Below are 57671 nucleotides of genomic sequence, written 5' to 3' on the forward strand. Positions count from 1 at the left end.
GGTGGGCCCCGGCCCCCGCCCAGCCGGGTCTGGACGGCGAACGTGGTGATCGCGGTGGTGAGCACGTTCGTCGGGATCTCCGGCCTGGCCAGGCGCCGCGCCGTCGCATGCTGCAGGCCCATCGCCACGGCCAGCATCGAGACGATCGCGTACTCGGCGCCGCTGGGATGCGCCCGATCCGACCGGCCGCCGGCGGCCACCGTCAGCGCCAGAACGTCACCGAGCCAGCGGGCCGCCACCACCAGCGCCGCGGCCACCGGGACGGCCTGGGCGGCGGTCACCGCTCCCAGCCAGAGCCGGGGGCGCCGGCCGAGCCGGGTACCGACCCGTCCGCCGGCCAGCGCCCCGAGAACGAAGCAGCCAAGCGAGGTCAACGACAGGATTCCGGAGATCCCGGTGGCCCCGGCCAGCGAGAAGCCGAGGACGACGACGTTGCCCGTCATGTTGGCCACGAAGACCTCGCCGAGCCCCAGGAAGGTCAACGAGTCCACCAGACCGGTCAGCGAGGTCATCGCGAGGAGGAGGACGACCGTCCGTCGCTCGGAGCCCGTCGCGCGCTCGCCTGCGGGGGGCACCCGGCCAGTGTCCTGAATCCGCGCCGGGCCCGGGCCGTGACGCGCGGTGACCGCCGGCGCCCGGGCCGCTCAGAGGCGGAGCGGACGGATGGGCGCCGCGATCAGGGCGGGGTTGCCGCGCCAGTCGACCCCGGGCACGTCGATGTACAGCTCGATCTCGTTCCCGTCCGGGTCGGAGATGTAGAGGCTGTGGGTGACCGTGTGGTCCGACGCGCCGACGAGCCGCACACCGGCCCGCTCGATGCGCTCCAGCGCCTCCCGAAGCTCGTCGTCGCTGTCGCCGACCTTCAGCCCGAAATGGTAGAGCCCGACGCGCCGACCGGGCGGCAGCGCGGCCGCATCCGCCCCGACCTCGATCAGCAGCAGCTCATGGTGCGTGCGGCCTGAGGAGAACGCCGCCGCGGGGATGCCCAGACCGGCCGGCCCGCCAACCTCGGGGAAGACCTGCCGCCAGCCGAGGACGTCCCGGTAGAAGGCGACGGAGCGCTCGAGTTCGCGTACGTACAGCACGAGATGTCCCAGTTCCTTGATCTCCATTGCGTTCCCCCTGATCACATTGCCTCTGTCTTGAACGTTCAACTATATGGACGGTTGGTCTGTTCCGTCCTCCCGCCGCTCGTTCGCCACCCGTTCGCCACCCGTTCCGGTCGGCCGTCGGTGGTGGTGCGCTCGCCCGGCCCGCGGGCGAGCGGCGGTGCCGCCCGCGGGCCGCCGCGCCGTAATCGGGTGGTCGAGCCGCGGCGCCGTGTGGGAACATGTGGTCGGCGGTCGACGTTGAACCGTCTGGGCACGCTGGCGAGTCGTCGGCGGGTCCGGCTGGCACAGAACAGCACGCATGCACCAACACGGCACATACCAGGGGGTGACCGGCTTCGACTCCGGACGTCGAGGCAGGGGAAGCGGGCCGAGGATGAGCGGTTATCTCGTTAACGATCCGTTCAGAACACAGCTGCCACTAAGACGCAGCCTGCTAGCTCCACTTTCGCCCTCGCGGCCTGAGTAGAGACCAACTAGCCGTCAGCCTGGGAGTTCCTCCGGCCCAGGATCTGGCGTCGACAGGAGGATCACCGTCCCACCCGGTCGCGGGGTAGGTCGGGAAATCTAACAGCGACTGAGCCTGCGCCGGCTTGCCTGCGGGACCGGCGGGGCTGAGAAAAAACAAGCAGGCTGCGCCCGGAGAAGCCCTGTGTCGGGGCCGGAGGACGCGGGTTCGATTCCCGCCACCTCCACCACGATGCGTAACAATGCCCTGACCTGGGCAAATTGATGAACCCTATGAGATCAGAGGTTGATCGAATAGAAGATGTCCAGGTCGGGGTCTTGATCGGTTGGTTCGATTCCCCAAGTGCACCAACAGACCTCGACTACACGGCGTAGTGACAGGGGGCCGGTCGGCGCCAGGTATGCAGCTTCGTCTCCTGGTCGTAGGACCACGGTTCTGGTCGTTGTTCAGCCGCCAGCTTTGAGTATCTCGTAGAGAACGGTCCAGTTCTCGGTGCCGCGGCCGGCGCTGACGGCCTGGTCGTAGTGCGCCTTGACGGCTTTGGGCAGCCGTGTGTCGATGCCCGCCTTCTTGCTCGTCCACACGATGTGGTCTGCTGTGGCGCCCATCATCCGCGCTGTGCTGAGGTCGCCGGGGTGTTCGCCGGCCTCCAGGCGCCGGGCGAGGTCCCACCCGTCTCCGATCATCGCCGGGATAGCGGTGAGGATGTTCAGCGCGCCGGGCAGGAAGTCGGCGGCCGGGACACCGGCGGCGGTGACGAGCGCGGTCGCGTGGAGCAGGCTCGACAGGGCGGTGAGGAAGACGTCGAGGTGCGCCTGGTAGAAGAGCTGGGCCAGGCCTGGGTCCTCCCCGAGGTACCTGGGCTCGCCGATCAGTCCGAGCGTCGGTTCGTGGACGTCGAACACCGCGCGCGGCCCGCTGTAGAACACATACGCCCCGGGGCCGCCCACAGCGGGCGCGGGCACCATCACGCCTCCGGTCACGAAGGTCGCCCCGTGTCTGGCTGCCCATGCCGCCGCGTCCCGGGAGGCGTCGGGCGTATCCGAGCTGAGATTGACCAGGACCTTGCCGTCAAGAACACCGGAGGGCCCCGAACTCTCGGCGACCGGGCCGAGGATGTCGTACATCGCCCGGTAGTCGGTGAGGCTGAGGATGGTCAGCCCACTGGCGGCGACCGCGGCCGTCGGGGTGGGTGCGAGCGTGGCGCCGCCGGCGACGAGGTCGTCGGCGCGCCGCGCGGTGCGGTTCCACACCGTCACCGGATGGCCGGACCGCAGCAGGGACGCGGCCATCGCTCGGCCCATCGGGCCAAGGCCGATGACCGTCACAGGAGACAGGCCGTCCTCGCCGCTCATCGGGACTTCCTGAGCTCTTCGAAGATGCGGGCGGTGCCCTGCCGACCGTAGCCGGCAGCGATCTGCCGGCGAACGATGTCGTGGACGGGCCGCAGCACGTCGACATGGACGCCCGCTTCGAGGCTGGCCGTCACCAGTGAGGCCAGTGCGGCTTCGGTGAACTCAAGGCTCTGCTGGCCCGCCCCGGCGTAGTCCTCGGCGTCCACTGTGGCGGCGAGACCGGCCAGCTGGCCGGTCATGGCGGCGAGGAAAGGTGTCTGCCGTCGGGTGAACTCGGCAGCCGACACCCCTTCGGCACCGACCATCGCCGCGCCGTGCAGAAAGCCGGCGAACATCGTGTACATCCCGACGAGCATCGCCATGTCGCGGAGCGAGGCCATACCGGGGTCGGTCCCGAAGTAGTCGCTCTGCCCCCACAGATCGAGCAGTTCCCGGTTCTCTTCGAAGGCGGCCTCGGCACCGCTGTAGAAGATCACCGCATCCGGACGGCCGATCATCTCAGGTACGGCCATGATCGCGCCGTCCAGGTAGGTGATGCTGTGCTCCGTCGCCCAGGCCGCGAGCTCGCGGGCCTGGTTCGGTGTTGTTGTCGTCAGATTGATCACGGCACGTCCGGTCAGGCTGGCGGCGACCGGATCGATCACGGCGTGCACCGACTGATGGTCGAGCAGGCACAGGATGATCAGTCCATCGCCGGTGATCGCCTCGCCGACGGTCTTGGCGATGGTGGCGCCGCGCTCGCCGAGTGCTCCTGCTCTGCCCGGGGTGCGGTTCCACACCACGGAGGGTCGGCCGGCGTCGAGAGCCGCGGCGGCGAGCGCGCTGCCCATCGCACCCAGGCCCAGGAAGGTCGTACGGGTCGTCATCAAATCGTCCCTTGCTCCGCTCGGTGGTCTGACTGGCGCGCTGTCCCGACCCTCCCCGCTAACCTTTCCCACCGGCAAGTACCTACTATTTTGTTCAATACTTACCCGGAAGTTAGTGTCCAGCTGGGGCCAGGTGGAGGGTCTGATGGTGACGAGCACGCGGCGCGGTCCCTACGTCTGCGGCATCGATGCCGGTATGGACGTGGTGTCAGGGAAGTGGAAGTCGCTGATCCTCTGGGAGCTGAACAACCACGGAATCCGGCGGTTCGGAGAGCTGCGGCGCGGCCTTCCTGGCGTCAGCGAGAAAATGCTCATCCAGCACCTGCGCGAGATGGAGGAGGACGGCCTGGTCCACCGCGAGATGTATCGCGAGGTGCCTCCCCGGGTCGAGTACTCCCTCACCGAGCACGGCACATCGCTCAACGAGGCCCTCCGTCCGCTGGGTGGGTGGGGGACGCGACGTCGCGAGCGCCTCGCCGCCGAGGACGCGCTCACATCCACGTCACCAGCCGCGCCTCGCCAAGCGTCACCCACCATGCCGGTGCACCCGGGTCAGGCGATCGTGTGATCCGTCGGTCACGGGCTTGACCTTGACATGGTGATAGGGCTTCCACTGGGTACCGGAGGTGGTCCTGATCAACACGACAAGCGGAACCCCGCTGAACACCCGCGTGGCCAGTGCTCTGGGCGCCAAGGACTCGTCGGTCCGGCTTCAGGCGGCCCTGGCGGTCGGCTCGAACCCCGACCCCGGCCTCCTGGAGACGCTCGTCGAGCGGTGCGCGGTCGAGCCGGACTTCTTCGTGCGAGACATGCTGTCCTGGGCGCTGACCCGCTTCTCGCCGCGGATCACCCTGCCCCGGATCCGCCAGGAACTCGACTCCGAGCGCGCTCAGGCCCGCAGTCAGGCGTTGCACACGCTCGGCAAGATCGGCGACAGGGGCGCGTGGGCCTGGATCACGCGCGACATGCTGCGCGATGCCGACGACGAGGTCGCGCGGACCGCGTGGCGCGTCGCGGTCGCCCTCGTGCCCGAGGGCGAGAAGAAGGCCCTGGTCGACGAACTGGTTGTGCAGCTCGGCCGCGGCGACCGCAGTGTGCAGCTGAGCCTGAGCCGGGCACTCGTCGACCTCGGCGACGTGATCGAGCCCGCCCTGGAGAAGGCCGCGGCGAATCCCGACCCGGCTGTGGCCGCGCATGCCCGTGCCACCGAGTTGCTCCTGCGGGACCCGGAGACCGGTTTCAACGCGGCCATCGATGAGGCGAGGCGGGTCATCGCACTCGGCCCGGAACGAGCCGCTGCTGCCGCTGCCGCCGCGGCGGGAGTCGCCGAGCCTTCGGAGGTTGCCGAGCCTTCGAAGGCTGCCTGCGTCGCGGCGATCGGCGAGCCCACGGAGACGACCGAATCGACGGGGGCTGTGGATGCTGTGGATGCCGTGGAGGCCGTGGATTGCTGATCGGCGACGTGTCCCGCCACTCGGGGGTGAGCACCCGGATGCTTCGGTACTACGACGCCCTCGGCCTGGTGCGACCGACCGGTCGCACCCTCGGCGGCTACCGCGAGTACTCCGCCGAGGACGTCCGGAGGATCTTCCACGTGGAGAGCCTGCGGTCCCTCGGGCTCTCGCTCAAGCAGATCGGGCGTGCGCTGGAGGATCCGGCCTTCACACCGTCCGCCCTGGTCAGCGATCTCATCCGGTGGACCGAAGACCGTTTGGAGCGGGAACAGGAGCTGCTCGAGCGGCTCCGCGCGATCGACGCGTCGGCGCCCACCGGCTGGCAGGACGTCCTGCGCATTGTCGAGCTCATCCAGGGGCTCGACTCGACCAGCGCTGCGCGCAGGCAGCAGTCCGTCCTGGCCCGACCGGAGGGCGTGTCCGTTCCCGCCGAACTGCTGGTCAAGGCGGTCCTGGCCGAATCCGACCCCAACGTCGCGGGCGCTCTGCGCTGGGCGCTCGCCCGATCGGGCGCCGACGGCGTGGCAGCGCTGGCCGCCGGCGTGCACTCGGAGGATGTCGGCATCCGGCAGCGCGCGGTGCGGGCGATCGCCGAGATCTCCGAGGCCCCGGATGCGACCGCTGCGCTTGCGGACGCGCTCGGGGATCCGGACACAACGGTGCGCAGGCGCGCCGCGCTGGCGCTGGGCAGGCGCGGCGGGACCGCGGCCGTGCCGGTACTCGTCGGCATGGTGGTCGAGGGCGTCAACGACGTCGACGCGGCGGAGGTCCTGGGAACGCTGTTTTTGGACCCCGGCTGCGCGGACCGGATCATCAGCGCGCTGGTAGCCGAACTCGCCGCGCACGCTGCGGACTCCGCGGTGCGGATACGCCTGGCCCAGGCGCTGGTCGAGCTGCCGGGGACCGCCGGGCGGGAGGTCCTGCGCCAACTGACCCACGACGGCGACCGCACGGTCGCCCTCGTCGCCTCGGTCTTCGTCGAAGCTGTCGAAGAACGGTCCCCTGAAGGCCGAGGCGACGAGGATTCCTGAAAGCGCGCGACCGAGGTGTGGACCGGAATGCCCAGAACCCGTCTGGCAGGTCGCCAACCGTGGTCCGGCGGGTTGCCGCAGACACCGCACCGCCGGTCGGCCGCGCAATGCCCGGCGCGGGTCAGGCGTTCTCGGTGGTGGGGTGGCCGCCGGGGCCGTTCCAGTCGACGAGCTGGACGATGATGCCGTTGGGATCGCGGACCTGGAAGGCACGCTCTCCCCATTCCTCGACCGTCAGTGGCATCGTGATGGCCACGCCTTCGCCCTGAAGTCGGGCGAGTTCACCCTCCAGGTCGTCCACCACGAACGCGAGGATCAGCCCTGTGGCGTGGTCGTCGCGCTGGTCGGCGGGCAGGGTCGGCAGCCCGCGGCGCAGGTAGACGACGTTCATGCCGGCGTCATCGCGGCCGAGGGAGGCGAAGCCGTCGGCCGCCATCAGTTCCGTGAAGCCGAAGTGCCTGGCGAGGAAGGCCGCCGAAGCGGCGACGTCGTCGACGTTCAGCGACACCGCGGACGAACTGATCTTCATGGGGGATTCTCCGAGACCTGGTGCGACTAACTCTGTACGCAGTACATAATACATAGTACAAAGTTTCGCGGACGATGATGGCTACGTGACGGCTGAACGATCGGGCGCCGGTGATCCGGCCCGCACACTGGCTCTGCTGTGGGGAGAGGCGTCGACGGCATCCCGCCGGGGGCCGAGCCGGGCGCTGGACCTCGCCGCCGTGGTCAGGACCGCCACCGATCTTGCCGACCAGGAGGGCCTCGCCGCGGTGACGATGCGGGCTGTCGCCCGTGCCTTGGGCGTGGTCCCCATGACGCTCTACACCTACGTGCCGGGCAAGGAAGAGCTGCTGGACCTGATGCTCGACGCGGCCTATGCCCGGATGTCGCGTACGGACACCGCCGGCGCGTCGTGGCGGGAGCGGCTCACCGCCGTCGCCGACGAGAACCGCGCCCTGTTCGCCGCGCATCCCTGGGCGGCCGAGGTCTCCACCCTGCGCCCTCCCTTGGGACCGGGCCTCATGGCCAAGTACGAGCATGAACTGTCCGCCTTCGACGCCCTCGGCCTCTCCGACACCGAAATGGACGACTGCCTGACCTACCTGCTGTCCTTCGTCCAGGCCAACGCCCGTGCGGCCCACGAAGCGACCGGCGCGGCGGCTGGCCCCGACGGTGACGACACGCGGTGGTGGGCGCGGGTCGGCCCCCTCCTGGCCCGCGTGCTGGACGAGCAGCACTATCCGCTCGCCAGCCGAGTCGGCACGGCCGCAGGCCAGGCACGCGGCAGCGCCCACGATCCCGACCACGCCTACCACTTCGGCCTTGCCCGCCTTCTCGACGGCCTGGCCCCCCTCATCGAACGCTGCTGACACTCCCCCGACTAGTCGGAGCCCGCGGCCAGAGGTGGCCGCGGGCTCCGAGGGGCGAAGCGGAGGTCAGGCCTACCGGCCTGACCGCTGAGATCACTTCACTGGTCGCGGCCCTGCCGCAGCCAGTGCCAGGCGAGGGCCCCCAGCCACAGTTCGAAGCCGAGCGTGCTCAGGGCGAGCAGCGGGAACAGGCCGCCGACCAGCAGGGTGGCGCTGCCGACGAGGCTGACCGGCAGCAGCGCGACGCCGGTGCGTCGCAGCCACGGCGCCACACCCTCCGCGCCCAGGCCGAGCAGGATCGCGCCAACGAAGAACACGCGCGGCAGCGCCGAGAACGCCAGGGCGAACGGCGCGGCCGAGTCCCATCCGGCGAGAATCCTCACGTCGCTTCCCGTGGCCGCCGTTTCCAGGGCGATGTCGTGCAGCACCCCGGCGAACGGCCAGATGAGGGCCAGCAGGGTGCCCGCGGCGACGGCGACCGCCGCGAGCACGCCGGTGCCGTCCACCCGGCGCAGGCGCAGGTGTACCACACCGAGAAAGCCCAGCAGCAGTGACCCGGAGATCATGAACACGTAGTTGCCGGTCCGGTAGGCGGTCTCGGCGTCGAGCACATTTGTGCCGCGTTCGAGGGCCGGATCGTCCGGCGAGCCACCGTGTGGCAGCACGAACACCGCCATGCAGACCATCACGACGAGCTGGCAGACGGTGAAGGCGATGCCGAAGCGAGCGCTGAGCCGACCGACGTCCAGGCCGGCGCCGGGGCGGGCGTGGGCCGGTCGGCCACCGGAAGCCCGGTCGGGGGCGTGACGGTGGGACGCGGCGTCCTCCAGAACAGCCATAACAGGGCTGACCGTGGTCATGATCCACCTTTCTGCTGGCCCGTCCGGAGCCGGATCGAGCCGGGTTTCGCCGGCCGTTGCGCCGACACCAGAACGGTAGGAGTCGGGCGCCCGGCCCCACATCGACCGAGGGGCTGCTCGTGGAGTCAGCCCGGGATGACGCGCGGCTCATCCGGGATGACGTGGGTTTCAGCCCTCGGGCTGATGCCACGGCCGCCCCGCGCCCGTACGCTCGCGATCGTGGACCGTGCCCAGGACCGCCTGCCGCGATGGCTCCGGACGCCCAGGACCGACGCCACCATGGCGGCGGGGTTCACTCTCGCCGGGCTCGCGCAGACGGCGATCTACCCGATGGCGGGCGGCGCGCTGGGCCCGCTGTATGTGCTCGGTTCCACGTTGCCGCTCGCCTGGCGCCGTAGCCGGCCGGTCGAGTCCGCGCTGGTGTCGTCGGCGTTCTGGCTGATCCCGCTCGAGGGTTACCCGCTGCTCGGCTACGTGGTGGTGATCCTTCAGTTCTTCGCCCTGGGTAGTCGCGGGACCCCGCGCGCCGCGGTCGCGCTGGCCACCCTGTGGGCGTGCGCGGTCTCGGTGGTCGGCACCCTGCTCGGTCCCGAGGCGCCGGTTGCCGCCATCGGCGGTGCCCTCGCGGTGGCCGCGCCGGTGGGCGTCGGTCAGGTCGTCGCGCGGCTGCGGCGGCAGAACGCCGAACTCGCCAGGCTCACCGAGGACCTGCGGCGCGAGAGGCTCAACGCCGAGGAGGCGGCGGTCGGCGCCGAGCGTGCCCGCATCGCCCAGGAACTGCATGACGTGGTGGGGCACGAGGTGACTCTGATAGCGATCCAGGCGGAAGCCGCCGCGTCCGCGCTGCGGGTGAGACCCGAGCGGGCCGCCGAGCCGGTCGAGGCCATCAGGGCCACGGCGCACCGGACGCTCGCGGAGATCCGTTCCGTCCTCGACATCCTCGCGCCCGGCGGCCGGGATGGCCGGGGCGGCCGAGAGCCCGCGCGGGAGGACATCGCCGAGATCTCCCGCCGCGCCGAGGACGCGGGCATCGCCAACACGCTCGTCGTCACGGGTGATCCGTGGCCCGCTCAGTCGCCCGCGTCGCTCGCGGTCGGCCGGATCGTGCGCGAGTGCCTGACCAACGCGGGGCGGCACGCCCCGGGGGAGCGGGTCAGCCTCACCGTGAACTGGACCGCTCGGGAGGTCCGTCTGGAGGCGGTGAACCCGGGCGCGCCCACGCGCCCGCCGACCCCCGGCCGCGGCCTTTCCGGGATCCGTCACCGGGCGGACCTGCTCGGCGGAGCGTTCCACTCCCGAGTCCACGACGGGCTGTTCGAGATCCGGGTGACGTTGCCAGCGGCGTCACCGACGTCCGCGGCCGGCCAGTCCACGCAGACCGCCGGGCCGGCCACACCGACCGCCGATCCGGCCGCCACGGGGACCACCGGGCCGGCGGCGCGGGAGGCGCGGGAGGCGCGGGAGGCCGACCCGGGCGCACGGGGCGCACGGGGCGCCACGGTGGCGGGGAGCCCGCGGTGACCCGCGTGCTGATCGTCGACGACCAGGATCTCGTGCGGCAGGGACTGCGGATGATCCTGGAGCTGGCCGGGATCGAGGTGGTCGGCGAGGCACGGGACGGGGACAGCGCCGTGCGGGCGGCGTCGCGGTACCGGCCCGGCGTCGTCCTCATGGACCTGCGGATGCCCGGAATGGACGGCGTCGAGGCCACCCGCCGAATCGTCGCCGCCGGTGACGCTCGGGTCATCGCGCTGACCACGTTCGACGTGGATCAGAACGTGGTGGACGCCCTGCGCGCGGGTGCCGCCGGGTTCCTGCTCAAGGACGTCACGTCGGAGGGGCTGGTCGACGCGGTGCGGCGCGCCGAGGCCGGCGAGCCGGTCGTCGCGCCCGCCGTCCTGGCCCGGATGATGGACCACTTCGCCACCCGCCCGCCCGAGCAGCCCCGCCTCCCAGCCGGCCTGGACGAACTGAGCGACCGCGAACGGGAGGTTCTGGCCATGATCGGGGCCGGGAGGTCGAACGCCGAGATCGCCAGCGAGCTGTTCATCAGCATGGCCACAGTGAAGACGCATGTCCGGCACATTTTCGCGAAGCTCGACCTGCGCGACCGTGCACAGGCAGTGGTGGCCGCCCGTGACGCCAGGCTCGGCTGATACCCCGATAGGTCTCGCTCACCACCCGCGGCGCTACCGTCCGAAACCCGGGCGGGAGCGGTCGCATCGGCGCAATCAGGCCCTGCGGTGGGCCCGGCGCTCGTCGGTTTCGCCGAAGCGCCGGGGAGAAAGCCGCCGGAGCGGGGCGTCATCGACATCATTGAGCCGCGCCGACGGCATCCGCATGGTCGGCACCCGTGTTCCGTCGAGTACGGCGCCCCGGCGTCAGCGTTGGCGGCGGCCCGCCGTCCGGCCACCGCCTGTTTCGACCGCCTTGCTCCAGTGTCAGTATTCGGTACACGGGTGATGTCCACCCGGCGGCTGCGGACAATAACCTCGTACTCCTTTCCGCCGGCATCAGGGACCGCGGCCTCCCGGCCATCTTCCGGCGGCACGCTGGAAGGCTTTGGTCGAACGCCGGGACCGGCCGGGACGGATTAAACGGGTACCGCTGTCGCTCGATCCCGCCATTGGTCCGGGACGGGGTGGGGCAGGAGGCGCCTCCGGACACGGCGGGCTCCGGTGACCCGCCAACCGTTGCGCGGCAGAGCCGGCGGGCCCGGCGCCCGCGCGGAGCGGGACGACAAGTCGGCGCATTACGACAGGACATGTGCGACACTTGTCAGGCGGTCAGGGGTCGAATCGACGGCCGGAGCCAGCTGGCTATCCGGAACGCGAAAAACGCCCGCGGGCGGGCTCGTCGCGCGGGACCGTGGTGAAGTGAGGTCTCATGCCCGAGCGATTGATCGAGTCGCCGCTCGTCGACCTGGGTTCGACCAGTCTCGCGGACCTGCGCAACCATGACGGCGACGGCCTGCGTAACGCGGTTACCCGCCTCATCGACCATATCGATGACCCGGACAACCGGTTTGGCGGTTACAACAAGCAGCGTCAGCGCTGATGGGTCCGGAAACGGTCCGTTCCAGTTCACCGGATCGTTCTCTTCTAACCCCGCACCGTATTGCCGAACGCGACTTCGACGCACTCGTCTCGGGGAATGCGGGTGCCGCTGTGCTCCGGCTGTTGTGGGCGTCCGAGCATAGCCAGCGGCTCGTGCTGCTCCGCGCCCTGCTCGACGAGGCCCGCGGCCGGCCGGCCGCCCGCGGGCCGTTGGCCACCGCCGACCATGCCTGGGACCTGCTTGTTCGGGCCGAGCACAGTGACGCCGAGCAGGTGGCCGCCGTTCTCGACTATCCGACAACCGGCCTGTGGGCCGCGCTGACGCTGCGGCGGCTGCGCGGACTGCGCCACGACGATGCTCCTCTCTGGGTTGACGTCGGATATTTCCACGCCATCGCCGCCGCGGCCGCGATGCGGGCGGGGATCTCGTTCCGTGCCGTCCTGCCGGTGCGCCGAGGCAACGTGGCGTTACCCACCCTGGGGCACACACGAGTCCCGTGCGGTGATCCGTGGGAGGCCGCGGAACTGGTTGTCGACGAGGGTCCGGCCCGCCTGCGTGGGCCCTGGGGCGTGGTCACCATCCGCCGTGACGGGGGGCCGCACGGGGCCTGGTCCCCGCTGTCGGTGCTCAGCGCCGAGCACGGCGGCCGCAGGCTGCGGGTGACGGTCGAGGACGCGGATCCGTACCGGCACGTCGTCCACACCGCGTTGCCGGTCCCACTGCGCGGACGTGAGTTGGAACGCTGGCGGGAGCTGATCGACGGGGCGTGGCGCGTCCTGGTGCGTGAACACCCGGACCAGGCCACGGAGGTCGCCGAGCTTCTGCAGGCTGTCGTGCCGACGGCTCGTGCCCGGCGCTTCCTGCCCCGCAGCGCGTCGTCGGGCGATGGCTTCGGCGGCGCACTCCTGTCCATGCCGGACAGCAAGCTGCAACTGGCCGCGACTCTCGTCCACGAGATGCAGCACGCCAAGCTGGGCGCTCTGTTACATCTTGTCGATCTCTACACGCCGGGGAACGGCGAGCGCTTCTACGCCCCGTGGCGTGACGACCCGCGACCGCTCGCCGCCCTGCTCCAAGGGATCTTCGCCTTCTTCGGCGTCACCCGGTTCTGGCGGCGGCAGCGCACCGTCGTGGCGGGTGGCGCCGCGACCGCCGCGCACTTCGAGTTCGCGCTGTGGCGCGCTGGCGTCTGGCGGGCGATCGAGGACGTCCGCGCTGCCCCCGACCTCACTCCCCTGGGGCATCGCTGCCTGCTCAACATCTCCGTGGTGCTGGCGGGCTGGCTCGCTGAGCCCGTGCCGGGCACCGCCGCGCGGTGGGCGAGCGCCGTGAGCGCCGATCACCGGTCCGGGTGGCGACTTCACCACCTTCGACCTGATGCCGGCGCCGTGGCGATGCTGACCGAGGCCTGGAGCGCTGGCCAGCCTCCGCCGGCGGCCGCGTTGCACGTCCCGCCGCGGATGTCCGCCGATCCGTCGGTCGCCGCTCTGGAAGCGCGGGAGGCTCTGGTCCGCATGCTGCTGTACGACCGGCGTCAGACCGGCGAGTGGCCGCCCGCGATGGAGCTGGGACGTCAGGTCCGCGGCGCGATCCCGGCGGACGTCTCCTGGCTGGAGGGGGACGCGCACGCGGCCGCGATCGGGTTCGACCGGGCGCTCGACACCTCGCCAGGTGACCCGCATGCCTGGAGCGGTCTCGGGCTGGCCGCCCGTGACGCCGGCGACGTCAGCGCCGCCCGTGCGCTCGCGGTGCGCCCGGAACTCGTCCGTGCGGTGCACCGGGCGCTGAGCGACGCCGGCCGCGCGCCAGGCAGGCGGGAGCTGGCCGGCTGGGTCGGCGCGGGCCTGGGGGCCTGACCCTCCCGTGCCGGCCGAGCGATCAGAGCGGCATCGGGTCGATGTCGCAGTCGGCCCGCACCCAACTGGCGGCGTTCCTGGTGGCTGGATGCTCCACCCCGAGCACCTGGCCCATCCGCCGCACCGTCTCGGTGTGCAGGTTCTCGGCCTCCCGGGTCTGCCCCAGGCGGCGCAGGTCCATGGCGAGATTGGACTGTGCGGCCAGCGTGGCCGGGTGGCTGTCGCCCAGCACCGCCGTCGACTGCTCGGCTACGTCGACATCCAGCTCCCGTGCCCGTTCGGCGTCCCCGAGCGCGTAATGGTCGCTGGCGAGGTTCGTCAACGCGACGAGGGTCGACGGATGCTGCTCGCCCAGAACCTCGCGCAGCCCCGCCAGCGCGTCCACGTCGATGGTGTGCGCCGCCGTGATGTCCCCACCCAGCCGGTGCGTCACGGCGAGGTTGACTGCGGCCGCGAGCGTATGGGGGTGCTTCGGCCCCAGGACTGCCCGGTAACGCTCGAGGGTGTCCTCACACAGGTCCCGGGCTTCTGCCAGCTCGCCGGTGTGGCGCAGGTCCATGGACAGGCACAGCGAGGCGGCCAGCGCGTCGGGATAGTCCAGGTTGTACCGGGTGGCCAGACGGGTCTGGACGTCTCGGGACTCCTCGAGGGCGCCCTGGTGATCACCGGCCTTGCGGCGGGCGACGGCCAGGTTGCGGCGGGCTCGGAGAAGCTGGGGATTGCTCTCGCCCTGGTCGCCGAAGGCCTGGCGGAAGCGGAGCACGACCTCCTCCTGCTTGTCGCGGGCGTCCGGGTAGTCCCCCAGCTCGCGGTGGTCGGTGTTGATTCCGCTGGTGGAGATCAGACACGGGATGGCGTCCACCCCCAGTTGGGCCTCCCGCCGCTCCAGGGTCTCGACGGCAAGGTCGCGGGCGGCCCCGAACCGGCCGAGCAGCCGGTACGTGACCGAGACGTTGTGTGCGGCCTCCAGTGTCTGTGGTTCGTCCGGCCCGAGGGTGCGTACCGATCGCTCGTACACCTGCTGGGAGAGGGTGAGCGCCGCCGCGAAGTCACCCTCGACCCGCTTGTCCGCCGCCACCGCGCCCAGCGCTTCCAGGGTGACCTCGTGCTCCTCGCCGAGTGCCCGCTCGCAGATGTCGAGCAGCTGGGTGTTCAGGGCGGCGGCCTCCTGGAACCGGCCGATGAGGAACAGCACGAAGCTGAGCCATCCGCCGATGTCGAGGGTGTGCCGGTCCTCCGCGCCGAGGGTCCGCGACCAGATGTCGTAGCCATCCTGGGCGAGGGCTCGGGCTGCCTGGTGCTCACCCCACTGGTACAGGTATCTGACCTCGTTGAGATACAGCTCGCGGACCCAGGTGTCGCTGCTGCGGACGGTCTCCGAGGCGAGCACGTGCGGATAGAGCTCGCCGTAGCGCGGCCAGTTCTCCCGACTGACGGGGTCGGCGGGATCGCTGGCCGCCAGCAGTGCCTGCGCGCCTCGCCGCATCGTCTCGCGTTCGGCCTCGGGCATCCGGTCGATCAGCACCTTCTGGACGAGCCGGTGCATCTGGAACGAACTGGTCCGGTGGTCCAGCTTCATCAGTGAGTAGCGCGTGACCTCACGGATGGCGCGACCGAGCGCGACCGAGTCGCGCAGGGCGGCGTCGAGCTCGGGCACGATCATCGTGCTGCGGGCACGGGTGAACAACTGGCGCGAGATGCCCTCGGGTGCGAGGAAGGCGCAGACCTGCAGCAGTCGCAGCGAGGCCGGGTTCTTCTCCGCGAGCCGGTCGAGCGACACGCTCCACGCGGCCGTCACCGACTGCTCGGCGCGACGGCCGGGCTCGGCGGGCTCATCCTCCCGGAACAGCTCGCTCGTCTTGGTTTCCAGCAGCTCGAGGTACTCGTCGACCGGCATGCCGGTCTCGACCCGCCAGGTGGCCGCTTGGTCGACGGCGAGCGGCAGGTCGCCCAGGGCGGCGGCAAGTCGGTCTGCCTCGTCCTCGGTGAGTGTCGTGTCCCGGCGCCGCAGCAGTGCCGTACTCTCGGACCGCGCGAAGACGGCGACCTCGAGAGGGCGGGCGACGCTGGCCCACCGCGCGTCGCGTGAGGTCACGAGCACCCGGCCCTCGGCGCCGGCCGTGGGGAAGTATTCGACGATCCTGCTCGGGTCCTCCGCGTTGTCGAACACAAGCAGCCATCGTCCGAACGGGCGGCCCGTCCGGAGCGCCTCGCGAACGAGCGGAAGCGCGGCGTTCACCTCGCCACCGACCTCGAGCCGCAGCGACGGGGCGAGGTCGACCAGGGCCTGCGCGATCTGCGCGTTGCGTTCCGCGGGTATCCACCAGATCAGCTCGTACTCGGCCTGGTACCGGTACACGTACTCGACGGCGAGCTGGGACTTCCCGACGCCCCCCATGCCGTGCAGGGCCTCCGGCAACACGGCTGTGGCACCCTCACCGAGCCGCCGATGCAGTTCCCGCAGCAGGTCGGCGCGGCCGGTGAAGTTCGGGTTGCGTTGCGGGACAGCCCCTCCCAGCACCATAGGCCAGGTGGTCTGGCCTCGGCGCGACTCCACCAGCGGCGTCGCAGTGCTCGACGTCACGAACTCCCTGCCTCCTCGGCTCTGGGTGCCCGGCTCAGACCTGTGGCCGGGGGTAATGGAAACATCGGGATCAGGCCGAGGTGTGGGCGCGTGCCCACTTTGCGTGTCGCTACTCATTGTCATACCCCGGACACTATCGGTAGTTGATGGCGCTGCGGTGCCCTGCGCAAGGGGACTGATGAGGGCGCCGAGCCGGCGGGAACGCCGTAGGAAACGGCCCGCCACGCTCGCCAGCACCGTCTCCTCCACGGCCAGGAAGGGGCGATTGGCCTCGGTGACCGCCGGCAGGCCGACCTCCTCCGGGTGCTCGCTGGTCAGCACGAGATCGATCTCTCGGAAAGCATCCACATCATCGCCCAGGGTGTTGGCGGCTGTGTGGAGGACGCGTAACGCCGACGCCCGGTCACCATGAGCCAGAAGCTCCTCGCGTAATCCGTCGGCGAACTCGAGGGCGATCTGTGCGCCGGCTGTGACCCCGGAGCTCGCGCCGTCGCGGCGCCTGCGCACCGGGATGACGACGCCGCTCGCGAGAACCTCGCTGAGGTGCCGGCGACCGGCCGCCGGCACCATGTCCAGCACCTGCCGCAGCACCGGCCACGTAAGTGGCGCGGCGGCCAGGTGAACAGCCAGCTCGAACGCGACCGGCGAGGCCAGCTGCCGGAACCGGTCCAGCTGCAGGCGAGCCGTGCGCGATGGTGGGTGCTGGTCGGCCGGCCGCGACCGCGGTAGTGGCCCGGCCAGCACCGCGGGCAGCTCGGTCGGCCGGGCTGGCTCGGCACCCACCATCTCCGCCCAGGGTGCGAGCCACTCGGGAGCGAGCTCGATCATCGGCACCGGCAGCGCACGGGCCAGCTCCAGGTCCGGCACTCCTGTCAACGCGCGCCCCCACGGCCGGCTGAAGACCCACCGGGGAGCGGTACCAGCGGTGCCGCCTCTCGCGGGCACCATCCGCACACGGTGGGTGCGCAGCCCGCCCCAGCGCCACATTCGCTCCGGCAGCAGATTGATCAACGCGACCGGCCCGGACCGGGCCCAGCGGTGCAGGGCCGGGGCAATCGCGTCGGCGTGCCAGCCTGGTGCGAGCGTGTCGGTGACGATCCAGACGATCTGCCGGCCGGACGGGACATGGCTCGACGTCGCTGGTGCGCCCTCGCCCGTGCGGGTCGCCCGCAGCAGCACCTGCTCCGGACGCTGCGTCGTGGTGTCGAGGTAGCTGACCCGGACGTCGCGGAACCGTGCCTGCTCCAGCAGCCTCGCCAGCCCGGGCACCATGTCGAGCCACAGGGTCATGGAGGGGCTGTCGTCCACGACCAGATGCATCTCGTAACACGGCTCGCTCTCCGCCCGCCGGACCGGAATACCGAGCTCATCCATGGCGAACCGCTCGGCGGTGGCCAGTTCGTCCAGCTCCCACCGGTCGACCGAGGGAACCTGGCGGTCCAGGCCGCGCAGTGCCCGGTGGAAGGACAGCGGATCCGCCACCGCCGGCTCGGCGCGCACCTCGGCCTTGTAACGCTGTGTGCCCGACCGTGGCCGATCGGCCTGCCCGGGTAGCTGGTGGCGGGCCGCCGAAAGCTCCACCCGCACGGTGCGCGCTGTGGACGTCCGTGGATGGGACGGATCCGGGTCCGGCGGAAGGTCGGCTTCCGGCTGGCCGGGTGGGCCTGATCCGGGCGGCTTCGGGTGGCTCGTCTCCTCTCCGCCGTCCGCGGCGATGGCCGGGTCCACCCTGTCCCACAGCCATAGTGTCTCGGCGACTCCCAGGGCGAGATCGCCGAGCCCTGCGTCGCCGTCCTCGGGGGAACCGTGCCGGTCGAGCCCACTCACCAGGTGTCCAGCGGCGGCGACAGCTCGTGCCAGACGGCGTCCAGGAGGTGATGCCAGGTCTCCTCGTCGCCGTCGAACGCGCCGGCTGCGGCCAGGTGCGCCGCGTTGAGCAGCTGGTCGGCGGCCAGCCCGCCGACCAGCTGGCGGCGCCGCTCGAACTTCTCGATGAGTTCCGCCCGCGCCGCCGACTCCGCGGGGAAATGCGCGGCGACCAATGAGGCCAGCCTGGCGGTGTCGGGGTGGGGGAGATCCAGGAGCGTGCAGCGACGCCGGAACGCGGGTGAGAACTCCCGCTCGCGGTTGCTGGTCATCACGACGATGGGAAAGGCGTTGCACCGCACGACGCCCTGCGTGAGAACAGCGGTCCGATGCCGGTCCGCGGTGTGCACCTGCACCTCGGGCGTCTGGGCGCTCAGCCGCGCCAGCTCGGGGAGCAGGAACTCGCCGTCCTCGAAGATGTTGAGCAGATCGTTCGCGAACGCGAACTCGCTCTTGTCGAGCTCGTCGACAAGCAGCACTCGCGGCAGCCGCTGGGGGAGAAAAGCGGTGCCCAGGGCGCCGAGCCGCACGAAGTCCCCGATCGAGGCGGCGCCCGAGTCGCGGCCCCCGGGGACGGCGTCCTCCGAGCGGACTCTCAGACGGTAGGGGGACGAACCCCGGGCCTGCACCATGGCCTGCGCCCGCCCGATCGCGTCGTACTCGTACAGCCCCTCCTGAATGGTGGTGCGGCTGGTGATCGGCCACCGCAGCACCCTACCGAGACCGAGCTCGCTGGCGATCAGGTAGGCCAGGCCGGACTTGCCGACACCCGGCGGACCGGTGACCAGCAGGGGACGCCGAAGGTACACCGCCGCGTTCACGAGCGAGATGTGCACCGGGTCGAGGAGCCGGGACGGGACGCGTCCGAGGCGCCGTTCGGTCTCCCGGAGGTCAGCGGTCGGCGGGGTCAGCAAGGGCGCGCCGTCGAAGGCTCGCCACGGCGGGGGAGCGGGCCAGCGGGCGTCCCGCTCCGCTGGATCCATCGGGCGACCGGTGCCCTGGAAGAGCCACCACTTCGGGCTGCGCGCCGCAGCGTCGTCTTCGGTGCTCACAGGCCGTTCTCCCCTGGAACGTCAGCGATTCGGTGAGGATCATCCCATAACAGCGCGACCTGTCGGCCCAGGTGCAGCAGCTGCTCCTCCGGCGGGAGCAGCTGCGCGTCGAGCCGCAGGTGGCGGGTGGCCCGCGGTAGGTCCGCGGCGCGCTGGTGGGCCAGGGCGGCGCGGAGACTCTCGTCAGGATCGGCCTTGTCCAGGCCGTGAGTCCGTCGCCACAGGATGCCGGCGATACCGGTACGCAGGCCGGCCAGGAGCTCGCCCATGGCGCGGCTCCCGCTGTGCGGCGGCCCGCTGAGAACGAGTGCGATCAGCCGTTTGTCAGCACGCAGGGCGGCCTCCAGGCTGAGCGCGCCCGCGTGCGGGTGGGCGGCACACCAGTACGTCGCGGAGTCCGCCGGTTGGTCGACGTACCGCCAGCGCTCACGCAGCACCCGGTGCAGCTCCGGTGACTCCACCCGCTCGAGGCTCCGTAAGGTCACGGAGTAGTCCAGGACGAGTGGCCTGGGAGGTCCGAACCTGTCTTCCTTGCGCCACCACTCGACCTCGGCGTCGAGCAGGTCGAACGGCAGGACGAACTCAAGTGAGAGCTCGTCCGCCGTGTGCGACAGGATGCGCTCCGCCTTGCGGACAGCTCCGCTCACGGCACGTTCGAGCTGGTCGCGCGGTAGCCGCTCGCGCTGTTCCCCCGCATCGACGATCTGCCCGGGCCGGTAGCGCTCGAGCCGCCAGGTGAGGTCGAACTGGTCCCGGGCCGGTCCGGCCCCCTCGAGGCGCAGCACCATGTGCACGGGCGATCGGCCGTCGAGCGGGTCCGCGCGCCGCCGGCGCAACCCGTCGAGCTCGGCCAGGCAGCCGTGCTCCGTCGCGACCTGCCGGACCCATGCCTCGGCCAGCGGCTCGAGCGTGCGATCGAGACGGTTGTTGTGGATCAACTGGTCCAGAAAGATCAGGTACGGCGCAGGCAGGCCGCGCGACGTGGTCCTGTTCACGAGGTGGACGAACACCTGCCACCCGGTGGCGCAGTGCCACGGCGGGGCTGCCTCGCGGTCCCCGGTGGCCAGCTGGAACTCCACCTTGACGTCGTTCGCTGGCCAGGGCTGGAGCGCGTCGTGCAGGACGTCCCAGACATTGACCGGCTGGGTGTCCCCGGCCTTGGTCGGCCACAGCACGAATGCGGTGGCGGCCGTGTCGGCGGTGTCCCAGCACTCGACGAGATGGGTGACCCGTGCCGTCAGCTTCGAGGTGTCCGCCAGCGCCCGCACGCCGTCGCGGAGCGCGGCCAGCCCCCGAGGGCACCGGGAGCATTCCTCGATGAATCCGTGAAACCACTGGCGGCGCAGCGGGTTCTCCGGAACCTGCAGGGGCACCGCCGCATGTCTCTCGGTCCGCGTGACCAGCTGGCGCCTCGACGACTCCGACCGGAAGGCCGGCGTCCGGTCAAGGAGATCGACGATCTGGTCCTCGAGCTCGAGCCGGAGCTTGTCGCATCGCGTCACCCATGCATTCAGATCCGACACCGATCCCCCGAGCGCGCGGTTCTCGGCGTGCGCGAAGAGGCCACCCCGAGTCGTCTCCGGTTCCACAATACTTTCCGGGCTTCTGGCCGGTGAAGCGACCGTCGTTGGATGCTGTTCGTCCGAACGATCCCTCGGTACGACCGATGGCGCACGGCGGGTGTCATCGTCGGCTGGGTATCCAAGGGTGCGACGGAGATGCTCAGCCAGTGGAGAACCGCCGATTCGCCGGGAAGTCACGCGCCGCCTCCCGAAGAATTCGTACCCGGCCGTCGGGCAGAGCTCCGGCGGCGAGGAGCCGATTGACCTCAGCCCAGAAAGCGGCGCTGTCCTGTTCGACCACGGGATGGCGGTGGTAGGGGAGACCGGAACGGTGCAGCAGGCGCCTGGCGGCTGCGGGGTCGCTGTACACCTCGGCGAGCGCGGTCGCCTCGAGCTCCGTCAACGGAGAGGGCCCAGCTGGTGGCCCCGCTTCCTCAGCAGGGACCGCAACTGTCGCACCGGAGCCCCGAACCAGCAGGTCGACAGCCCGGTGGACCCGTCCACGGCCGTCCATCCTCCCGATGGCCGAGACCAGCGCCGCGAGGCCGCCGTCCTGCGCCGCGCATTCGCCGACGAAGGCGAACAGCCACTGCCGCCGAAACGGAAGCTGGGACACCTGCAGCTGGCAACCGAGTTCGGCGTCAGTCAACCGGAGTAGCAGGCTCCGACTCACTGGCTCGGCAAGTAGCTGCTCGCGATCCAGAAGATCGACTATTGCCGAGACCAACTCATCGGACATGGAGCCACTATGACTGTCGGGCGGCGCCCGGGAGGACACTCGATTCGTTCTGCACGTCTGTCGAAGCCTCTCAAGGGTCGAAACCCGTCGCGGGACGAGTTTTCGGTTCGCCGACATCGACGGCGACCGCCGGGACGACTATCCGGTCACCGCCGACGGCGTGGTGAAGGCCTGGACCAACATTTCCGCCTCGAGTGAGATGGTGTAGACCGCGCCCGGGTCCGATCAGACCCCTGCGGTGACACCCGGTGGGCGCCACGGCCAGCTGGTGTCGATGACGGCGTCCGGCCGCCCGCCGCGGCGGCGCAGGTACGACTGGTAGTCCTCGGCCCAGCGGCGGTGCGCGTCGGCCTGCCAGTTCTGGAGCGCGGTCAGGCCCATCGCGGCCCAGTCGGGATGCAGCCGGGGAAGACGCCAGGCGATCCTGGCCGTGGTGAGGCAGTCCGCGAGCGCGTCGTGGGCGCCGTCCTGGCGGACGCGGTAGTGGGTGGCGAGCGCGGTCAGCGTGCGCTTGCCGGGCCGGCGCGGATCGAGCTCACGGTCGATCACCATGGGGTCGAGGACGAGCATGTCAACCTCGGCGAGGCCGCGGCCGTGGTGGCGGCGCAGCTCACGGTCGAGGAGCGTCAGGTCGAACGAGCTGTTCATGATGACGACGGGGATGCCGTCGCGCCACACGCCCTCCAGCACCTGGCCGACCCGGCCGAGCACCTCGGCGGGATCACGACCCTCGCGGCGGGCACGCTCCGTTGTGATCCCGTGTATGCGCGCCGCCGCCTCCGGGACGTCGACGCCCGGATCGATGATCTGGCAGAGCTGGTTCAGCACCCCGGACGGGCCGACTTTCAGGAGCGCGACCTGAACAGCCCGGTCGGTCTCCACGTCGGTTCCGGTCGTCTCGAAATCGAGCACGGCCATCGGGCGCTGCCACCACGCCATCGTCTGGTCGTCTCCTCGGAACAGCCCGGGGACGCCGTCACACCGGGGCCAGGGGGTGAACACCGTCATTCCACCGGACGGCGCGGGCCCGAAGCAGGGGATTGGTGGTCTCCTGGGTCTTCGCTGTCGCGGTGTTGTCGCGACCCCGGCCAGTATGCCCGGAAGACTCCACTCTCACTCGGTCAGGAGCGGCCGGCCGGCTCGGGGCCGGTTCCGTCAGATCGTCACGGCGCCGGCGCCGGTGTAGGTGTCGGCGCCAGGGCGGACGCCGTGAGGGCGGCCGCGGCGGCAGCGGCCTCCTCCGCGCCGAGCGAGGACCAGAAGTCCGCACCCGGTGTGGCTTCGGCGTGTGTCCTGCGGCCGTCGGCCCAGGCCGCGTCGAAGGACAGCCGCCAGGAGTGCAGGAACGTCCGGGTCACCGGCGCACGGTCGAACAGCGGGTCGCCTTCGATGGGATGTCCGACCCAGGCCAGGTGGACCCGGATCTGGTGGCGCCGTCCGCTGATCGGGTAAGCGGCGACCAGGGTGTGCTCCGCGCCCTCCCACACCCGGGCGATGCGGGTGACGGACGGGTAGGACCGGACGTTCGGGAACGTCCGGGCGGCGGGCACCGTCCAGCTCGCGGGGCCGCGGGCGCCGCTGCCGGCCGGGCCGTCGGAGCCGGGGGCGCCGTCGGAGCCGGGCGTGCCGGCGGGGCCGTCCGGGGTGGGTGTTCCGGCGGGGCCGGGCCAGGCGACGATGTCGGCCCGGTTGGCCGCGATCCGCACCCGGTTCTTGCGCCCGACGCTCAGCGGGAGGTCGATCGTGGCCAGCGCCGGCAACCCGCGGGTGCGGGTCAGTGCCAGATAGGTCTTCTCCACCGTGCGCCGGTTGAACTGCCGGGTCAGGTCGCCGTGGAAGCGCAGCTCCTTCGCGAACAGGACGACGCCGGAGGTGACCTTGTCGATGCGGTGCGCGGGAAACAGCTCCTCACCCGCGTCCCGTGCCATGGACACCAGGTCGGTGTCGTGGCGCTCGCCCATGACCGAGACGCCCACCGGCTTGTCGAGTGCGAGCACCGCCTCGTCCTCGAAGATCTTCCGACTTTCCCGGATCGTTGTCCACTCCGTCACGAGACCGCCCGCCCCCACAGTGCCGATGCTCACAATTCAAGTATTCGCCACACGGAGAGCCGGCGGACGGGATCCTCCCGAGGTAGGCGGTCCGCTCTGCCCGACGCGGGCGTCCTGTCGATGTTTCCAGGCGGCCCTGGGAGCCTGGCTCCGGTGCCGATCGCCGGGCCGGATCGGCGCCGCGGCCGGCTACCCGGCCGGCCGTGCGCAACCTGACGTCGGAAATCTTCCTTGTTTCGTGTAATAAGCCCAGTACCAGCTACTTCGCCCGTAGCAGAAGGGACCATCATGACTGCCGGCCCCCGTCAGCCTGACCGCACGTCATCCGCAGCCGGCTCGACGTTCATGCCCGGGAAGACCGCCGCGGTGCCCCGCCAGCCGTCGGCCGTGTCCGGGGGAGGCGAGGCCCGTGCCCGAACCGGGGCTCCCGCCGAGGTGGGGACGCGCGCGGGGAGCGCTGAGAGTGCGCGCGGCGCCGAAAGCGCGCGCCGTGCCGAGGACGGCCCGGGCGGCAGGCCCGTGGAAGTGGCGGCCGGGCCCGGTGAGGTCACGGGGAGCACACACGCGCCGGCCGCCGGCAACGGGATCCTGGGCGGTGCGCCGCCGATGGCGCGGCCACGGGCCGCCGCCGGGGCGCTCTTCTTCGACGAGGAGGGCCGGGTCCTGCTGGTTGAGCCGTCCTACAAGCCGGGGTGGGACATCCCCGGCGGCTTCATCGAACCCGGCGAGTCGCCGTACGCGGCGTGCGTCCGCGAGGTCGAGGAGGAGATCGGCATCGTCCCGCCGATCGGACCGCTGCTGGCGGTCGACTGGGCCTCCGACGAGATCGCCGGAGACATGCTGCTGTTCGTGTTCGACGGCGGACTGCTGCCGGAGCCGTGGCGGGAGCGGATCCGGGTGGACATGGACGAGATCATCAACTGCGCCTTCACCCCGATCTCCGAGGTCGATGACGTCCTGCCCGTCATGCACGCCCGGCGGGTCCGGGCCGCCGCCGAGCGGCGCGGGCAGGGCGACGGCGCCGGCTATCTCGAGCGCGGGTACCTGGTGCCGTCCGATCCGGCGCTCGCCGCGGACGGCTCCGGGGAGTAGCCGCATCCGCGGCGACGGTCCCTCCGCGCGTGGAGATGCCGGCCGGGCCGCGGGGGGCGATGATGCCGGCACGGGACGGCGTTCGCCACGCGTGGCGGACGGTTGTCGAGCTGGCCCCCAGGGCACCGGGCCAGCTCGCGGACGGTCGGCAGGCGGCCGCCTGCACCCGGCCAGCGCGGCTGACAGGGGTGACGCATGTCCAGGACGATCCGAGCGGCGCTTGTCCAGGCGCGGTGGACGGGCGACCGGGAAACGATGGTCAAGGTTCACGAGGAGCACGCGCGGTCGGCCGCCGCGCTGGGCGCACAGGTCATCTGCTTCCAGGAGCTCTTCTACGGGCCCTATTTCTGCCAGGTTCAGGACGCCGCCTTCTACTCCTACGCGGAGTCGGTGCCGGGGCCGATCGTCGACCGGTTCGCCGCGCTCGCCGCGGAGCTCGGGATAGTGATGATTCTGCCGGTCTACGAGCAGGAGCAACCCGGGATCCTCTACAACACGGCGGCGGTCGTGGACGCCGACGGCTCCTTTCTCGGCAAGTACCGCAAGACCCACATCCCGCACGTGACCGGATTCTGGGAGAAGTTCTACTTCCGGCCCGGGAACCTCGGATATCCGGTCTTCGACACGGCGGTCGGCCGGATCGGGGTCTACATCTGTTACGACCGTCATTTTCCGGAGGGCTGGCGCGCGCTCGGCCTGAACGGGGCCGAGCTGGTGTTCAACCCGTCCGCCACCTCCCGCGGCCTGTCGAACTACCTGTGGAAGCTTGAGCAGCCCGCGGCCGCGGTCGCCAACGAGTACTACGTCGGCGCGGTGAACCGGGTGGGTGTCGAGGACCTGGGCGACGACGACTTCTACGGAACCTCCTACTTCGTCGACCCCGAGGGGACGTTCGTCGACGGCACCGCGGACGCGCACGAACCGGAGCTGCTGGTCCGGGACCTGGACATGAGCCTGTTGACCACGGTGCGCGACCGGTGGGCGTTCTATCGTGACCGACGGCCGGACACCTACGGCGACCTCACCGCGCCGTGACCGGTCGCGTGCCGTCCCGACCCGGGTCGGCAGCCAGGTGGGAAGCAGGTCCGGTGAAGGGGCAGACGACGTGAGGACGCTGATCACCGGCGGGACGCTGGTCGGCCCGCTGGGCGCGACGCCCACCGAGATCCTGGTCGACGGCGAGACCGTCACGGCTCTGTTCGTGCCCGGCAGCCTGCCAGAAGACCTGCGCGGCAGCCTGCGCGACGGCCCCGACTCCTCGGTCGACCGGGTCATCGACGCCACCGGGAAGTACGTGATCCCGGGCGGCGTCGACGTCCACACGCACATGGAGCTGCCCTTCGGCGGCACCTCGGCGTCCGACACCTTCGCCACCGGGACGGCCGCCGCGGCCTGGGGCGGCACCACGACGATCATCGACTTCGCGGTGCAGCGCACCGGCGAGGTGGTCGAGGAGTCGCTGGCCGCCTGGCACGCGAAGGCTGAAGGTCAGTGCGCCATCGACTACGGCTTCCACATGATTATCGGCGGTGTCGACGACCAGGCGCTCAAGGCGATGGACTACCTCGTCGCCAACGAGGGCATTTCCAGCTTCAAGCTGTTCATGGCGTACCCCGGAGTGTTCTACAGCGACGACGGCCAGATCCTGCGGGCTATGCAACGGGCGGCCGAATCCGGCGCGATGGTCATGATGCACGCGGAGAACGGCATCGCGATCGACGTCCTCGCCGCCCAGGCGCTCGCCCGTGGCGGGACGGGCCCTGTTCACCACGGTTACACCCGTCCACCCGAGCTGGAAGGGGAGGCGACGAACCGGGCGGCGGTGCTGGCCCGGGTCGCCGGAAACTGCCCGCTCTACTTCGTGCACATGTCGGCGTCCGAGGCGCTGGCGGTCGTTTCGGCGGCCCGCGGCGCCGGCCACAACGTGTTCGCCGAGACCTGCCCGCAGTACCTGTACCTCAGCCTCGAGGAACATCTCGGGGCCCCCGGCTTCGAAGGCGCGAAATACGTCGCCTCGCCACCATTGCGGACGAACACGGCCAGCCATCACGACGACCTGTGGCGCGGCCTGCGTACCGACGACCTCGCCGTGGTCTCCACCGACCACTGCCCGTTCTGCTTCCGGGACCAGAAGGAGCTCGGCCGCGGCGACTTCACCAGGATCCCGAACGGGATCGGCACCGTCGAGCACCGCATCGACCTCGTCTACCAGGGCGTCGCCAGCGGGCGACTCTCCCTGCCACGCTGGGTGGAGACCTGCGCGACCACCCCGGCGCGGATGTTCGGCCTCTACCCCCGCAAGGGGATCGTCGCCCCCGGCTCGGACGCCGACATCGTCATCTACGACCCGGCGGCCAGCACGACCATCTCCGCGTCGACGCACCACATGAACCTCGACTACTCCGCGTGGGAGGGCTTCCAGGTCGCGGGAAAGGTCGACACCGTCCTCTCCCGCGGCACGGTCGTCGTCGCCGGCGGGGAGTTCCACGGGCGGGCCGGGCACGGGCGCTACCTGCGCCGCGGCCTGTCCCAGTACCTGCGATGAGCGTGACGGTGGCGGGCGTGCCTGCGATGAGAACGCCGGTGGCGGGCGTGTCGGTGGCGAGTCGGAAGGCAGGTCCCTGATGGATGTCGGAGTGGTGCTGCAGACCAACCCGCCCGCGTCCCGGGTGGTCGAACTCGCCCGGCAGGCCGAGACGCTCGGCTTCAGCCACGTGTGGACCTTCGACTCCCACCTGCTGTGGGAGGAGCCGTTCGTCATCTACAGCCAGATCCTCGCGGCCACCCGCAAGGTCAAGGTCGGCCCGATGGTCACCAACCCGGCGACCCGCGACTGGACGGTCACCGCCTCCCTGTTCGCCACGCTCAACGAGATGTTCGGCAACCGCACGATCTGCGGGATCGGCCGTGGCGACAGCGCCGTCCGGGTCCTCAACGGCCGGCCGACGACACTGGCCACCCTGCGCGAGTGCGTCGCCGTCGTCCGCGCCCTCGCCAACGGGCGGGAGGCGGAGGTGAACGGCGCGAAGCTGCGCTTCCCGTGGGGCACCGACAGCCGGCTGGACGTCTGGATCGCCGCCTACGGCCCGAAAGCCCTGGCGCTGGCCGGCGAGATCGGCGACGGGTTCATCCTGCAACTCGCCGACCCCGACATCGCCGCATGGACCATCCGGGTGGTGCGCGAGGCCGCCGAGAAGGCCGGCCGCGACCCGGCGTCGGTGCGGTTCTGCGTCGCCGCGCCCGCCTACGTCGGCGACGCCGACCCACTGTCCCTCGCCCACCAGCGCGACCAGTGCCGCTGGTTCGGCGGGATGGTCGGCAACCACGTCGCCGACCTCGTCGCCCGCTACGGCACCCCGGCCGCGGCCGGCCCTGTTCCGGCAGGCGGCACGGCGCTGCCGTCAGCCCTGACGAGTTACATCACCGGCCGCCACGGCTACGACTACAACGAGCACGGTCGCGCCGGGAACACCCACACCGACTTCGTCCCCGACGAGGTCATCGACCGGTTCTGCCTGCTCGGCCCGCCCGCGGCGCACATCGAGCGGCTCACCGAGCTCGCCGGCCTCGGCGTCGACCAGTTCGCGGTCTACCTCCAGCACGACGCGAAACGCGCCACCCTGGAGGCCTACGGCGAGACCGTCATCCCGGCGATCACCGACGCCGTCCAGGCGAAGACGCGGTAACCGAAGCCCCGCCTGCGGTGACCGGCACCCGGCCGGCCCGCTGTGACGACGGCGGCCGGCCAGGTCACGGCCGGCCGCCGGTGCCTCGGGCGGAGCACCCGTGTGTCAGGTCAGGGCACCGGAACGCCGCAGCAGACGGGACACCTGCGCCCGCTGGTCCGGGGCGAGCGAGGGCTCCGAGGCACCGAGGGAACGGCGGAGCAGGTCGTCGGCGCCGTGCTCGTCCCCGGCAGCGCGGATCACCTCCGCCACCCGCCACAACACGGGACCGCTGTCCGGGGCGTCCCGCAGCGCCGTCGTCGACTCGCCGGATGCCTCGGTGACCCGGCCGAGGCGGGCCAGCGACAGTGCCCGCGCCGCCCGCAGCTCCGCCGCGCCTGCCGCGGCCGAGAGCCCGCCCGCCGCTGAGACCCCGCCTACCGCTGACACCCTGCCCGCCTTCGTGGACGTTGTGCGGGCGAGCCGGTCGAAGTCCTCGATCGCCCCGGTGTCGTCGGCCAGCTCGACCCGCAGCTGGGCCCGTCCGGCCAGTGCCGCTACCGCGTCGGGGGCGATCGTGAGCACCGCCGAGAAGATGGCCGCGGCCGCCCACGGCTGACCGGCCCGCCAGAGCGCATGCGCGAGGTCCGACTGGACGTCCGCGTCACCCGGCAGACGTTCCCCGGCGGCCTGCAGCTCCTCCACCGCCCGCCCGACCTGGCCGGCGTCCAGCAGGAGCCGGCCGAGAGCGGCCAGCACCCGCCCGGAGGCCTCGGTGTCCGACAGCGACTCGTAGATCTCGGCAGCCTCGCGGTGGCAGGCCTCGGCCTGCTCCAGCCGTCCCTCGGCCTGGAAGAGCTGTGCCCGCAACGCCTGGGTCGCGGCCCGGGTGAGCGAGGGCGCCGGGTCGCGCCGCAGCGCCTCCTCGACATGGGCGCACGCGGTGGCCACGTCGCCGTCCGCGAAACTCACCTGCGCCGCGCGGAGGTAGTCGTCCGCCCCGACCTCGGCGGCCGGTCCGCTGGCGCCCGCCCACGGGGTGGATGTCCGCTGCAGTGGTTCGAGCAGCCGGTCGTCGAAAAGCTCGAAACGGCGGGAGCCGGACAGGTGCTCGCAGCGCAGCACATAGCGCTCGGTCAGGGCGTCGAGCACCGGCGTGGGCATGCCGGCGGTTGTGGTGAGACCCTCGTCGACCACACCGCGACGCCCGCGCTCGGTCACGAACGTCCGGGTGAGCCAGGCCCGCAGCTCGTCCTCGTCGAGATTGTGCTCGTGGGCGATCGTGACCAGCGTCCGGGTCAGGTAGTCCTCGAGGACGGCGGTGACGTTCCCGACCGGGCCGAGCCAGGAAGCGGTCACCGGAGCGTCCGCCACGGGCCGGGACCGCCACAGTGCCGTCGCCACGAGCTGCAGGAACACGGGCTGGACGGTCTCCGCGACCAGCAGCGACTCGGCGCCGGTCGCGTCGACGGTCCGGCTGGTCGTGAGATCGTCGACGCAGGCCGCGGCGGCGCCCGGGGCGAACCGGATCCCGGCGGCGCGCAGCGGCTCGACGAGGGCCGTCACGGCGCACTCCGGGCTCAGCGGGGCGACGGCGACCTCGGTGACCGGCACGGCTGATTCGTAGCCGGCCTGATCGGCGCAGGCCGCGAGCAGGGTCCGCCGGTACGGCAGCAGGGCCGTGCGATGGTCGGAACGGAGCACCAGCAGGATCCGCAGGTTCGGCAGCGCCGTGGCCGCGAGGGCGAGCGCCTCGACGAACTGCGACCGCAGCGGGGCCAGCCGGGGCGAGCGCGGAGTGAGGAACTCCTCGAACTGGTCGATGGCCAGCAGAACCGGCCGGGACGCACCGCGCGGCCGCCGCCGCTCGGCCCGCTCCCGGAGCGCGTCCAGCAGGGACGCCGACTCGTCGTCGTGGGACCAGCACCGCAGCAGCGCCCGGGTGAATGGGTTACCAGGCCCGACAACCGGCTCGAGCCCGTCAGGACCCGCGGCCGTGAGGCCGGGGCCGGTGATCCGCCCGACCGGGAGGACGTCGGCATCCGCCCTGGCCAGGTCCGGCAGGACGCCCGCCCGCAGCAGCGATGTCTTGCCGGCACCGGCCGGGCCGTGCGCGATCACGAGACGGCTGCGCAGCCATGCGGCCGACAGGGAGCGGGCCTCGGCGTCCCGCCCGAAGAACGAACCGGCCTCCTCCTCCTCGAACGGGCGCAGCCCGACGTAGGGGAGATCGGCCCGCAGCTGGGTCACCATCCGCCGGCCCGGCCCCACTGGCGCCGTGATGACATGTCCCGAGGGCAGGTCGTCGTGGAAGATGCCGGCCGCGAGGGCACTTCGCACTGGGCGGGCGCGGGTACGCCACCTGCACCGGGTTCGTCTCCGGTCGAGGTGGCCGACGGCGGGTTTGCCGCTGTTGCCGGCTGGCCTGGGGAGATCTGAGCGTTTCCTGCGCCTTTCGGCGGAAATTTGGTGGCGAGGGTTGGATAGTAGTTATTCAACAGTACTGATAGCCTCTCGGCGTTGACGCGACCGTGCCCGCGAATGGTATCCACCCGGCCCGGCCCGGCTCTGCCGCCGCGCGCTCCTGGACCGTCCGCATCATTCTCCGACATTTGGCGGCCACTGTGAGCCGACCTCTGCACATGACAAGATTTTCGCAGGACGGGGAGTCATCGCCGCCGCGGGCTCGGTCGAGGTGGCACGGTCCGGGTGATCGAGTGTGTGCGCTTCGTTGTCCTCGTTCCGGAGTCGCTCCTCCTGATCGGTGGGCATAGTCCGGACTGGCCGGAACCTGCCGGCCGGTACGGCGCGGGATCGCGGTATCCGGCGCCTGGCCGGCCCACTCCGTCGGCCGAGGGCCCGAGACCCAATCTGGAGGGAAGGAGACCCCGTTGACCCCGCACCAACCGGCCGCGTGGATGCCCACCGTCGGTGTGGTGCTCGCCGCCCAATGCTGGAAATAGCTTCTGACCTGCGAAAACGCGCAGTTCAGGAGATGCCGTGGAACGGCGGGCCGTCGTGGGCCGATGTGTACGGAGGTGCGCGTCGGGGAGTCACCACGTGGCCCTCGTTGCCCCGCTCGTTCGTCATTGGGAGCCGGGGTGTCGTGCACCCGACATTCGGGCCGGGCTTTGGTAGGTTGGCCTGGGCCGGAAGAAGGCCGGGAGCATCGCCCGACCGACTCGCGGGCGGGCTTGCGGAATGGCGCCAGAGCCACTAGCCGATGTTATCATCGAAGAGTCTACGAAGATTTTGCGGCGCGCCGTCGACGCATGTGCTGGGCCAGTGTGCGCGGCTCGTATGCTCGGCGGCTGTTCTGTACCGACAGTCGGGCGGGGGCGGTCGAAGGTGGCTTCGGTGGTGGAGTTCGACTCGGCGAGCGGGCCGAGTCGAGGCGTTCCGATGATTTGGGGTGGTGTACCCCAGCGGAACAAGAACTTCACCGGGCGAGAAAGCCAGCTCGCCGAGCTCCGTCGCCGTGTCTCCTCCGAGCAGACCGACGTCACCGCCGTCCTGCCGCACGCCCTCCAGGGCCTGGGTGGTGTCGGGAAAACTCACCTCGCCATCGAGTACGCGTACCGGTACCAGTCCCACTACGACCTGATCTGGTGGATCCCCGCCGACCAGCCGGCGCTCGTCCGCTCCAACCTGGCGGCGTTGGCGCCACGGCTCGGTTTGTCCGAGGGCGGCCTGCTACGGGTCGAGGACTCGGTCGCCGCCGTTCTCGACGCCCTGCGCCGGGGCGAGCCCTACCACCGATGGTTGTTGATCTTCGACAACGCCGACCAGCCCGAGCTGATCCGCAGCCTGATGCCCCACGGCCCCGGCCATGTACTCGTAACTTCGCGTAACCGGCGATGGCAGAGCATCGTCGACACGATCGAGGTCGACGTCTTCGCTCGCCGCGAGAGCCTGGAGTTCCTCGATCGTCGGGTTCCCGGCATCGGGGAGTTCGACGCCAACCGGCTGGCCGAGGCGCTCGGGGACCTGCCGCTGGCGCTGGAGCAGGCCGGGGCGCTGCAGTTCGAAACCGGGATGGGCGTCGAGGAGTACCTGGACCTGCTCGGGGAGGCGTCGAGTCGGCTGCTGGCGGAGAACCCGCCATCCGACTACTCGAAGCCGGTGGCGGCCGCGTGGAGCCTGTCGGTGACCCGGCTGCGCGATCAGGCGCCCTTCGCGCTCGAACTGCTGCGGCGGTGTGCCTTCTTCGGCCCGGAGCCGATCTCGCTGGAGATGCTCGACCGCGGCAAGTACACCCTGAGCTCCGACTTCGGCCGGTTGATGCAGGACCGGCTGCTGGTGAGCCGCGCCATGCGGGAACTCGGCCGCTACGCGCTGGCGAAGATCGACACCAGCCGGAAGACGGTGCAGGTCCACCGCCTGGTCCAGATGCTCATCCGCGACGAGCTTCCCGTCGAGGAACAGGCACGCATGCGGGATGAGGTGCATGCGCTGCTCATTGCTGCAGACCCCGGAGACTCCGAAACCAAGAACCGCGCGGCGTTTGAGAACCTGCTCCCGCACATCGTGCCGTCTGGTGTCTTCGAGTCCACAGAGGTCCCGGCCCGCCAGCTCATCGAGCACCTCATCGGGTACCTGTACAACGTCGGCGACTTCACCACGGGCCTGAACGAGGCGGACCGCGCGCTGGGGCGGTGGGAGAAGGACTCCGGCGAGCGCGATCCGGACGTGCTCGTGCTGAAGGGAATCAAGGCGAACATCCTCTGGTCGCTGGGCAGATCTCAGGACGCCTACGACCTGCGGCGGCCGACTCTGGCGGCGATCACCGAGGTCCTCGGGCCGGACCACGAGGAGACCCTCCTCATCCTGAACGGCCACGGCGCCGACCTACGCGCCCGCGGCGAGTTCCGGACCGCGCTCGAACTGGACGAGGACGCTCTTCCCCGGCACGAACGGGTTTTCGGCCCCTACGCCCACGAAACATCTCTCTGCGTCAACAACCTCGCGGTGGACTACAGCCTCAACAGCTCCTACGAGCTCGCGCTGCAGCGGGATCAGGAGAATCTCGCCAACAGGAGGGACCTTTCGGGCGGTGACACGGACCCCTGGGTGGCTATCTCTCTCGCCGCTGTTGCCCGCGATCTGCGGCAGGCGGGACACTATCTGAAGGCCAGGGATGCGGCGGAACACGCCTACCGGGCTTTTGAAGATCTTGTCGACCGCGGGCAGCTCGCCGCCGATCATTCACACGTCCTCGCGCAGGCGAAGGATCTCTCGGTCGCCCGGCGGAAGGCGGGGCTCTTCCTCGAGGCCTTGACGCTCGCCGAGCAGGTCTACGGTCGCTACACGGAGAGCCGGCAGTTCGAGAAGGAACACCCTGAAGCCCTCGCGGCCGCGATCAACCTGGGGAACGCGCAGCGGGTCGCCGGCGATCCCAACGAGGCGGCGGAGCGCATCGAGAAGACTGTCAGCCGGTATCGAGAAGCTCTCGGTGTGGACCATCCATATACCTACGGTTGTTATCTGAACCTCGCCCTGGTCCATCGCCAGCTCGGCCGGATCGACGAGGCGGAGCGCCTGCTCAAGGACGCGCTCGCGGGACTGGAAAACAGACTCGGCCCGGATCACCACTTCACGCTGACCTGCCGGGCGAACCTGGCCACCGCACGGTCGGCACAGGGCGCGGTCGGCGAGGCCCTGGAGATCGGGGAACAGACGCTGAGCTCGTTCCGTGACCTCCTGGGGCCTGATCACCCTCACACCCTGGTCTGCGCGACCAACGTCGCGCTGGACCTGGCTCAGCTCGGCCGGGACGACGAGGCCCAGAAGCTCTCCGCCGACACCGTCACCCGTTACCGCCGGGTCCTGGGCCCGGAGCATCCTGATGTCAGGGCCGGTGAGCGGGGCGAGCGGCTCGACTTCGACTTCGAGCCGCCGCCCCTGTAGGTCGCCGGAGATTTCCGTGGGCCGCGATGATCCGCCTGGTCTGCTCTGGTCAGGGCACCAGCTCGGGTAGCCAGGCGGCCAGAGCATCCGGGTCGGTGCGGATCCCGGACAGCTCCTCGATTCTCCTGTGCAGTCGGTGGACGACTTCCGGCCGGGTGACCAGGGCACGCGATCCCGATGAGAGGCGCTGCCGCCGGCACAACGCCAGACCGGCCCAGGAGTCGAGCAGGTCGGGCTCATGCTCCAGTTCTTCCTTGTAGGCCTGTGCCGCGGTACGGGCATCGCCGAAGGCGAGAGCCTGATCGGCAGCGGAGACTTTGGCGTCGAGGACGTGGGGGACGCCCTGCCGGGCGGCCTCGAACCGCTTCGGGTCCAGCAGGCGAAGATGGGTGAGCAAAAGCCGTGAGCTGGTTACCAGGCCACGGTGCCCCGGGATGATCCGGATCGGGATTCGCGTGATCGGCGGCGGGTCGCCCTCGATCCAGGCCTGGGCCAGCACTGCGATCTGGGCCGGTGCGGGTTCGACGTTACGGAGCCGCCAGGCTATTCGCGTGTCGTCGGCGGCTTGGCGGGCGAGTTCACCGGGTCCGTTGGGAACGGGCTTCTGCCGATGGGCCCAGACGGCGGTCCGCATGCCGTCCAGAAAGCGCATGCCGAGCGGGGTCATCGTTCCGGAGAGACGGAGGGTGCTCAGGACCCGCCAGACCTCGTCCCGCCACCGCGCGAACTCGAAGTGCGCGAAGTCGTCCCCGCTCTCCGCGAGTCGCCGGTAATCCCAGAAGCCGGTCAGCCCGAGATAGGCATAGGCACCCTGCAGTAATCCCGGAAGGGGCCGTGGGTCACGTCGCCACGGTGCGTAGAACAGCCGTTCGTCGGCCGGCTCGAGCAGGGCGACCAGATCAAGCAGCGCCGAGAGCTTCGTGTGCTGGAACTCATGGACCAGCGCCGCGGCGAAGGAGAGCCCGTCCCGGGGGAGGGTGAGGGCTACCGCGCCGAAGGCCTCGCCGGAGGAGGCGCTGAGCTCCTCGGCCCACGACGAGGCTGCCAGCGGAAAGATCGTCGCCAGTCCAGCCGAGACGGCCTCCGCGATCAGCGGGTCGTAGTCGTCGAGGATGCGCCAGCCGCCGTCGAGACGTTGCTGCCAGGCGTCGACGTCCTCCGTGACGGTGCCGCGCGCCATCGGCAGGTCGAGCAGTCGTCGAGCCGGGTCGACGTCGTCGAGAAGGAGGGCTATGCGCCGGCCGTTCACGACGCTGACCAGCTCCGGGACCATGCGCCAGCGGCTGTCCTGTGGCCCGGCCGGGAGATGCGGCGTCGTGGCGGTGGCGTTCGGCACCTCCAGCACCGTTGTCTCGTCGTCGCCGACAGTCAGACGCAGGCACGCCCTCTCGATGCGGACCGTGGCCCAGCCGGTCCGGCCGACCCGGACCCGGCCGACAGCCGGTATGAGGAGGTCTCCGTCCTGGAGCGGGACGGCCACCGTGGCGTGCAGGCCGGCGCGAAGCGCGGCGGCGACGGCGAAGCCACCGAGGATCCCGAGATCCTCCTCGAGGGGGTTCGAGGGGCTGGCCTTGCCGTGCAGCCGGCGCAGGCAGTGCATCGCCCACAGGCCGAGGCCCGGTGACAGCAGGATCGCCTCCGTCGGCTCCGGAACCGTCCGCTGGGATGCCGCCAGCACGCCGTAGGAGTTCGTCAGGCCACTGGCGGCGACGGCTTCCGGGGCACGCTCGGTGGCGTCCGTCATCACCGCGTGGAGCGCGAGAAGCCGCTTGCTCAGCTGCGTCCTGCGCAGGCCGAGCACGAGCCCCGTGCGACCTCCACCGGCCGCGAGGTCGTCGAAGTCGGCCAGTGCGAGCCGATGGAAGTCAATGTTCACCCTGCGCTTTTGCCTTTTCGACGTCTGCCCGGATCTGTCTGCCGATTTTCGTGATCAGTGCGAACAGATCCGGACAGTAGACGGATCTGTTCCGAAAGCCGCTGCCGGCCTGATACCGGTGGGGGTAATATCCCCCTCCGCAGACACGGCGCACCGGACATCGCGCGCACTCGGGGCCGAGCGCGGCCAGACCGATCTGCCGGGCGACGATACCCGGATGGCGGAGCGCCTCGTCGAGGTCGTTCCGCTGCACGGCGAGGCCGGTGGAGGCCGCGCCATGATAGGCGGACTTGAGCGCGTCGACCTGTTCGATCGAGCCGTCGGTCTCGATGACGACGACGGACGAGGGCGAGAGCCCGACCGTCTCGATGTGACTGTGGCCGCCGAGGATCAGCGCAATGATCTCCAGGAACACGCGTACGTCTGTCTCGTGCTCGGGGGCTGGATACCAGCGGTCGAACACGTCGCCGAGCCAGTCGGCGTAGGGCGTCGACGTCTCGTCGCCGCCCCGGGCGGGCGGACGGGCCGTCCAGTTCCCGTGAGGAAGCAGGAAGTCGACGTTCGGCGGTCGCCACGCCAGCAGGCTCTCGTACACCTCTCGTGGATCGCTCACGGGGTCGACGACGCAGAGCAGCCCGGCGAAGATCGGGCGGAAACGTTCCGAGGTGAGTAGCCGCAGCCCCCGGGCGACCTCGGCGTGGCTTCCGGTCCCGTTGCGACGGGTCCGTCGCCGGTCGTTGACCGCCGGATCGCCGTCGACGCTGACCCCGACCTGGATGCCGAACTCCCGACAGAGCTCGAGGAACACCTCGTCGATCAGGGTGCCGTTGGTCTGGAGGGCGAACTCCAGAGTGGTGTCGGCGCCGACCGCGGCGAGCAGGCGCTCCACGACGTTCCTGAGGTAGCCGGGACCGGCCAGGAGCGGTTCGCCGCCGTGCAGGATGATCTGCATCCGCGGAAGCTCGTGCTTCCTCGCGTGCGCGGAGAGCCTGCGCGCGGTGACCTCCACCACCGCCGGGCTCATCGTGACGGGCTGCCCCCGCCAGCTCTGGTCGGCTTGGTGGTAGACGTAGCAGTAAGTACACGAAAGATTGCATCTACTGTTGATCTTGAAGACGATCTGGCGGAAGGGTGTTGGCCGCCATCCCGTGGCGGAGAGTCGGTGGAAGTCGAGCTCGTTGGCCGGCCATTCGGCCGCCCGATCTCCGTAGGTCGTGTCGAGGAGGTCGATCACACGGTCTCGCTGTCCGGCGTTAGAAAGCTGCGGCGATAGAGGACGAGAACCCTGTTGGTGCCTGCTTGATTTCGGCGGATTCCTCCTCTGTTCGAAGGTCGGTCCGCGGGATCCGACTGCCCGGCGTGCCGGTTTCGTTGAAAATCGTGGCGCTGGAGTTGAATCCAGCGAGCGGCGGATTAGATCCCGAAGCCTCTCTGGTCAGGCGGCGGGCGACTTGCCGTAGGGTGCGGTTCGCCGTCGCGACCACCTCGTCGAGCCGGAACGTGCCCAGGTCGGGCAGACGCGTCTCGATGTCGGAAGACGAGTCGTTCATCAGGTGTCCTCCTCGGCCGTCCCCGATCCTCTAATCTAGCCGGTGCCGCCCGCAGGCGCTTCGCTCATGTCGAAGTCCGTCGTTTCGACGGCGGGTTCCCGCGGCCTGTGGATGACGGAAGCGATCCCGTCCTTTGCTGGTTTCGTAGCCTATCGTTGCCGCCTCGCGGGGAAGGCTCGCTCCCGGTCATGGTGGACTGCGTCTTCCGTAACGGTGTCGATCGGTAATCTGCGGTCGGTCTGTACCCGGAAGACGACGTAGAATCTGTTCTCGCCCGTCGGGAGGATGATCCGGCCGAGTGAACCCTACTTGAGCCGGCCTACGGGGCGCGGGCCACGGCGGGCCGCGGGAGAGGGGCCACTCGGTGTCGGGGGAGAGTGTCGGGCGGGAGCCTGCCCAGGGCCGATCCCATACGGGAGGCGACCCCGAGGGGTTTCGCCGGGTCACCCATGCGCAGACATCGGCTGGCGCCGGCCGGCATGCCTGAGGCCTGGAGCGCGCGGCCGCTGTACTTCTTCTTCAGCTATGCGCGGGCGGACAGCCGTGACGACCCGCTGCTCGAGCAGTTCTTCCGCGACCTCAGAGACGAGGTGCGCCGCAGGGTGGGCGATCCGGACCCGAACACTGTCGGCTTCCTCGACCTGCGCAGCATCCAGCCGGGGGAGGCCTGGTCGGCGGAGCTCGGCGCCGCGCTCTGCCGATGCAGAACCTTCGTGGCGATGTGCTCGCCCTCGTTCTTCGCCAGCGAGTACTGCGGCCGGGAATGGGGGATGTTCGACGGGCGGCTGCGCTCCGCCGCCGCGTCGGGCCAGGTTCCGGCGGCGCTGCTCCCCGTGATCTGGACTCCCTTACGCGATCCGCCCGAGCCGCTCGCGCGGCTGCAGTATGATCACAGCGCACTGGGGAAGGCGTATACGAAGTTCGGTCTGCGGTACCTCATGCAGCTGAAACGCAATCATGACGAGTATCAGGAGTTCGTGCTGACGTTAGCGGCCCGGATCGTCCAGCTCGCTGACGACTCGCCGTTGACCGCGGAGCCCGAGATCCCGGCTCTTCACCAGGTGCCCGACGCATTCCGCCTGCTTGCCGGGCCGCCGACCATACCGGACCAGGAAGATCCGCCGCCTGAGATTCCGGCGGCGGTCGCCTCCGGTCCGCTACGGGTCGACCCGGTCGAGGACGAGGTCCTCGGGAGCAGGGAGTCCGGTGAGTCGCGAACGTCACCGGACCCGCCCCGGCCACCGGCTCCGCCCAGCGTTCCCCCGGCGACGCCGGGGCCCGTCGCGGGCGGGCCTGGCCACGTGACTTTCGTGCTCGCCTCGACGTCGGCCGAGGAGATCGCCGCGTTGCGCCGTCAGCTCGACTGCTATGGCGACACGTTCGAGGAGTGGACGCCGTACAAGCCCCGTGACCACGACCGGGTGTGTGTGATCGCGCAGATGGTCGCGGCGAGACAGAAGCTCATCTCCAAGATTGTTCCTCTGGACCACGGCGTCTCCGATCTGCTGGAGAGGTCCAGAGAGCGCAACGAAATCGTGATCCTCATCGTGGACATGTGGGCGGCCAAGCTGGCGAATGTCCACCAGGCGCTGGTCACGTACGACGTCCGCAACGAGCCGACGTCGGGTGTCCTGGTGCCGGCGAACCCGCACGACACGGAAACCCACGCGAACTCCGCGCAGCTCATCGCGGTCCTGGCGACCGCGCTGCGGAACAACTTCGTCCGCCGGGACAAGCTGTTTCGCATGAATGTGCGGTCCTGTGAGGAGTTCGATCTGGCCCTGGTACAGATCATCGTCGAGTCGCAGGCGCGGATCTTCGAGTACCGGCAGGCCCTGCGGTCGACCGGGGACAACCCCCGGCGGTTTCCCCGGCTCAACGGCCCCTAGGCGGTGTCGGTGTCTGGTACGGATTTCGGGACCGTCGTCACCTTCTACTCCTACAAGGGTGGCACCGGCCGTTCCATGGCTCTCGCCAACACCGCCTGGCTGCTGGCGAGCAGCGGCTGCCGAGTACTGGTCGTGGACTGGGATCTGGAGGCGCCCGGCCTCCACCGTTACTTCCATCCCTTCCTGCACGATCCCGACCTTCGCTCGACTCCTGGGATCATGGACATGATCTGGGAGTTCACGGTGACGGTCATGTCGCCGCAGGGGCCGGACGACGCCGACTGGTTCAGCCGGTCCACCGCGATCACGCCGTACGCGGCATCACTGAACTGGCCTTTCCCCGACGGCGGAACCGTGGACTTCGTCTGTTCCGGCCGGCACGACGCCGCCTACGCCCAGCGCGTCGGCACCTTCGACTGGAACGCCTTCTACGCGGACAAGGGCGGGGGTGACTTCGTTGACGCGCTTCGCCAGGACATGCGGTCCTCGTACGAGTGGATCCTGATCGACAGTCGGACGGGGCTGAGTGACACCGCCGGAATCTGCACGGTCCAGCTGCCCGACATCGTGGTCAACTGCTTTACCCTCAGCACGCAGAGCATTGAGGGGGCCGTCGCGGTCTCCCGCTCCATCGCGGCACAGAAGGAGGGCCGTGAAATTCGACAGCTTCCCGTCCCGATGCGGGTCGAGGACGGTGAGCAGCGAAAACTGGAGCTCGGCCGCGATGTGGCGCGGGTGGCGTTCGACCCGTTCCTGCGCGGCTTTGACGAGCGTACTAAGGAGCATTACTGGGGCGACGTCGAGATCCCCTACAAGCCCTATTACGCGTACGAGGAGATCCTGGCGGTTTTCGGTGACCGGCCGCTGCAGGAGGGCACCCTGCTCGCCGCGTACGAGAGGCTCGCGTCCTATCTGACGGGCGGAGCGGTCGCCGCGCTTCCCCCACAGGACGAGTCGCGGCGCCGGCGCACTCTCGCGGTCTTCGAGCGTTCGAGGGTGTCGATCCCGACCGACATGGTCGTCAGCCACGCCTCGGCCGACCGCCCCTGGGCGGAGTGGGTCGCCGCCGAGCTGGAGACGGCCGGGTTTCAGGTGATCCTCGAACAGGTCGATCAGCCCGGGGCCGCGTGGAAGGACGGAGAGGAGGCGGATCCGATCCGCCGTACGGTGGCGATCGTGTCGGCGGCCTATCTCCGGTCGGCCGAGGCGATGGAACGGTGGCGGCGGAGCCTGACCTTCGACCCGGACGGAGCCCAGCGGCTCCTCGTCCCGGTGCGGGTCGAGGAGGTCCGCATGCCGCCGGAGGGCGCCGCACGTGATCATGCGGATCTCGTCGGTCTCGCCGAGGCGCCGGCCCGCCGTGCCCTGGTGGCCGCGGCCGGCAGGCCGTCACGCCTGGCGCTCACCGCGCGCCCGCGGCCCGCGGACACGACGGATGTCCGCTATCCCGGCTCCCCCCCGGGGATCTGGGAGGGTGTGCCCGCGCGCAACCCGATGTTCGTCGGTCGTGACGCGCTGCTGATGGACATGCGGAACCGGTTCGTGGGCGATGACAAGCCCGCGGCCCACGCCCTGGTGCTGCAGGGACTCGCCGGCGTGGGCAAGACCCAGGTCGCCGCCGAGTATGTCTTCCGTTTCGGTCCCACCTACGACCTCGTCTGCTGGATCGGCTGCGATCAGGCGGCGCTGGCACGCAGCGACATGACCCGACTCGCCCACACTCTCGGCCTGCCCGTCCGACAGGGGCGGGACCCGGTGGACAGCCTGGTCGACGCGCTGCGCAAGGGAGTGCCGTACCGCCGCTGGCTTCTCGTGTTCGACAACGCGGACACCCCGGACGAGATCCTTCCCCTGATCCCGAACGGCTTCGGGCACGTGGTGATCACTTCTCGCAACCAGCGCTGGCGGGGGCGGCAGTCCCCGGTGGAGATCGACGTGTTCAACCGGGAGGAGAGCGTCGAGCTGCTCCAGCGGAGCTCGCCCGCGCTGACGACCGAGGTCGCGACCAGGCTCGCAGAGGCCCTGGGTGACCTTCCCCTCGCGCTCGAGCACGCCGGCGCCTGGCACGCGGAGACCGGGATGCCGGCGGAGCGCTACCTGCAGCTGCTCGAGAGCAGCCCCGGCCCGCTGCTGCTCGAGGGCGAGGTCCCGACCTACCCGCGGCCGGTCGCCATGACCTGGCTGCTGTCGATGGAGCGGCTGCGTTCCCGTGCTCCCACGTCGGCGCGGCTGGCGCAGCTGTGCGCCTTCTTCGGGCCGGAACCGATCAGCCTCGACCTGTTCGCGGGCGACGGCCTGGCCGTTCTGGCGGACGTCACGGACCAGACGCTGCGGGACGACCTCACGCTGGCCGAGGCCGTACGGCAGATCAGCGAGCACGCGCTCGCGCGGGTGGACTCCAGGGATCGAAGCCTGGTGATGCACCGCCTCGTGCAGACCGCGATACGCGACGAGCTGACCCCCACCGAGCGGGCCGGCGTCCGGGCGCGGGTGTACGCGATCCTCGCGGCCGCCGACCCAGGGAACCCGGACGATCCCGAGAACTGGAAGCGCTACGCGCTGATCCGGCCGCACCTGGAACCCACCCGGGCGCCGACCGCTCGCGGCGAGGACGTCGCCCGTCTCGTCCGCAACCAGGTGCGATGTCTGTACATGCAACGGGATCACATCGGCTGCCGTGATCTCGCCGGCAGGACGCTCGTTCTGTGGCGAGAGCGCTTCGGGGACGACGACGAGCGGACCCTGGAGCTCGCCCTGGACCTGGCGGACAGCCACCGGGCGCTCGGCGACGCCGAACAGGCTCGGGTGCTCGACCTGCGCGCGCGGGAGCGGCTGATCCCCCTCCTCGGCCCGAACCATCCGCTCGCCCTGCGCGCCGCGATGGCGCTGGGCGGCGACTACCGGGGCATCGGCGACTACGAGTCCGCCTGGCTGCTTGACGAGGACACCTACGCCCGCTATCGCGAGACGGCCGGTCTCGACAACCCGGAGACGCTCAAGGCTGCGAACAACCTGGCCGTTTCCCTGCGTTTCCTGGGGGACTTCAAGCTGGCGCTCGAGATGAGCGAGGAGGTCTACGAGCGCCACCGTAGGCTTCCTGAGACCAACGACATCTCGAAGCTCGTGTACCTGGAAAGTTATGCTCGGGACCTTCGAGAGAACGGTAGGTACCCCGCCTCGCTGGCTCTTCTCGAAGGTTCACTCGAATGGTCTCGCCTAGCGCTGGGCGACGACCACCCGGACAGGCTGCGGACAATGACGAACTACGCCGTCTCGCTCCGCTGGGCCGGCCAGCCGGATCGTGCCCGGGAGATCGCGGAGGACGCCCACATGAGGTTTCGCGCCCACGCCGATTCCGGGCAGCCAGACGCGCTCGCAGTCGCCATCTGCCTGGTCGGCGTTCTCCTGCAGGTGGGTGAGACCGCTGCGGCGCGGAGGCTGGCGGACGAGACTTACCGGCGGGCCCGGTCCAGGCTGGGCGACAGGAATATCTACACGCTGGCTGCCGCCAACAGCCTGGTCATAGCCCTCCGCCGGTGCGGCGAACCGGCCGCCGCCGAGACACTGGGCCAGCAGGCGCTGGACGGCCTGCGGTCCGCGCTCTCCACCGAGCACCCGTTCACGGTCTACTGCTCGATGAACGTCGCGAACTGCCGCGTCGACGCCGGGCGGATCGTCGCCGCCCGTGAACTCGACCAGCAGGCCTGGGATCTCCTGCAGGCCAAGCTGGGAGAGGACCATCCGGCGACGCTGATAGCAGCGGTGAATCTGGCGGCGGACGAGCAGCGCGGCGGGGATCCGGAGATCGCTCAGGCCCAGCGGTTAGGCGTCCTCCGTCAGATCGGAGGAAGGCTGGGCGCCGAACATCCCGTTGTCCTGGCGCTGCGGGACGGTCAAAGAGTCGACCTGGACATCGATCCTCCTCCCTTCTGAGCGGCCTCCATCGGGCGGAGCGCCGGGGAGGTCTCGCTATCTGCGCCGAGGGCCACGGCCGCAATGTCGGCTCGCACCGAACAGGCTTACGGCTGGGCGCTGGATTGGAATCCGGCCCAGAAGGTGTCCGGGCCGTCCGCCACCTTCCGAAGCCGTTCGGTGGCGCGGGTGAGGGCTGGGATCTTGAGCCCGTCGAGAGCGTCTAGATCAAGATCGGAGAGGTCGGGCAGTGCCGACTCGATCTCGATCGGTCCGTCGCTCATGTCTCGCTCGCTTCCGTCCGTTCCGGCTCGAATCACGTGGATACCGCGCCTGGTCCGGGGGGTCCCCTGCGCCACGACGAAGCCTACGGCTGCCGGCTGGTAGCCCTCGCCAGGCCGTCCGACTTGCGCCGGGCAAGGAGAGCGCCTGCCCGCTCCAGCCAGTGGGCGGGGTGGGCCATCGCCGCACTCGTCCCACCCGCCAGATCGGCGAGCGCGAGCGCGTCGCCCCCTGCCGGCGGGTCGGCGGTGACCTGGCCGGCGACCACGGCCACGGGCAGCCCGACCCTGGCAGCCAGCACCGACACCGCGCCGACGACCTTCCCGGCCAGGGAGGTCTGGTCGAAACGTCCCTCGCCGGTGATCAGCAGGTCCGCGTCTGCGAGGGCCGCCGGCAGCCCGGCCTGGTCGGCGATGGTGGCCGCGCCGGGCACCAGCGCGGCGCGCAACGCCGCCGCGAGCCCGTAGGCGGTGCCGCCGGCCGCGCCGGCGCCGGGCAGCACGGTGAGGCCCGCCGGCGCGCCCGCGTGCTCCATGCGTTCGGCCAGGCGGGCCAGGCCCGCGTCGAGGCGGGCGATCTCCGCGCCCCCGGCGCCCTTCTGCGGTCCGAACACGGCCGCGGCTCCGGTCGGGCCCAGCAGGGGGGCGTCGACGTCCACCAGACAGCGCACACCGTCCGGAGGGAGGGTACGCAGGCCGGTCAGGTCGACGGTGGCCAGCGAGAGGAGGTTCCCGCCGCCGGGGGGCAACGGCCGGCCGGTGGTGTCGAGGAAGCGGGCGCCGAGGGCGGTCAGCAGTCCGGTCCCGCCGTCGGTGGAGGCGGAGCCACCGAGCGCCACGAGGATCCGGCGGCTGCCCGCGTCGAGGGCGGCGGCGATGGTCTCGCCGAGCCCGACGGTGTGGGCACCCAGCGGATCCGGTGCGGCCATCAGGGGAAGCCCGCTTGCCTGGGCAAGCTCGACCAGGGCCGTCCCGTCGGGCAGGGCGAGCCACGAGGCGGTGACTCGCCGGCCGTCCGGTCCGGTGACGTCCACGTTGTTCCTGACGGCCTGCGGGGCGGCCGCGGCGAAGACGTCGAGTGTGCCTTCGCCGCCGTCGGCGATCGGGACGGTGAGCACGACGTCGTCCGGACGGGCCGCGCGCCAGCCGCGCGCCAGCGCCGCCGCGGCCTCGGTCGCCGAGACCGAACCCTTGAAGGAATCGGGGGCGATGACGATTCGCAGCGGACCACCGGAGTCCGCAGAGTCGGACACTGGCGCTTCCGCCGGGCCGGACGCCGGAGCCGCAGCGACAACGGCGGCCACCGGGTCCACGGCCGCGGCCGTGGACTCAGCCTCGGCCAAGGCGGTGCGCGGAGGGTCGGCCGCGCCGGATGGAGAGATCATGGGACTCCGGGAGAGGTTCGCACCAGTGTTCGCCCTGCCGCGGGCGGTCCGTTCCGGCCGCCCTGGTGGCGGGACATACTGCCAGGCGGTGAGCGCGGGGGACGACCGCCGCCAGCCGAGTCGGTCCGCGGACAGGGAGACGATGATGACGCAGGCGAGCACGGCCAACACGGAGAACCGGCGGCATGTGTTCTACTCCTGGGCAGCGCAGGAGACGATGCACCCACTCGTGGTCGCGGGGGCCGAGGGGAGCTGGTTCTGGGACGAGGGCGGCAAGCGGTACCTCGACTTCTCCTCTCAGCTGGTGAACGCCAACATCGGTCACCAGCATCCGGCGGTGGTCGAGGCGGTCGTGGCGCAGGCCCGGGAGCTGACCACGGTCGGGCCACAGCACTCCCACGCGGTGCGCTCGGAGGCGGCGCGGCTGATCGCCGAGCGCGCTCCCGGCGATCTGGACCAGGTGTTCTTCACCACCGGTGGAGCGGAGGCCACGGAGAACGCCGTGCGGCTGGCCCGGCTCGCCACCGGGCGGAACAAGATCCTCGCCGCCTACCGGTCGTACCACGGTTCGACCGGCGGCTCGATCACGCTGACCGGGGAGCCCCGGCGTTGGGCGAGCGAACCGGGCATCCCGGGTGTGGTGCACTTCTTCGGCCCCTATCCGTACCGGTCGTCGTTCCACGCCGCCGACGCGGCGCAGGAGGGGGAACGGGCGCTCGCGCATCTCGCCGAGGTGATCGAGCTGGAGGGGCCGTCGTCGATCGCCGCGGTGATCCTCGAGCCGGTCGTCGGGACGAACGGGATCCTGGTGCCGCCGGACGGGTATCTCGCCGGCGTCCGGGAGCTGTGTGACGCGCACGGGATTCTGCTGATCGCCGACGAGGTTATGTCGGGTTTCGGGCGGTGCGGGGAATGGTTCGCGATCGACCACTGGAATGTGGTGCCTGATCTGATCTGCTTCGCGAAGGGCGTCAACTCGGGTTATGTGCCGCTCGGCGGGGTGATTATCTCCCAGCGGATCGCGGACCTGTTCGCGCGGCGGCCGTATCCCGGCGGGCTGACCTATTCGGGGCATCTGCTCGCGTGCGCGGCGGCGGTGGCGTCCATAAAATCCTTTGAATCCGAGGATGTTCTCGGTCGGGCCCGCGCGCTTGGGTCCGAGGTCATCGGGCCGCAGCTGGCGAAAATCGCCGAGCGGCATCCCAGCGTGGGTGAGGTGCGCGGGCTCGGGGTGTTCTGGGCGGTCGAGCTCGTCCGTGACCGGGTTACCCGGGAACCGTTGGTTCCGTTCAACGCGACGGGTGCCGCGGCCGCGCCGATGGCGGCTGTGACGGCGGCCTGCCGGGAACGCGGCCTGTGGCCGTTCATCCATTTCAACCGGGTGCATGTGGTGCCGCCGTGCACCACCGGTCCCGAGGACGTCTCGCTCGGTCTGTCGATCCTGGACGAGGCCCTGACCGTCGCGGACGGTTACTACACCGGGTGCCCGGTGACCGGTGCCCGGTGACCGGGGCATCGGTCGGCCGAGGACGGAGGCGGAGCCGGCCGGGCTCTGAACGGCGGATGCCCGGCCTGGTCCGCCTCTGTCGGAGGGCGAACCAGACCGGGCACCGGCTGGGAATCAGGACCACCGAGCCGACTCGGAACCAGCGAGTCGGCTCGACCGCCTAGTGGGCGCGCTCGGGCTCGGTGGCGTCCCGGCCGTCGGCGGGGCCGTGCGGCTGCGCGGGAACGGTGTCACCGACCGCGTCCGCGGGCAGCGGCGTGTGGCGGATCTCCTCGATGTCCTCCGCGGATTCGACGGAGACCCGTGGCAGGACCCGGTCGAGGCCCTTCGGCAGCCACCAGTTCGCACGGCCGAACAGGTGCATGAGGGCCGGCACCAGAACCGTGCGGATGACGAACGCGTCCAGCAGGATGGCGAGCGCCAGGCCGAGGCCGAACAGTTTGATGACCCGGTCGTCGCCGAGGATGAACGAGGCGAACACCAGGGTCATGATTGCGCCTGCGGCGGAAATGACGCGGCCCGTCTCGGCCTGGCCCAGGGAGACCGCGATGCGGTTGTCCCGCCGGGCCGTCCACTCCTCGTGCATGCGGCTGACCAGGAACACCTCGTAGTCCATGGAAAGCCCGAACAGGATCGCGAAGAGCATGACCGGAAGGAACGACTCGATCGGCCCGGGGCTGATGCCGAGCAGGTCCGACAGCCAGCCCCACTGGAACACGGCCACCACGGCGCCGAAGGCCGCGCCCACCGCCAGCAGGTTCATCAGCGAGGCCGTCAGCGGAATGAGCAGGCTGCGGAAGACCACGACCAGCAGCAGGAACGCGAGGACCACGACGATCCCGATGAACAGTGGCAGCTTGCTCGACAGCACTCCGGAGAAGTCCTCGAAGACCGCGGTGATGCCGCCGACGTAGACCGGCGAGGCGGCGCCCCCGGTGGCCGCCGGGATGACGTCGTCGCGCAACCGGTCGAGCAGGGTGGCGGTCTCGGCCGCCTGCGGGCTCGTCGTCGGGTAGAGCGTGGCGATCGCGGCGTGGCCGTTCGGGCTCTGGCGCGGCGGGGTCACCGAGGCGACACCCTCCGCCTTGCGGGCCGCCTCGACAGCCTGGTTCATGGTCTGCAGGTCAGCCGGCGAGTTGATCTCGGTGACCAGCATGAACGGCCCGTTGAAGCCGGGGCCGAAGCCGTCGGCGAGCAGGTCGTAGCCGCGCTTGCTGGTCTTGGTGTCGGCGCCGTTCCCGAGGTCGGACGAGCCGAGCCGCAGGGACAGGAACGGGATCGCGATCAGGACGATCACACCGGCGCTGAGCACCGCGAGCACCGCCGGGCGGCGCTCCACACCCTTGGCCCACCGCCACCAGAACCCTGAGGGCTGCTCCGGCTCGGGGCCGTGCTCGGCCATCCGGCGCCGCTGCCGGCGGCTGAGCACCTTCGACCCGTAGAAGCCGAGCAGGGCGGGCAGCAGGGTGACCGAGGCGAGCATCGTCATCGCGACGGTCAGGGCCGCGGCGAGGGCGACCCCGTAGAGGAAGGTCACCCCCAGTGCGAACAGGCCCAGCAGCGCGATGCAGACCGTCATACCGGCGAAGATCACGGCGCGGCCGGAGGTGTTGACCGCGGTGACCGCGGACTCCTCCGGCGTGCGGCCGGCGCGCAGGCCGATGCGGTGGCGGTTCACGATGAACAGCGCGTAGTCGATGCCGACGCCGAGGCCGATCAACGTCGCGAGCATGGTGCTGAACTCGGCGACGGTCGTCAGGTGCGAGACCTGGACGATGAGGGCCATGCCGACGCCGAGCGCCATGATGGCGGTGATCAGGGGCAGGGTCACCGCGAGCAGGGAGCCGAAGGCGAGGAAGAGGATGACCGCGGCGGCGACAACGCCGATGAGCTCGCTCGCGCTCTGCTGCGGCTGCTCGACGATCGCGACGACCTGCCCGGTGAGCTCGACCTGCAGCGCGCCGGAGTCATAGGAGCGGGCCGTGTCGACCAGGCGCTCGATGTCGTCGAGGGGCAGCTCGTTGCCGGGCAGGTCGAGCGCGACGGTCGCGAAGGCGGTGGTGCCGTCGGGGTTGGTCTGGCCCTCGCCGTCGGCGGTGAACGGGCTGACCACCTCGGCGACGTGGGGCAGGTCGGCGATCTTCGCCAACATCTCCGTCGCCCGGGGCTCGACCGCGGGATCGCTCAGCGCACCGGTGCGGGCGTGCAGCACGATGGACGCGCTGTCGCCGGACTGCGCCGGGAAGTCGCGTTCGAGGATGTCGATGGCCTTCTGGGAGTCGGTCCCAGGCAGGGAGAAGGCGTCCTTGTAGTCGCTGCCCGTCACCCGGCCGAGCGCCGTCAGCCCCACGAGGGCGGCGATCCACAGGAACAGGACGAGCCGGCGGTGCTGGAAGCACCAGCGCGCGAGCGTTGCCACGATTTCCCCTCGGAGATGCTGGTTGTGCCGGTCTGTGGCTGGTCTGCCACTCGGCCTACTGATCGGCGGCGGCGTTCGTCGTGGACCTGATCGGGGGGATCTGGCCGCCCGCCAACTTACCGATCGTTCAGTAGGTAGGAGTCAGAGTAACATTCGCGGCTGACTCGTCCTCTGGGGGTGCAGAGCTGGTGGTCGCTGGGCACGTGCGTCCGCAGGGGGTGGACACTCGAGCGCGGATCCTGTCGGCCGCTGTGGAGCTCTTCGCGGAACGAGGGTATGCGGGCACCTCGGTCCGCGACATCTCTGAGCGACTCGGAGTGACGAAGGCCGCGCTTTACTACCACTTCTCGTCCAAGGAAACGATCCTTGACGCGCTGATCTCCCCGTTCGTCTCCAGGTTGGAGCAACTGGTCGAGCTCGCCCGCCAGGATCCGGCACCGCCGCCGCGGGCGATCCTCGAGGGCATGGTCGCCCTGCTGGTGGAGACCGGGGGAGTGCTCTGCGCCTTCGCGAACGATCCGTCGGTGCTGCACCGGCGAATCGGAAAGGACGACATCACCTCCCAGCAGGAGGTGATCGTCCGGGCGATCGCCGGGCCGGATCCCACCCCGGCTCGGATGCTGCGGGCCCGCTGCGCGCTCGGGTGCATCCAGAGCGGTGTCCTCGGCACCGCCGTCGAGCGGGTCCGGGGCGCCGCGGGCGGGCCCGAGGCCGCCGGTGCCGGGCGTGCCACCAGCGTCACCACCACCGGCGTGGGGATCGCGCGTGGCATCCGGGCCCTGAGCAGCTTTACTGGATGCGGCGGCGCGGCTGTTCCGGACGGCGCGGCGGACCCGGCATCGCAGCCGGGCACTCCCGCGGCGGACGGCATCCAGACAGTCGGCGACGCCCGCTCGGTGCGCACCGCGACTGACACCCGTGCACGAGACAGGGGTGTCCGCGCTCCGGGCGGCGTCGGTGCGCTGTCCCCACTCGCGCCGCTGCTGCCGACAGAACTTCAGCGTGTGATCGTGGAGGCTGCTCTTGCCGCGCTCGGATCCGAGCAGCCCGTGGACCCGCCCGCGCGGTGACGGGAGGCGGGACGACGTGCCCTCCGGGCGCGTCGTCCCCCCGCGTCACAACCCCGGCGGGCCGTCGGCCGGCGGAAGATCGGCCGGCGGGACGTCGGCTGGCCGGATGTCGGCCGGACGACAGGCGGCCGGCGTGCTGGTGGTGGTCGCCCTGGCGGCCTCCGTGGCGGTGTGCGCCGGGCTCACGGGTGCCGGGAGCGTGCCGGTGCCCGAGCCCCCCGGGGTGGCTGCCCGGAACGCGGCGGGCGCGGGAGCACCGGAGGCGGTCACCGAGACCGTCACCGTGCGGGTTCGCGACCGGACGGTCACGGCAGAAGTCGCCGACAGTGACGACGAGCGGCGCCGTGGCCTGATGTATCGAACCTGGCTTCCGCCCGACCACGGCATGATCTTTGATTTTGGCGGTGAGACGACGTCCGGCTTCTACATGTTCCGGACGTTGCTGCCTCTTTCGATCATGTTTGTCCGAGACGGTAGGGTTGTCAGCGTGCGGGAGATGACGCCGTGTTCGGGCGACGATCCGTCGGCCTGCCCGGTCTACTACCCGGGCGGGGCATACACACACGCAGTGGAGGCACCGGCACACACCTTCGCCGGAGTCGCCATCGGTGATCCGGTGGCGATCGGTTCGGACTGACGGCAGGGTGTAGCCGATGGTCGGCAGATGTGGTGGCTCCCGCGGGCGTGAGCTACGTCTCGATGTCCGGTAGATGTCAATGCTGTGTCATTCCACGCCGAAAACCAGGGTGGAATTGACTGGTGGCTTCGGTGAGGTGAATCCGCATCTGGTCTGCCGCTGGTCTCAGGAATGTGTGGTAAGGGAGCAAGGTCCGATGTCGTCCATCTGACGATGGACGACCCGGCCTCGGGACGATGAAATGGTGGAGCCGCTCGAAGCGAGCCGGCGGTGGGCGGGAGCGCAGGTCTGATCCCGTCACACGTGGAACGCCGATGGTGGAGGGCGACATAAACGGAAGCAGTAGGTGACGTGAAACCTGTGCCGGAACGGGACCACGGGGGGGACCGTGTGACCCGAGGTGGTGGGCCGTGAACACCCGGCCCCGCGCAGCTGCCCGCGAGGGGGGCCTGACCGTCGTGTCCAGCGGTGCGCGATCCGCCTCGCCGGGGGGATGGCCGCCACGGACAGCCGTGGTGACCGGAGCCAGCTCCGGCATCGGCCGGGAGGCGGCGCTCCTGCTCGCCGACCAGAACTGCCGATCGCTCCTGGTCGGGCGGAACGGCCCGGCCCTGGACGAGGTGGCGGCCGCTACGCAGGGCCATCGGATCGCCGTGGACCTCGCACGTCCCGGCTCCGAGGTCACGGTGGCCTCCCGCGCCGCGGAGCTGCTCGGCGACGTGGACCTGGTGATCTGCTCGGCGGGCCTGGGGGCCGCGGGGCCGTTCGACGTGATGCCCCCGTCCGCCATCAATGATCTCGTCGCCGTGAACATCCTGGCCCCGATGATGCTGGTCCGGGCGATGCTGCCGGCGATGCTCGACCGCGGGGAGGGGCGAATCCTCCTGGTCGGCAGTGTCGCCGGTGCGCTCGGCGTGCGGGGTGAGGTCGTGTACTCGGCGACGAAGGCGGCGATGATCGGCTTCGCTGATGCGCTTCGCTCCGAAGTATCCGGACGTGGCATCAGCGTGACGTTGTGTTTACCGGGAGTGGTCGACACCCCCTTCTTCCACCGGCGTGGCGCACCGTATGTGCGCCGGTGGCCGCGTCCCATCCCGGCCGGTCTGGTGGCGCAGCGCATGATCGCTGCCGCCGGTCGGGGAGACGCCGAAGTATGGGTGCCACGGTGGTTGTCCGCGGCCGCGCGCGTGCACGGCGCGGCTCCTTCTCTGTACCGCCGCCTGGCCGGTGTCTTCGGATGAGCCCGAGGCCGGCCCGGGAGGTGAGTGAGCAGGTCGACTACTGAGTCGCCGCCGGTGGCACCCCCACCGGCGGCGAGGCGGCAGCCGCGGCGCGGCCCGTCGCCGCCGTCTCACCGGCGGTGGGGGCGGGTCCGCCCGCGGACCGGGAGGTGTGCCCGTTGCCCCGGGCACCCGACTCCGGGAATGCCGCCCGCCGCGCCCCTGACCATGGCGTGCTCTGCCCGGGTGGACCACCGCTCGGGTTCGCGCTCCGCCTGACCGACACGCTGACCAGGTCGCCGTCGAACACAACCTGGGAGGTCCCCGGAGGTGCCTGTCGAGTGGCTCGTCGCGTCGTCACCTGATCGAGTGGGTGCGTCGGCGGCGGGGAGCCGGCGGCGGGATCCGGAGCGGAGCCGGGATGGGCCACCGAACCGGGTGACCCGGTCACGCTACCGAGACCGGACTCCGTCACAACGACCGGGCTCCGCCATCGGGACCGGGCCTTCTCCGGCCCTCGCGGCGGCAACCCGGCCGGTGCCCATCCGGCCGGTGCCCGCCCGGTCACCGGAGGCGGCTGGCGGCGACACGGCGCGTACCGGCGGCAGCACGCGCCATGACCGGCACGTGCCACCACCGCACGGACGACGCACACGACGCACACCGCACCGCGCACCCGGAGCGCAGACCGCCACGTTAAGGAGAGGCGTATGACCGCAATCGACGCCCGAACCGGCCCACCGCGACCGTCTGCCCACCCCGGCACGACCGACCTCACCACGCCCACCGAGCAGGTGTTGCTGGCCGCGCCCGCCGAGAACTTCCCGGTCGCCTCACGGCTGCTGCCCGCCGCGACCCGGGATCACCTCAACGCGCTGTACGTCTTCGGACGTCTCGTTGACGACATCGGTGACGAGGCCCCCGGCGACCGTCTGGCGCTGCTCGACGAGCTTGCCGCCGACCTTGAGCTGATCTGGTCGGGCGGCGAGCCGAAGCTGCCCGTCCACCGTCGGCTCGCGCACACCGTGCGGGCCTGCGACCTGCCGGCCGAGCCGTTCCGGCGGCTCGTGCAGGCCAACCGGCAGGACCAGATCGTCACCAGGTACGACACCTACGAGGACCTCGTGCAGTACTGCACCCTCTCGGCGGATCCGATCGGCCGCATGGTGCTCGGGGTGTTCGGTCTGGCGACTCCGGCGCGGATCGCGCTGTCCGACCGCATCTGCACCGCGCTGCAGCTCGCGGAGCACTTCCAGGACGTCGCCGAGGACCTCGCGGCCGGCCGGATCTACGTGCCGCTGGAGGACCTGGAGGCGTTCGGGGTGACCGAGGCCGACCTGGCCGCGCCGGTCGCCTCGCCCGCGGTGCGGCACCTGATGGCCTTCGAAGTGGCCCGGGCCCGGACCTTGCTGGACCAGGGGGCACCGCTGGTGAACCTGGTCGGTGGCCGGCTGCGACTGGCGATGGCCGGATTCGTGGGGGGCGGCCGGGCCGCGCTCGACGCGATCCGCCGCGCCGACTACGACATGCTCGGCGGCGCGCCCAAGGCCCCCAAGCCCCGGATGGCGGCCTTCGCCGCGGCCGCGTGGGCCCGGTCGCTGGTGCCCGGGCAGGCCGCGGCCGCCCGTGCCGCCGGCACCGCCGTCACCGCTTCAAGCACCACCGCTCCCAGCACCACTGCTCCCAGCACCACCGCTCCCGGTGCCGCCGCTGCTGGCGGCACCGGTTCCAGCGGCCCTGTTCCCAGCGGCACCATTCCCACCACCACCCCCGGCGGGGGCGCCGCGGTGGCGAGTGCCGTCCCGGCTCCGGCGCCCGCCGGATCCGACGTCGACGTCCCGGAGGGTGCCAGATGAGCGCGGGTGTCCCGGGCAGCTCCACCGTCGCCGAGGCCTACGCCTCCTGCGAGGCGTTGACGCGGGAGGCCGCGCGGAACTTCAGCTACGGCATCCGCCTGCTGCCGGCCGAGAAGCGGGGCGCGCTGTCCGCGGTGTACGCCCTGGCGCGTCGCCTCGACGACATCGGCGACGGCGACCTGCCGGATGAGGAGAAGCTCGCCGGCCTGGAGAAGGTCCGCGCCGACGTCCGCGCGCTGGACATCAACAGCTCCGACCCGGTGATGGTGGCGCTCGCGGACACCGCCCGCCGCTTCCCCGTCCCGATGGAAGCCTTCATCGAGCTCGCCGACGGGGTCGAGAGCGACGTTCACGGGGTCCCCTACGAGACGTTCGACGACATGGTCGGGTACTGCCGGCTGGTGGCGGGCACCATCGGCCGGCTCTCGCTGGGCATCTTCGGCGTGGACGGGTCGGCCGGCGACGCCCGCTCGGCCGAGATCGCCGACGCGCTCGGCGTGGCGCTCCAGCAGACCAACATCCTGCGCGACGTCCGCGAAGATCTCCTCAACGGCCGCATCTACCTGCCCTCGACGGAGTTGGAGAAGGCCGGCGTCACCCTGGTGGTGAGCCCGGCCGGGCGCCTCGGTGGGCCGGAGGACGCACTGGTGGACTACCTGCGCGACTGCGCCGCGCGCGCCGACGAGTGGTACACGCGGGGCCTGGCGCTGCTCGGCCTGCTCGACCGGCGCAGCGCCGCCTGCTGCGGTGCCATGGCCGGGATCTACCTGCGCCTGAACCGGCGCATCCGGCAGGACCCCACCGCGGTCCTGGAACGCCGGCTGTCACTGCCGGGCTGGGAGAAGGCGGTCGTGGCCGCCCGCAGCCTCGCCGGCAGATCGGAGGCGAGAGCGGCATGAGCGCCGGGGGGGACACACGGCCGGGTCACCGGCCGGGAGATCGGGCCGGGACCGGTGCGGCGGCGCGGGGACGGCGGGTGGTCGTCATCGGCGGCGGCCTCGCCGGTATCGCCGCCGCGCTGGTCGCGGCGGACGAGGGCGCCGAGGCGGTGCTGCTGGAGGCCCGGCCGCGTCTGGGCGGGGCGACGACCTCGTTCCAGCGCAAGTTCCAGGACGGCACGCTGTGGATCGACACCGGTCAGCACGTGTTCATGCGGTGCTGCACCGCCTACCGCGGGCTGCTGGCCCGGCTGGGGGTGACGCAGCTCACCACGCTGCAGCCGCGGCTGGACGTCGAGGTGCTGATCGCCGGCTCGCTGACCCGGACCAGGCTGCGCCGGACCAGGGTGCCGTTGCCGGCTCCGCTGCACCTCGCCCCGGCCCTGCTGGGGTATCGGGCGATCCCGCCCGCCGACCGGATCCGCGCGGCGCTGGCGGCCTTCCGTATCGGCCGCCTCGACCAGCGCGACCCCTCGGTGGACGGCGACTCCTTCGGCGGCTGGCTCGGCCGGCACGGCCAGAGCGCCGCGGCCACCGAGGCCCTCTGGGAGCTGCTGACCGTCGCGACCCTCAACGCGCCGGCGTCCGAGGCTTCACTCGGCCTGGCCGCCAAGGTGGTCCGCACCGGCCTGCTCGACGGGGCCGATGCGGGTGACCTGGGCTGGCCCGAGGCCCCGTTGCAGCAACTGCACGGCGACGCGGCGGTGCGGGCACTGGAGACGGTGGGCGGCACGGTCCGCACGGCGACCAAGGCCCGGGCCATCACCCGGTCGGCAGCCGGCTGGGAGGTCACTCTGGACGGCGGCGAGGTCCTGGTCGCGGACGGGGTGGTGCTGGCGGTTCCGCCGCCGGCCGCCGCCGGCCTGCTGCCCGAGGGCTCCGGCGTCGACCCGGCGAAGCTGCGCGAGCTCGGCGTCTCGCCCATCATCAACGTACACATGATCTTCGATCGGCCGGTGCTCGACGGTCCGATGCTCGCGGTCGTCGGCTCGCCCATCCAGTGGATCTTCGACCGGACGGTCTCCTCCGGCCTGGCCGAGGTGGGCCCGCCCGGGGCGCAGTACCTTGCGCTGTCGCAGTCGGCGGCGGAGGAATGGGTCGACCAGCCCGCGAACGACCTGCGAAAGCTGTTCGTCGAGGAGATGCGTCGGTTGTTCCCGGCCGCCCGGGCCGCCGAGCTGCTCGAGGTGTTCGTGACCAGGGAGCGCACCGCGACCTTCCGGCAGGCGCCCGGTTCGCTCGGGTTGCGCCCGGGTCAGGCGACCAGCCTGCCCGGGTTCGCGCTGGCCGGCACGTGGACGGACACCGGGTGGCCGGCGACCATGGAAGGCGCTGTGCGTAGCGGGATCGCTGCGGCCCGTGAGACGCTCGCCGGCATGGGGGTAGCTGGAAGCGCACTGTCTGTGGTCGGTCACGGTCCGCCCGGGCAACGCGGCGAGTCGCGCGGCGAGGCACCGACCCGTTCTGGGGACATCGAAGGTCTCACCCCGGCCTCCGCCGTCGCGACGGAGGCAGGCACCGTGGACGTGCGGACGGTCAGCGCCGCGGCGACAGCGGCTGAACCGGCGGCGCCACACACAGCGACGCCACACACAGCGACGGCCCAGACAGAGACGTCTAAGTCCACGGGGGGATTCCCGGTATGACCACAACGGTTCCGGAAGCGATCGAGCGCGGGCGCGCCCTGGCGGTGCCCGCGCTGCGCGCCACGGTGGACCGGCTCCACCCCCGGCTGCGCCACGTCGTCGCCTACCACCGCGGCTGGGTGGACGCGGCCGGTGAGCCGGTGCCCGGCAACGGCGGCAAGCTCGTCCGGCCCGCGCTCGCCCTGCTCTCCGCCGAGGCGGCCGGCGCCCCGGCCGAGGTCGGCCTGCCGGCCGCGGTCGCGGTCGAGCTGGTGCACGACTTCTCGCTGCTGCACGACGACCTGATGGACGGCGACCGCGAGCGCCGCCACCGGGCCACCGCCTGGACGGTCTTCGGCGCCGACGGAGCCATCCTCGCCGGCGACGCGCTGCTCGGCCTCGCCACCCAGGTCCTGCTCGAGGTCGAGGGAGAGCCCGGCCGCCGCGCCGCGGTGATCCTCGGCGCCGGCGTCCAGGACCTGGTCCGCGGGCAGGCCGAGGACCTCCTCTTCGAGAGCCGCTCGGACGTCTCGGTGGCCGAGACGCTGCACATGGAGGACGGCAAGACCGGTGCCCTGCTGGCCTGCTCGGCCTCCCTCGGCGCGGTCCTCGCCGGCGCGCCCGACGAGGTGGTCGACGGCCTCGCCGAGTACGGCTCGCGGCTGGGCACCGCCTTCCAGCTCATCGACGACCTGCTCGGCATCTGGGGCGACCCGGCGGTGACCGGCAAGCCGGTGCTCAACGACCTGCGCTCGCGGAAGAAGTCGGTGCCGGTGGTCGTCGCGCTCGAGGCGGGCGGAGACGACGCCGACGAGCTGCGGGCCTTCCTCACCGAGGAGGGTGAGGCCTCCGAGGACGACCTGCACCGCATCGCGGCCCTGGTCGAGCGGGCCGGTGGCCGCGACTGGACCACGGCCGAGGCGGACCGCCAGCTCAAGGCGTGTGAGAACGCGCTGCGTTCGATCTCGATCCCGGCGTCGGCCGAGGCGGAGCTGCTGGCGATGGCGCGGTTCGTGACCGAACGAGATCGCTGAGGGGGAGCGAGGTGGCAGTACCCGCCCGCCGGTCGCCCGGCGGTCATCCGCACGACCAGTACATATACGACGAGGGGAGTCGTCGATGAGCCTGACCTCGGACCAGTCCTCGGCTGCCCCGACGGCCGCGGCGCAGAGCCCGAAGATCCCGAACCCGTCGGTGGCACGGCCGTCGGTGGACGCCGGGTCCTTCGAGACCGCCGGCGCAGTGCGAACCGACTCGCTGTCGATCGACTCGGTGTCGACCGGCACGGTGTCGACCGGCACGCCGGTCGACCCGGTGGTGGGCGCGATGCGCCGTGGCCGCGACCATCTGCTCTCCCTGCAGGCTGAGGAGGGCTGGTGGAAGGGCGAGCTGGAGACCAACGTCACCATGGACGCCGAGGACCTCATGCTTCGGCAGTTCCTCGGCATCCTGACCCCGTCGACGGCCACTGAGACCGGACGCTGGATCCGTTCCCAACAGCTCTCCGACGGCGGCTGGGCCACCTTCTACGGCGGCCCGTCCGACCTTTCGACCA

Annotated in this window: 43 protein-coding genes and 1 other RNA gene (1 of these 44 running past the window's edge); 25 read left to right on the forward strand and 19 right to left on the reverse strand. The window is 71.0% G+C overall.

What is annotated here, in order from left to right; translation table 11 throughout:
* Positions 1-575 (reverse strand): YoaK family protein (locus FMEAI12_RS34920; RefSeq protein ID WP_146776850.1); only part of this gene is annotated, 575 nt, incomplete at its 3' end.
* Between the two features lie 69 nt (positions 576-644).
* Positions 645-1112 (reverse strand): VOC family protein, encoded by a 468-nt coding sequence (locus FMEAI12_RS34925; RefSeq protein ID WP_071060361.1) that lies wholly within the window; start codon positions 1110-1112, stop codon positions 645-647.
* 321 nt (positions 1113-1433) lie between these two features.
* Between FMEAI12_RS34925 and ssrA the strand changes: the two genes are divergently transcribed.
* Positions 1434-1807: a transfer-messenger RNA gene (ssrA, locus tag FMEAI12_RS34930) on the forward strand.
* 217 nt (positions 1808-2024) lie between these two features.
* Here the strand turns inward: ssrA and FMEAI12_RS34935 are convergent.
* Positions 2025-2933, reverse strand: a complete 909-nt coding sequence (locus FMEAI12_RS34935; protein WP_112109307.1) for an NAD(P)-dependent oxidoreductase — start codon at positions 2931-2933, stop codon at positions 2025-2027.
* A complete protein-coding gene (locus FMEAI12_RS34940; RefSeq protein WP_112109308.1) occupies positions 2930-3799 on the reverse strand; it encodes an NAD(P)-dependent oxidoreductase in 870 nt (289 codons plus the stop codon). The genes FMEAI12_RS34935 and FMEAI12_RS34940 overlap by 4 nt, the downstream gene beginning before the upstream one ends.
* A 145-nt stretch (positions 3800-3944) precedes the next feature.
* Here FMEAI12_RS34940 and FMEAI12_RS34945 point away from each other — a divergent pair, with 145 nt between their 5' ends.
* The 3 genes from FMEAI12_RS34945 to FMEAI12_RS34955 are packed head-to-tail and all read left to right on the forward strand — an operon-like array spanning position 3945 to position 6284.
* The gene (locus tag FMEAI12_RS34945; protein WP_112109352.1) at positions 3945-4367 is read left to right on the forward strand and encodes a helix-turn-helix domain-containing protein; all 423 of its coding nucleotides are present in this window, start codon (positions 3945-3947) and stop codon (positions 4365-4367) included.
* Positions 4368-4425: 58 nt separating this feature from the next.
* Positions 4426-5253, forward strand: a complete 828-nt coding sequence (locus FMEAI12_RS34950) for a HEAT repeat domain-containing protein (protein WP_112109309.1) — start codon at positions 4426-4428, stop codon at positions 5251-5253.
* Complete coding sequence (locus FMEAI12_RS34955; RefSeq protein ID WP_112109310.1) at positions 5247-6284, forward strand: HEAT repeat domain-containing protein; 1038 nt, start codon at positions 5247-5249, stop codon at positions 6282-6284. Before FMEAI12_RS34950 ends, FMEAI12_RS34955 begins: the two co-directional genes overlap by 7 nt.
* Positions 6285-6405: 121 nt before the next feature.
* Here FMEAI12_RS34955 and FMEAI12_RS34960 read toward each other — a convergent pair whose 3' ends face one another.
* Complete coding sequence (locus FMEAI12_RS34960) at positions 6406-6813, reverse strand: VOC family protein (protein ID WP_112109311.1); 408 nt, start codon at positions 6811-6813, stop codon at positions 6406-6408.
* Between the two features lie 85 nt (positions 6814-6898).
* On the opposite strand from FMEAI12_RS34960, the gene FMEAI12_RS34965 reads away from it, so the two are divergent.
* Entirely contained in the window at positions 6899-7660 is a 762-nt protein-coding gene (locus tag FMEAI12_RS34965; RefSeq protein WP_112109312.1) for a TetR/AcrR family transcriptional regulator, read from the forward strand.
* 98 nt (positions 7661-7758) lie between these two features.
* Here the strand turns inward: FMEAI12_RS34965 and FMEAI12_RS34970 are convergent, their stop codons facing one another.
* Positions 7759-8520 carry a hypothetical protein gene (locus FMEAI12_RS34970; RefSeq protein ID WP_131626576.1) on the reverse strand — a complete coding sequence of 254 codons (762 nt, stop codon included), beginning with the start codon at positions 8518-8520 and terminating at the stop codon, positions 7759-7761.
* Between the two features lie 279 nt (positions 8521-8799).
* Between FMEAI12_RS34970 and FMEAI12_RS34975 the strand changes: the two genes are divergently transcribed.
* The 4 genes from FMEAI12_RS34975 (at position 8800) to FMEAI12_RS34985 (ending at position 13433) form a co-directional block, all read left to right on the forward strand.
* Positions 8800-10041: a histidine kinase gene (locus tag FMEAI12_RS34975; protein WP_160144384.1), complete on the forward strand. Its 1242-nt coding sequence runs from the start codon at positions 8800-8802 to the stop codon at positions 10039-10041.
* The gene (locus FMEAI12_RS34980; protein WP_112109315.1) at positions 10038-10676 is read left to right on the forward strand and encodes a response regulator transcription factor; all 639 of its coding nucleotides are present in this window, start codon (positions 10038-10040) and stop codon (positions 10674-10676) included. The genes FMEAI12_RS34975 and FMEAI12_RS34980 overlap by 4 nt, the downstream gene beginning before the upstream one ends.
* Positions 10677-11406: 730 nt before the next feature.
* Entirely contained in the window at positions 11407-11577 is a 171-nt protein-coding gene (locus FMEAI12_RS36860) for a hypothetical protein (RefSeq protein WP_160144385.1), read from the forward strand.
* Positions 11578-11687: 110 nt separating this feature from the next.
* A complete protein-coding gene (locus FMEAI12_RS34985; protein ID WP_160144386.1) occupies positions 11688-13433 on the forward strand; it encodes an HEXXH motif domain-containing protein in 1746 nt (581 codons plus the stop codon).
* Positions 13434-13455: 22 nt separating this feature from the next.
* On the opposite strand, the gene fxsT (FMEAI12_RS34990) is transcribed toward FMEAI12_RS34985, so the two are convergent.
* The 6 genes from fxsT (FMEAI12_RS34990) to FMEAI12_RS35015 form a co-directional block, all read right to left on the reverse strand.
* Entirely contained in the window at positions 13456-17844 is a 4389-nt protein-coding gene (fxsT, locus tag FMEAI12_RS34990; protein WP_112109317.1) for an FxSxx-COOH system tetratricopeptide repeat protein, read from the reverse strand.
* The gene (locus FMEAI12_RS34995; RefSeq protein WP_112109353.1) at positions 17841-18866 is read right to left on the reverse strand and encodes an AAA family ATPase; all 1026 of its coding nucleotides are present in this window, start codon (positions 18864-18866) and stop codon (positions 17841-17843) included. Before FMEAI12_RS34995 ends, fxsT (FMEAI12_RS34990) begins: the two co-directional genes overlap by 4 nt.
* A gap of 65 nt (positions 18867-18931) precedes the next feature.
* Positions 18932-20437: a hypothetical protein gene (locus tag FMEAI12_RS35000; protein ID WP_131626578.1), complete on the reverse strand. Its 1506-nt coding sequence runs from the start codon at positions 20435-20437 to the stop codon at positions 18932-18934.
* Between the two features lie 220 nt (positions 20438-20657).
* A complete protein-coding gene (locus FMEAI12_RS35005; RefSeq protein WP_368672143.1) occupies positions 20658-21353 on the reverse strand; it encodes an effector-associated domain EAD1-containing protein in 696 nt (231 codons plus the stop codon).
* Positions 21354-21461: 108 nt separating this feature from the next.
* Complete coding sequence (locus FMEAI12_RS35010; protein ID WP_235015084.1) at positions 21462-22238, reverse strand: 3'-5' exonuclease; 777 nt, start codon at positions 22236-22238, stop codon at positions 21462-21464.
* 161 nt (positions 22239-22399) lie between these two features.
* Positions 22400-23287: a pseudouridine synthase gene (locus tag FMEAI12_RS35015; protein ID WP_112109355.1), complete on the reverse strand. Its 888-nt coding sequence runs from the start codon at positions 23285-23287 to the stop codon at positions 22400-22402.
* A gap of 288 nt (positions 23288-23575) precedes the next feature.
* On the opposite strand from FMEAI12_RS35015, the gene FMEAI12_RS35020 reads away from it, so the two are divergent.
* From FMEAI12_RS35020 to FMEAI12_RS35035, 4 genes are all read left to right on the forward strand, one after another.
* Complete coding sequence (locus FMEAI12_RS35020) at positions 23576-24379, forward strand: NUDIX hydrolase (protein WP_235015086.1); 804 nt, start codon at positions 23576-23578, stop codon at positions 24377-24379.
* Positions 24380-24574: 195 nt separating this feature from the next.
* The gene (locus FMEAI12_RS35025) at positions 24575-25414 is read left to right on the forward strand and encodes a nitrilase-related carbon-nitrogen hydrolase (RefSeq protein WP_112109320.1); all 840 of its coding nucleotides are present in this window, start codon (positions 24575-24577) and stop codon (positions 25412-25414) included.
* A gap of 70 nt (positions 25415-25484) precedes the next feature.
* Entirely contained in the window at positions 25485-26924 is a 1440-nt protein-coding gene (gene hydA / locus FMEAI12_RS35030; protein WP_112109356.1) for a dihydropyrimidinase, read from the forward strand.
* A 79-nt stretch (positions 26925-27003) separates the two neighbouring features.
* Complete coding sequence (locus FMEAI12_RS35035) at positions 27004-28065, forward strand: TIGR03842 family LLM class F420-dependent oxidoreductase (protein ID WP_112109321.1); 1062 nt, start codon at positions 27004-27006, stop codon at positions 28063-28065.
* A 105-nt stretch (positions 28066-28170) separates the two neighbouring features.
* Here FMEAI12_RS35035 and FMEAI12_RS35040 read toward each other — a convergent pair whose 3' ends face one another.
* The gene (locus FMEAI12_RS35040; protein ID WP_112109357.1) at positions 28171-30297 is read right to left on the reverse strand and encodes a tetratricopeptide repeat protein; all 2127 of its coding nucleotides are present in this window, start codon (positions 30295-30297) and stop codon (positions 28171-28173) included.
* Positions 30298-31446: 1149 nt separating this feature from the next.
* Between FMEAI12_RS35040 and fxsT (FMEAI12_RS35045) the strand changes: the two genes are divergently transcribed.
* A complete protein-coding gene (gene fxsT / locus FMEAI12_RS35045; RefSeq protein ID WP_112109322.1) occupies positions 31447-33951 on the forward strand; it encodes an FxSxx-COOH system tetratricopeptide repeat protein in 2505 nt (834 codons plus the stop codon).
* A 49-nt stretch (positions 33952-34000) separates the two neighbouring features.
* Here fxsT (FMEAI12_RS35045) and FMEAI12_RS35050 read toward each other — a convergent pair whose 3' ends face one another.
* From FMEAI12_RS35050 to FMEAI12_RS36405, 3 genes are read right to left on the reverse strand one after another with little or no spacing between them, the layout of a single operon-like run.
* Positions 34001-35827: an HEXXH motif domain-containing protein gene (locus FMEAI12_RS35050; protein ID WP_112109323.1), complete on the reverse strand. Its 1827-nt coding sequence runs from the start codon at positions 35825-35827 to the stop codon at positions 34001-34003.
* Entirely contained in the window at positions 35817-37061 is a 1245-nt protein-coding gene (locus FMEAI12_RS35055; protein WP_112109324.1) for an FxsB family cyclophane-forming radical SAM/SPASM peptide maturase, read from the reverse strand. Before FMEAI12_RS35055 ends, FMEAI12_RS35050 begins: the two co-directional genes overlap by 11 nt.
* Positions 37062-37080: 19 nt before the next feature.
* Positions 37081-37377: a hypothetical protein gene (locus tag FMEAI12_RS36405; protein ID WP_131626581.1), complete on the reverse strand. Its 297-nt coding sequence runs from the start codon at positions 37375-37377 to the stop codon at positions 37081-37083.
* 479 nt (positions 37378-37856) lie between these two features.
* Between FMEAI12_RS36405 and FMEAI12_RS35060 the strand changes: the two genes are divergently transcribed.
* Positions 37857-39266, forward strand: a complete 1410-nt coding sequence (locus FMEAI12_RS35060; protein WP_235015088.1) for a TIR-like protein FxsC — start codon at positions 37857-37859, stop codon at positions 39264-39266.
* Positions 39267-39275: 9 nt separating this feature from the next.
* The gene (fxsT, locus tag FMEAI12_RS35065; protein WP_235015090.1) at positions 39276-43199 is read left to right on the forward strand and encodes an FxSxx-COOH system tetratricopeptide repeat protein; all 3924 of its coding nucleotides are present in this window, start codon (positions 39276-39278) and stop codon (positions 43197-43199) included.
* 86 nt (positions 43200-43285) lie between these two features.
* Here fxsT (FMEAI12_RS35065) and fxsA read toward each other — a convergent pair whose 3' ends face one another.
* The gene (fxsA, locus tag FMEAI12_RS35070) at positions 43286-43462 is read right to left on the reverse strand and encodes an FxSxx-COOH cyclophane-containing RiPP peptide (protein WP_112109327.1); all 177 of its coding nucleotides are present in this window, start codon (positions 43460-43462) and stop codon (positions 43286-43288) included.
* Positions 43463-43545: 83 nt separating this feature from the next.
* Positions 43546-44712 (reverse strand): glycerate kinase, encoded by a 1167-nt coding sequence (locus FMEAI12_RS35075; protein WP_235015092.1) that lies wholly within the window; start codon positions 44710-44712, stop codon positions 43546-43548.
* 130 nt (positions 44713-44842) lie between these two features.
* Here FMEAI12_RS35075 and FMEAI12_RS35080 point away from each other — a divergent pair, with 130 nt between their 5' ends.
* The gene (locus FMEAI12_RS35080) at positions 44843-46351 is read left to right on the forward strand and encodes an aspartate aminotransferase family protein (protein ID WP_255565779.1); all 1509 of its coding nucleotides are present in this window, start codon (positions 44843-44845) and stop codon (positions 46349-46351) included.
* Positions 46352-46511: 160 nt separating this feature from the next.
* Here FMEAI12_RS35080 and FMEAI12_RS35085 read toward each other — a convergent pair whose 3' ends face one another.
* Positions 46512-48770, reverse strand: coding sequence for an MMPL family transporter (locus FMEAI12_RS35085; RefSeq protein ID WP_112109329.1), 2259 nt, complete (start codon positions 48768-48770; stop codon positions 46512-46514).
* 218 nt (positions 48771-48988) lie between these two features.
* Here FMEAI12_RS35085 and FMEAI12_RS35090 point away from each other — a divergent pair, with 218 nt between their 5' ends.
* The 8 genes from FMEAI12_RS35090 to FMEAI12_RS35125 all read left to right on the forward strand — a co-directional run.
* A complete protein-coding gene (locus FMEAI12_RS35090) occupies positions 48989-49840 on the forward strand; it encodes a TetR/AcrR family transcriptional regulator (RefSeq protein WP_255565781.1) in 852 nt (283 codons plus the stop codon).
* 106 nt (positions 49841-49946) lie between these two features.
* Positions 49947-50477: a DUF192 domain-containing protein gene (locus tag FMEAI12_RS35095; protein WP_235015094.1), complete on the forward strand. Its 531-nt coding sequence runs from the start codon at positions 49947-49949 to the stop codon at positions 50475-50477.
* A gap of 512 nt (positions 50478-50989) precedes the next feature.
* Positions 50990-51718 (forward strand): SDR family oxidoreductase, encoded by a 729-nt coding sequence (locus FMEAI12_RS35100; protein WP_083390780.1) that lies wholly within the window; start codon positions 50990-50992, stop codon positions 51716-51718.
* Positions 51719-52407: 689 nt separating this feature from the next.
* The gene (gene hpnC, locus FMEAI12_RS35105) at positions 52408-53553 is read left to right on the forward strand and encodes a squalene synthase HpnC (protein ID WP_112109331.1); all 1146 of its coding nucleotides are present in this window, start codon (positions 52408-52410) and stop codon (positions 53551-53553) included.
* Complete coding sequence (gene hpnD, locus FMEAI12_RS35110; protein WP_112109332.1) at positions 53550-54452, forward strand: presqualene diphosphate synthase HpnD; 903 nt, start codon at positions 53550-53552, stop codon at positions 54450-54452. Before hpnC ends, hpnD begins: the two co-directional genes overlap by 4 nt.
* Positions 54449-56137, forward strand: coding sequence for a hydroxysqualene dehydroxylase HpnE (gene hpnE, locus FMEAI12_RS35115; RefSeq protein WP_112109333.1), 1689 nt, complete (start codon positions 54449-54451; stop codon positions 56135-56137). Before hpnD ends, hpnE begins: the two co-directional genes overlap by 4 nt.
* Positions 56134-57150 (forward strand): polyprenyl synthetase family protein, encoded by a 1017-nt coding sequence (locus FMEAI12_RS35120; protein ID WP_020463166.1) that lies wholly within the window; start codon positions 56134-56136, stop codon positions 57148-57150. Before hpnE ends, FMEAI12_RS35120 begins: the two co-directional genes overlap by 4 nt.
* Before the next feature lie 85 nt (positions 57151-57235).
* Positions 57236-57671, forward strand: partial view of a prenyltransferase/squalene oxidase repeat-containing protein gene (locus tag FMEAI12_RS35125; RefSeq protein ID WP_112109334.1) — the 5' portion only. 1766 nt of this gene lie beyond the right edge of the window; only the first 436 of its 2202 coding nucleotides appear in the window; it begins with the start codon at positions 57236-57238; the stop codon falls past the right edge of the window.

Origin of the sequence: Parafrankia sp. Ea1.12, from assembly GCF_900465275.1 — a bacterium.
GTDB classification, from domain to species: Bacteria; Actinomycetota; Actinomycetes; order Frankiales; family Frankiaceae; genus Parafrankia; species Parafrankia soli.

What these genes read in the sequence shown, in the direction of transcription:
- FMEAI12_RS34925 (WP_071060361.1), bottom strand. Translation starts at nt 1,112, where the DNA reads ATGGAGATCAAGGAACTGGGACATCTCGTGCTGTACGTACGCGAACTC.
- FMEAI12_RS34935 (WP_112109307.1), bottom strand. Translation starts at nt 2,933, where the DNA reads ATGAGCGGCGAGGACGGCCTGTCTCCTGTGACGGTCATCGGCCTTGGC.
- FMEAI12_RS34940 (WP_112109308.1), bottom strand. Translation starts at nt 3,799, where the DNA reads ATGACGACCCGTACGACCTTCCTGGGCCTGGGTGCGATGGGCAGCGCG.
- FMEAI12_RS34945 (WP_112109352.1), top strand. Translation starts at nt 3,945, where the DNA reads ATGGTGACGAGCACGCGGCGCGGTCCCTACGTCTGCGGCATCGATGCC.
- FMEAI12_RS34960 (WP_112109311.1), bottom strand. Translation starts at nt 6,813, where the DNA reads ATGAAGATCAGTTCGTCCGCGGTGTCGCTGAACGTCGACGACGTCGCC.
- FMEAI12_RS34970 (WP_131626576.1), bottom strand. Translation starts at nt 8,520, where the DNA reads ATGACCACGGTCAGCCCTGTTATGGCTGTTCTGGAGGACGCCGCGTCC.
- FMEAI12_RS34975 (WP_160144384.1), top strand. Translation starts at nt 8,800, where the DNA reads ATGGCGGCGGGGTTCACTCTCGCCGGGCTCGCGCAGACGGCGATCTAC.
- FMEAI12_RS36860 (WP_160144385.1), top strand. Translation starts at nt 11,407, where the DNA reads ATGCCCGAGCGATTGATCGAGTCGCCGCTCGTCGACCTGGGTTCGACC.
- FMEAI12_RS34995 (WP_112109353.1), bottom strand. Translation starts at nt 18,866, where the DNA reads ATGGATCCAGCGGAGCGGGACGCCCGCTGGCCCGCTCCCCCGCCGTGG.
- FMEAI12_RS35005 (WP_368672143.1), bottom strand. Translation starts at nt 21,353, where the DNA reads ATGTCGGCGAACCGAAAACTCGTCCCGCGACGGGTTTCGACCCTTGAG.
- FMEAI12_RS35020 (WP_235015086.1), top strand. Translation starts at nt 23,576, where the DNA reads ATGACTGCCGGCCCCCGTCAGCCTGACCGCACGTCATCCGCAGCCGGC.
- FMEAI12_RS35025 (WP_112109320.1), top strand. Translation starts at nt 24,575, where the DNA reads ATGTCCAGGACGATCCGAGCGGCGCTTGTCCAGGCGCGGTGGACGGGC.
- FMEAI12_RS35035 (WP_112109321.1), top strand. Translation starts at nt 27,004, where the DNA reads ATGGATGTCGGAGTGGTGCTGCAGACCAACCCGCCCGCGTCCCGGGTG.
- FMEAI12_RS35040 (WP_112109357.1), bottom strand. Translation starts at nt 30,297, where the DNA reads ATGGTGACCCAGCTGCGGGCCGATCTCCCCTACGTCGGGCTGCGCCCG.
- fxsT (WP_112109322.1), top strand. Translation starts at nt 31,447, where the DNA reads ATGATTTGGGGTGGTGTACCCCAGCGGAACAAGAACTTCACCGGGCGA.
- FMEAI12_RS36405 (WP_131626581.1), bottom strand. Translation starts at nt 37,377, where the DNA reads ATGAACGACTCGTCTTCCGACATCGAGACGCGTCTGCCCGACCTGGGC.
- FMEAI12_RS35060 (WP_235015088.1), top strand. Translation starts at nt 37,857, where the DNA reads ATGCCTGAGGCCTGGAGCGCGCGGCCGCTGTACTTCTTCTTCAGCTAT.
- fxsA (WP_112109327.1), bottom strand. Translation starts at nt 43,462, where the DNA reads ATGAGCGACGGACCGATCGAGATCGAGTCGGCACTGCCCGACCTCTCC.
- FMEAI12_RS35080 (WP_255565779.1), top strand. Translation starts at nt 44,843, where the DNA reads ATGGGACTCCGGGAGAGGTTCGCACCAGTGTTCGCCCTGCCGCGGGCG.
- FMEAI12_RS35095 (WP_235015094.1), top strand. Translation starts at nt 49,947, where the DNA reads ATGTCGGCCGGACGACAGGCGGCCGGCGTGCTGGTGGTGGTCGCCCTG.
- hpnC (WP_112109331.1), top strand. Translation starts at nt 52,408, where the DNA reads ATGACCGCAATCGACGCCCGAACCGGCCCACCGCGACCGTCTGCCCAC.
- hpnD (WP_112109332.1), top strand. Translation starts at nt 53,550, where the DNA reads ATGAGCGCGGGTGTCCCGGGCAGCTCCACCGTCGCCGAGGCCTACGCC.
- hpnE (WP_112109333.1), top strand. Translation starts at nt 54,449, where the DNA reads ATGAGCGCCGGGGGGGACACACGGCCGGGTCACCGGCCGGGAGATCGG.
- FMEAI12_RS35120 (WP_020463166.1), top strand. Translation starts at nt 56,134, where the DNA reads ATGACCACAACGGTTCCGGAAGCGATCGAGCGCGGGCGCGCCCTGGCG.